The following is a 55,485-nucleotide window of genomic DNA, read 5'->3' on the forward strand; positions in this document are numbered from 1 at the left end:
GTTTGAATTCCCTGTTGCTTCTTTGGATTAGGTTTTCGTATTTCATTTGGAAATTGTAAATCTTCAGGATACTTTCGTAAGAGGTCTAATGAAGAACGCCTAGACGGCTATAACGGCTTTATGTTTGCACCGCATATTGATTGGCTGTTTGACAGAGGTTTCATCAGCTTCGATGAAGAAGGAAAAATCTTAATCAGCCCACAGCTGGATGATAAAAATTGGCAGGCATTAAACATTTCTCCTGATATACAGCTTAAAAAGCTACCCGAAAAAACAAAAGAGTATCTACAACACCATCGTGAAAATGTTTATATGCATGATTAAGACAGCAGATAATTTTATCTTAAAAGCTACCTGAAAAACCACCTGTACATTTTCAGGTAGCCCCACACCAAGGAAACCCACCATGCCCACCTCCAAACTCCTCCCGATTGCTCTAGCTCTCCTCCTCACCGCCTGCACCACTACCCAAATCGACCGCCAATCCAACATCACGCTACCTGAAAACTTCCAACACACCGGCCAGGCCGATTCCTCCCCCAAGTTAGCCCGCTGGTGGCAGCAATGGCCAGATCCCCAGCTCGGCCGCCTCATCGAACAAGGCCTGCAACACAACCACAGCATCGCCATTGCCCGCAGCCGCCTAGAAGAAGCCCGCGCCACCTCCCGCCTGGCCGAAGCCAACCTCCTGCCCAGCACCGGTCTCGCCGCCGATGCCAAAGGCTACCGCAACCACCGCCGCGACCCCTACCTCGGCAACGGCGGCAAGCTCACCTCCGCCAGCTTCCGCGCCGCCTGGGAGCCCGACATCTTCGGCCAGAAACGCAGCGATGCCGATGCCGCCCGCGCCGCCGCCCTCGGCAGCCAAGAGCAGCTCCACGGCAGCCGCCTGCTCGTCTCCGCCCAAATCGCCGAACACTACCTGCGCGCCGCCCACATCCAGCAGCAGCAAACCCTCGTTTCCCAACAGCTTGCCACCCTGCACGAACTGGCACGCTACGCCACCGGCCGCTTCAACGCCGGCCACGCCACCGCCCACGACACCACCGCCATTACCGCCCAAATCCAAGCCCTGCAAGCCCAATTCAACGCCCAGCAGCGCAGCATCGCCGTACTCATCGGCCAAACCCCGCAAACCTTCCGCCTCGATAGCAACGCCATGCGCCAAGCCGCCCTGCTGCAACACCTCCCCAGCCCGCCACAAGGCATCCGGCCCGGCAGCCTCCTCAACCAACGCCCCGACCTGCGCGCCCGCGCCGCCGAAATCCAAGCCCGCAGCGCCCAACTCGCCAGCGCCAAACAGCAAGTGCGCAACGACCGCCAACTCTTCTGCTACGGCCGCAAAACCCTCGACACCGCCCTGCAATCCCAGCTCGGCGCCCACAGCTTCAGCCAAAACCTGCTCGACAACCAACTCGCCTCCGGCCTCAACCTGCTCAACCTCTACAAAGCCATCGGCAGCGGCTGGCAGGAAATTCCCAACACACCATAAATAAAGAGTAGAATAAGTCAATTAGAATTTTTCGGGCAACCACATCTAGAGTAATAACTGTATAGTTAAAATTTAGAAACCAATAGCATTGTTTACAGTATTTCTAGGAGAATATTGAAACATGAACATGCATAAAAACACCCGCCTCACCCTGCACCACCGCCAAGCCATTTGGCTGGCCTACACACAAGAGAAGGAAAGCGTCACCTCCCCGGCCTACCGCTATACCGCAGTTTGAACAGCGATATGCCGTTTGAAGTCTTGCAGGCTTCATTCTCAACCTGTGGTATAAACAACACGATGATTTCCTACAGATAAACTTACAACAAAAACACACTTTCCCTCACGCTACGCCTTACCCTCTTCCCAATATCATCTAAAAGCAAATTATTACGATGTTGGCCATCTGGCTGCATTACTGATTTTTCTCCAACCTACCCATATCGAAAGTTAATATATCTGCCATAAATGCAAAATTCTTCGTGATTGCACCAAGTTTTCCTTTCAGACGGCCTATCATCAAAGCGTGTACAATCCCACCCCATTATGAGTGAAAAAAACTGTTTCCACTGCGGCCTGCCCGTTCCCGATGGTACCCATTTGCCGATTGTCTATGAACAGCGGGAAGAGCCTGCCTGCTGTGCCGGCTGTCAGGCTGTGGCGCAGGGTATTATTGATGCCGGACTGGGTAATTATTACAAGCAGCGAACTGCCGAAGCGGAACAGGCCGGGTTGCCTCCGCCCGAGATTCTGGCCCAACTGAAACTGTACGATCTGCCCGACGTGCAGCGCGAATTTGTCGAAACGCTGTCGGTAAACGAGCGTGAAGCATCGTTGATGCTGGGCGGCGTTACCTGTGCCGCCTGCGTCTGGCTGATTGAACAGCAGCTATTGCGGCAAAGCGGTATTCTGTCGGCCGAATTGAATTACAGCACGCTGAAGGCCCGCATTAAATGGGACGACAGCCGGGTAAAGCTCTCCGACATTTTGCTGAAAATCCGACAAACGGGTTATTCGGCCTCGCCTTACGACGCGCACAAGGCAGACGAATCGGCGCGGAAAGAACGTAAAAAAGCCATCGTCCGACTGGCCGTGGCCGGGATGTGCATGATGCAAACCATGATGTTTGCCCTGCCGACCTATCTGTATGACGATATCGAGCCGCAATTTCTCACTATTTTGCATTGGGGCGCATTTTTAATGGTGTTGCCCGTTATCTTTTTCGCTGCCGTCCCCTTTTATCGCGGCTGCCTGCGCGATCTGAAAAACCGCCGCCCCGGCATGGACACACCGATTGCGTTATCCATCTGGCTGGCTTTCGGTGCCGGCCTGTACGCCCTGTTGCGGAATGCAGGACAAGGAATGTATTTCGAGGGTTTGGCCATGCTGGTATTCCTGCTTTCGCTGGGGCGTTTTATGGAGCAGTCCGCACGGCGCAAAGCAGGGGATGCGGCGGAAAGGCTGGTCAAACTCGTACCTGCCTTCTGTCGCAAACTGCCAAACTATCCTGACGACGAAACGGCTGAAGAAGCCGCCGTGGTGCAGCTTCAACACGGCGACGTTCTGCTGGTGAGAGCGGGCGAAGTGATACCTGCCGACGGCTGCATCCTGTTAGGCGAAAGCGAGGCCGACGAAGCCATGCTGACCGGTGAAAACCTGCCTGTACCCAAACAGCCGGGCGACAAAGTTACCGCCGGCACGCTCAACACCGCCGGCCCGCTCATCATCCGTGCAGACGGCGTGGGCGGCGATACGCGTTTGGCGCACATCGTCAAACTGCTCGACAAAGCCTTATCGCAAAAACCGCGTTTGGCCGTTTTGGCCGACCAATACGCCTCGCGCTTCGTGTTCGGTATGATTGCCTTCTCACTGCCCGTCTTCATCGGCTGGTGGTGGTATAGCGACATCCATCAGGCATTATGGATTACCGTTTCACTACTGGTCATTACCTGCCCGTGCGCCCTATCTCTCGCCACGCCCACCGCCCTGGCCGCATCTACGGGCAAACTGGCCGCGCAAGGCGTATTGGTGGCCGGCCCGCAGGCTTTGGAAACTTTGGCCGTTGCCACCGATGCCGTATTCGACAAAACCGGCACGCTGACGGAAGGCCGTCTGAAAGTCAAACAAACCATCTGCCTAGGCAGCCTGACAGAACAACAGGCGGCACAAATCGCACAAACGCTCGAAGCCCAATCCGAACACCCGATTGCCCGCGCCATCGCCGCCCTGCCCTTTTCAGACGGCATCCATATCGAGACCGGACAAAGGCTGAACCGCGTCGGCCACGGTGTCAGCGCGATGCTGACCATCAACGGTCAAACCGACCTCTGGCTGCTGGGCAAACCCGAATACGTCGCCGAAACCGCCGGCAACCTGCCCGATACCGTTACCGAGGCAAAACATGCGGGCACACTCATCACCCTCGGCAACCGACACGGTTTTGAAGCCGTTTTCCTGCTTGAAGACCAAACCAAATCCGGCATCCTGCAAATGGTTGCCGAATTGAAACAACAAGGTTTAACCGTCCACCTCCTCAGCGGAGACCGCCAAGCCGCCGTGCAATCGCTGGCGCAGAACCTGCGTCTAAACGCATTCCGCGCCGAAGCCGTGCCGGAAGACAAACTGGCCTATGTCGAAACCCTGCAACGGCAGGGCAAGAAAGTGCTGATGGTGGGCGACGGCATCAACGACGCACCCGTTTTAGCCGCTGCCGACGTATCCGTTGCCGTGTCGGGCGGGGCCGACGTTGCCCGAGCGGGTGCAGACATCGTATTGCTGAACGACGACATGGCCGTGATTCCGCAAGCGGTAAACCAAGCCAAACGCACCGCCACGATTATCCGTCAGAATCTGATTTGGGCAGCCGCATACAATCTGATCGCCGTCCCGCTGGCCGCAGCAGGATTCGTTACCCCCTGGCTGGCCGCATTAGGCATGAGCGGCAGCTCCCTGCTGGTATTAGCCAATGCGCTGCGCTTAAGGAAACATGGCAAACCGGTTTAATTTCCGATTTGATTTCCGACTGTGCCGCATCAAAAGCTGAAGGCCGTCTGAAAACACGCATGGCGGATTCGCAGCAAGCAGGTGCGTCATTGTCCTCCTTGCCCGAATGCAAGCTAATCCGCCACCAATCCAAATCAAAAAACAGTGAAACCAAAAATATGGGGCTGACAATCGTCAGCCCCATTATGAATCCGGTTTGAAACCCGATTATTTATTTACAATATTTCGCTACTTCTTGATTGAAACGCTGAATCAATGCTTCACGCTTGTCGGTACGCGCATTTTGCGCAAAAGACAAATTCATCTGTGCGGTTTTACAGTTTGCTTCTGCTATCTGCTTATTCTGCTCTTCAACTTCTTTGTTGCGTTTTTCAGCTTCTTTATTTTGTTGCGCAATTTGTTCATTCACCTTGGCCTGCTGATCTGCCAAAGATGGGGTTGCATTCGGATCACCCACAGTTGTAACGGAAGCAGGCTGAACGGTCGAATTCACCGGCGGCGTTACTTTATTGGTACGGATATTGATAGTGGTACTGGCTGTCGGTTTCAGTTGATAAGGAACATCGGAATAAGTGTTTACCCCGCTTTTTTCCCTCCAACGGTAAACCTCCGAGGAAGCTGCGGAAACACTGCCCGACACCAACAAGCTGCCCAACAACAAAACTTTGGCAATTTGAGTAATGTGCATAATTCGACTCTCTCTTTTGTATCGGTATGAATAGGTAAGATTGTACTGTATTTACCCTTATGCCGCCATGTTATCGTCTGAACTGCCGCCAAATCTGTTGGGGAGGCGCGGCAAATTTGATACAATGGCGTGCATCTTGCACAAACTGAAAGTTGAAAGCATCATGCGCATCGTAGAAAAAGCCTACACCTTCGACGACGTTCTGCTCGTTCCCGCCCATTCCCAAGTGCTGCCGCGCGACGTTTCCCTTAAAACCAGACTCACCCGCCAAATCACCCTCAACCTCCCCCTGCTTTCCGCCGCTATGGATACCGTAACCGAAGCCCGTCTGGCCATTTCGATGGCTCAGGAAGGCGGCTTGGGCATCATCCATAAAAATATGTCCCCCGACATGCAGGCTAAAGCCGTAGCCAAGGTAAAACGCCATGAAAGCGGCGTGGTCAAAGACCCCGTTACCGTCGCACCCAACGTCCTTATCCGCGAACTTTTGGAACTACGCGCGCAACGCAAACGCAAAATGTCCGGCCTGCCGGTCGTGGAAAACGGCAAAGTGGTCGGCATCGTAACCAACCGCGACCTGCGTTTCGAAACCCGCCTCGACCTGCCGGTTTCCGCCATCATGACCCCGCGCGAACGCCTGGTTACCGTGGCCGAAGGCGCAAGCATCGAAGAAGCGCGCGAACTGATGCACCAGCACAAAGTCGAACGTGTTTTGGTTTTGAACGCCAACGACGAACTCAAAGGCCTGATTACGGTTAAAGACATCATCAAAACCACCGAATTCCCCAATGCCAACAAAGATGCCGAAGGCCGTTTGCGCGTCGGCGCGGCAGTCGGCACGGGGGCGGACACGGAAGAGCGCGTCAGAGCGTTGGTAGCCGCAGGCGTGGACGTAATTGTGGTCGATACCGCGCACGGCCACAGCCGGGGCGTACTCGACCGCGTGAAATGGGTGAAGGAAAACTTTCCCGAAGTACAGGTTATCGGCGGCAATATCGCCACCGCGCAGGCGGCGCGCGATTTGGTTGCCGCCGGTGCGGACGCAGTGAAAGTCGGCATCGGCCCGGGTTCGATTTGCACCACCCGCATCGTCGCAGGCGTGGGTGTGCCGCAACTGACGGCAATTCACAACGTTGCCGAAGCCTTGAAAGGCACGGGTGTACCGTTGATTGCCGACGGCGGCATCCGCTTCTCGGGCGACATCGCCAAGGCCTTGGCAGCCGGCGCGTCGTGCGTGATGCTGGGCGGCATGTTTGCCGGCACGGAAGAAGCCCCGGGCGAAATCGAACTCTACCAAGGCCGTTCGTACAAATCTTACCGCGGCATGGGTTCGCTGGGTGCAATGAGCCAAGGCTCTTCCGACCGCTATTTCCAAGACAAACAGGAAAGCGCCGACAAATATGTGCCGGAAGGCATCGAGGGCCGCGTCCCCTACAAAGGCCCGATTGTAAACATCATCCACCAGCTCACCGGCGGACTGCGTTCCAGCATGGGCTATCTGGGCTGCGCCAATATTGCCGAAATGCACGAAAAAGCGGAATTTGTAGAAATCACCTCCGCTGGCATGAGCGAATCCCACGTTCACGATGTTCAAATTACCAAAGAAGCGCCGAACTATCACCGCTAAGGTAAAGTGAAAAAAGGTCGTCTGAAAAGCTTTTCAGACGACCTTACTTACAAAAAAATTACAAATCGTTATTCCACTTCAACTGGCTTGCCTTGCTTATCAATATAAAAGAATTCATCCTCACTATAATCTTCGTCTTTAAACATATTCTTCATATTAACAAGTGCCACACCATTTTGAAAATCATTAAAAGTGCCAAATTTGAATGGTATGACCACTTTGCCGGTTTTATCTAAATAGCCGATTTTGCCGTTTAATTTTGCACCAATCAAACCCTCACTCAATGAACCCATAAATTCATATTTAAAGGGGATAACCACCTTTCCCTTTTTATCAATATAACCGTATTTATCATTTTGTGAAACCATTGCCATACCATCCTCAAAATTAGAAGCACTTGAATATCGGGCAGGAATTACCCACTTATTTTCCTTATCAATATAGCCCCATTTATCAAGAATCTGAACAGCAGCCAAACCTTCATTAAAATAAAAAGCTTCTTCATATTTTGGTGGAATAACCATCTCACCTTTTGTATTGATATAGCCATATTTATTTGTATCAGCAGTGACAACAGCAGCCAGTCCTTCACTGAATGGATCGGCTTTAACATATTGGAATGGAATGACAACTTTGCCATTTTTGTCAATAAAGCCCCATTTGCCTTTTTGTTTGACAGGAGCAATACCTTGTTCAAAATCACCAGGCAAGTCTTGAAATTTTAAAGGAATAACTTCTTTACCACTAGCATTGATATAACCGCATAAAACCTGATCCGATTTTCCTACTATTTTACAAACTGCTGCCAATCCTTCAGAAAAATCGCGAGCAGCGTAATATTTGAGTGGAACAACAACCTTCCCTTGCCGATTGACAAAACCATTCAAAAAAGGACTCTTCTTGTTACCCGGCTTCACAACCATAGACAAACCTTCTTCATTAAGGCAAGAAACCGTGCTGTAACCTTCTCTACCGGTCAATTTTGGTGCTTCGCAGGTATCCGCCAGTGCAACAGGCATATACACTGATGCAATGAAAGCGCCTAAAAATATTTTCTTCATACATTAACCTTGTTGAAAATGATGTCTAAATTTTATAAAAAACCATATGACCTGTCCATATTCAAAAACAGTTAATATACTTAAGATATTTTCAGACGACCTTTCCACCTAAAACAAAGCATTTGCAGCAAGTTACCCTGCCCTAAAATCTCAAAATTTGTTAAAATGCAGAGCCGTTTCGGCATATCTTGCTTCTTATGCAAACCGATGTTGACGTGAAATAAACTTACAGTCGGTTTCATCGCAATTTTGGTATCGCTATCGGTATAATCGCCGCCGACCGACCACACGGTCTTAGAGGCCGTCTGAAAACATCATCCATCCCTATCGACCACAAAAGGAAGAAAACATGAGCGCCATCATCGACATCTTCGCCCGCGAGATTTTGGATTCGCGCGGCAACCCCACCGTAGAATGCGACGTGCTGCTGGAAAGCGGCGTGATGGGTCGCGCGGCCGTGCCCAGCGGCGCGTCCACAGGCCAAAAAGAAGCCCTGGAACTGCGCGACGGCGACAAAGCCCGCTATCTGGGCAAAGGCGTATTGAAAGCGGTCGAACACGTAAACAACGAAATCGCCCAAGCCCTGATCGGCATCGACGCTTCCGAACAAAGCTACATCGACAAAGTGATGATCGAACTGGACGGCACCGACAACAAAGGCCGTTTGGGCGCAAATGCCACCCTGGCCGTTTCCATGGCCGTCGCCCGCGCCGCAGCCGAAGATGCTGGACTGCCGCTCTACCGCTACCTGGGCGGTGCCGGACAAATGGCCATGCCCGTACCGATGATGAACGTCATCAACGGCGGCGCGCACGCCAACAACAGCCTGGACATCCAGGAATTCATGATTATGCCCGTCGGCGCGCCGACCTTCCGCGAAGCCCTGCGTTGCGGCGCGGAAGTTTTCCACGCCCTGAAAAAACTGTGCGATGCCAAAGGCTTCCCCACCACAGTCGGCGACGAAGGCGGTTTCGCACCCAACCTGAACAGCCACGAAGAAGCCTTGAAACTGATGCAGCAGGCCGTTGCCGACGCGGGCTACAAAACCGGCGAAGACGTACTGTTCGCCTTAGACTGCGCCTCCAGCGAATTCTACAAAGACGGCAAATATCATTTGTCCGCCGAAGGCAAAGCCCTGAGCAGCGCGGAATTTGCCGACTACCTGGCCGACCTGGCCGCCCGCTACCCCATCGTCTCCATTGAAGACGGTATGGACGAAAACGACTGGGAAGGCTGGAAACTACTGACGCAAAAACTCGGCGGCACAGTCCAACTAGTGGGCGACGACCTGTTTGTCACCAACCCAAAAATCCTGGCCGAAGGCATAGAGGCGGGCATCGCCAACGCCCTGCTGGTCAAAGTGAACCAAATCGGCACGTTGAGCGAAACCCTCAAAGCGGTCGAACTGGCCAAACGTAACCGCTACACCAGCGTGATGAGCCACCGTTCCGGCGAAACCGAAGACAGCACCATCGCCGATTTGGCCGTCGCCACCAACTGCATGCAGATTAAAACCGGCTCGCTCTCCCGCTCCGACCGCATGGCCAAATACAACCAGCTTCTCCGCATCGAAGAAGAACTGGGCGAAGCGGCCTACTATCCGGGCAAGGCCGCATTTTACCAACTGAAAAAATAAGGCCGAAACATGAAGTGGGTAACTTTGGTGCTCGTGTCCGCCATCGCCCTTTTCCAATACCAACTGTGGATAGGGAAAGGCAGCTATCACGACGTGGTCGTTACAGACGGCAAAATAGCGGCACAACAGGCCACGAACGCGAATTTGCAGCTGCGTAACAACGCCCTGAGTGCCGAAGTTGCCGACCTGACCGACGGCAGCGAGGCCATCACCGAAATCGCCCGCGTCGATTTGGGCTATATCGAACAAGGCGAAACCTACTACCGCCTGATCAAACGGAACGATTAAGGCTTCCCGCCCGCCCGTTCCTTCAACAAAGGCCGTCTGAAAACCCGCAAACAAGGTTTTCAGACGGCCTCAATCCATATTTTCAGACGGCCTAACTTTGTTTATCATCTGCTTTCCATTTCCCGACCAACATCAGGAGGACACCATGCAGGACACCGCCGCCTACGTCCGCGCCCAAGCCGCCGCCGCGCGCAACGCCTATTACGCCGTATCCGCCGCCGACACCTCGGCCAAAAATGCCGCCCTGCTCCGCACGGCCGAACTACTGGACAAACACTGCACCGCAATCTTGGCCGCCAACCGCCAGGACATGGAAAACGCCGAAGCAAAAGGACTGGACGCCGCCATGCTCGACCGCCTGCAACTTTCCGACGCGGGTATAGACAACATCTGCGAAGGCCTGCGCCAGATTGCCGCCCTGCCCGACCCCGTGGGCGAAATGGACGAATTCCGCACCCGCCCGAACGGCCTTCAAATCGGCAAAATGCGCGTACCGCTCGGCGTCATCGGCATCATCTACGAATCGCGGCCGAACGTAACCGCCGATGCCGCCGCCCTGTGCCTGAAATCCGGCAACGCCTGCGTCCTGCGCGGCGGCAGTGAAGCCGTCAACAGCAACAGCGCGATTGCCAAACTGTTCCGTCAAGCCCTGCACGAAAACGGCCTGCCCGCCGATGCCGTCTGTTTTATCGAAGACACCGCCCGCGAAGGCGTGGGTGCGATGCTGCAAAACCCCGATTTAATCGACGTCATCATCCCGCGCGGCGGCAAATCGCTGGTAGCGAGGATTGCCGCCGAAGCCCGCGTGCCGGTCATCAAACATTTGGACGGCATCTGCCACGTCTATCTGGACGAATTTGCCGACCCCGAAAAAGCCGTCTCCATCGCCTTCAACGCCAAAACCTCGCGCTACGGCACCTGCAACACCATGGAAACCCTGCTGGTCCACACCGCCCGTGCCGCCGAACTCCTGCCGCCGCTGGCGGAAAAATACCGCGGAAAAGGCGTGGAACTGCGCGGCTGCCCGCAAACGCTGTCCATACTGCCCGACATTCAGACGGCCTCCGACGAAGACTGGGACACCGAATACCTCGCCCCCGTGCTTGCCGTCAAAATCGTCGGCAGCCTTGAAGAAGCCGTCGCCCACATCAACCGCCACGGCAGCGGCCACACCGACAGCATCGTAACCGAACACCTCGGCCGTGCCCGAACCTTCCTGCGTGCCGTCGATTCCGCCAGCGTGATGGTAAACGCCTCCACCCGTTTTGCCGACGGCTTCGAATACGGCCTCGGCGCGGAAATCGGCATTTCCACCGACAAAATCCACGTCCGCGGCCCCGTCGGCCTGCACGGCCTGACCTCGCAAAAATGGATCGTGCTCGGCAACGGCCAAATCCGCACCTAACCCCTGCAAGGCCGTCTGAAAAACAATTTTCAGACGGCCTCCCAACCGCAAAACCACATACGGCAAACACATGGCGAACCAACGGGAAAAGCGCGTCAAACCGTCCAACAAACACCACAGCCAGCCCTTTTGGCAGGCCGACAAACCCTACCTGCACGACTGCCAGATTACCGACGGCGGTTTCCGCGCCCTCGGCTACATCATGTCCTTCCTTGCCGGCGCAATCAACGCCGGCGGTTTCTTCGCCGTCCAAAGCTACACCTCGCACATCACCGGTTCGATGTCGGGCGCGGCAGACGCGGCCTATCTGGGCGACTGGCACGGCTTCTTCTCCGCCATGTCGTGCGTAGTCGCCTTCCTAATCGGCTCCGCACATTCCAGTTGGACGATACTGTGGGCGAAACGCCAACGCTTCCGTAGCAGCTACGGCCTGTCGATGTGGCTGGAAAGCCTCTACCTGCTCGCCTTCGGCCTTTTGGGCGTGGCCTTGTCGCACTACGGCCGCATCCTCCTGCCGCCCACCGTGCTGCTGCTGTGCTTCATCATGGGGATGCACAACACCGTCATGACCGTACTCTCAGGCGGCGTCATCCGCTCCACCCACATGACCGGCACCGTAACCGACCTGGGCATCGAATTGGGCAAAGTGCTGTATTACCGCCGCAGCAAAAACCCGAAACTGCCCGATATCGCTGTCAACCGCCCGAAAATGCGCCTGCTGCTGGCACTTTTGGCCGCCTTCATTTTAGGCGGCGTAGTCGGCGCGTGGGGCTACCACCGGCTCGGTTACCACTTCACCTTCCCCGTGGCCGCCCTACTGTTCTGGTTCGGTGCCGGATCGGTCGGCTACGACGCCAAACTGCGCTGGCGAATATACTGGCGGCAGAAAAAACGGCTTAAACGGTAGGCAGGGCGTAATATCAAGTTAAGGCCGTCTGAAACACCGCACAATCGGCTATAGTTTCCGTATTTCCACACCCGACAGAAAGGACAATCATGAAACTGTTCAACACGATTACTGTCATCACCGTTTCCTCCGCCCTGATGCTCGGCGGCTGCATCACCTACCCCGACGGCACACAGAAAACCAGCAAAACCGCCATGTACGGACTCGGCGGCGCGGCGGCCTGCGGCATCATCGGCGCACTGACCCACGGCGGCAAAGGCGCGCGCAACTCCGCCCTGGCCTGCGGCGCGGTCGGCGCGGGCATCGGCGGCTACATGGACTATCAAGAGAAAAAACTGCGCGAAAGCCTGGCCAACACCGGCGTGGATGTGGAACGCAACGGCAACCAAATCAAACTGGTGATGCCTGAAAACGTTACCTTCCCCACCAACAGCTCCACGCTGAACGCCAACGCACAAAACGCCTTGGCCGCCGCCGCGCAAACCCTGACCCAATACCCCGACACCACGCTGACCGTCAACGGCCATACCGACAACACCGGCTCCGACGCCATCAACGATCCGTTGTCGCAACGCCGCGCCCAAGCCGTCGCTTCCTACCTGCAATCACGCGGCGTGAGTGCTTCCCGCATGAACATCTTCGGCCACGGCTCGCGTCAGCCGATTGCCTCCAACGCCACCGTTGAAGGCCGCGCGCAAAACCGCCGTGTCGAAATCTTAATCAATCCGGACCAAAATGCCGTGCGTGCCGCACAACAGCAACTGCGTTGATTAAGTTCATTTGCCGCATGACAAAAGGCCGTCTGAAAACAACTTTCAGACGGCCTCATTTTATGCAGGGACATCAACCGTTGCCTGCGGGTTTTATATCCATAGATTTGCAATTTGCCGCATCGTTATCCTGCCGCTACCGAAAAAATTGATTTCATCGTTCACCCTGCTGCATAACATAGATAATTAAAAGGAAAAAACAACAGGCCGTCTGAAAAGGGTTTTAAACTTTTCAGACGGCCTTCCGCTATTTCACCTATTTCACCCACCAAGTCTGCAACGCCCAAGATGCCGCCTGATAGTATTTCGGCGGACGGGCGGGGATGCCCAGCGTACGGCGGTAAATGATGCGGTAGCGGTCGCTGTACCAGTTGGGGACGACGATATATTGGTGGCGCAATACGCGATCGAGGGTGCGGGCGGCGGTAACCAGTTCGCGGCGGTCGGAGAAGTGTTCAAACCGTTTTAGCAGTTGTTCGACGGCAGGGTCGCACACGCCCGCGTAGTTGCCGCTGCCTTTGGTTTGGGCGGCGGCACAGCCGAAATAGTCGATTTGTTCGTTGCCCGGGCTTTGGCTGTTGGAGTAAGTAGCCATAATGATGTCGTAGTCGAAATCGGCCAGCCGCTTTTGATAAAGGGAGGCATCGACGGTGCGCAGGTTGAGGGTGATGCCGATTTTGGCCAGGTCGCGCTGCCATTTGCCCGCCACGCGCTCGAAGGTTTTGCTGTTGGTCAGATATTCCAACACCAGCGGCCTGCCCTGCTTGTCGGTCAGCACGCCGTTTTGATAACGGTAGCCGGCCTCCAGCAGCAGGCTGCGGGCTTTCAGCAAATTCGGCCGGATGCCGAGCGCGGGGTCGCTCTGCGGCGGCATCGGCACGGGTTGGCGGAATACGGCGGCAGACAGGCGGCCGGACAACGGGGTCAGCAAGGCGAGTTCGGCGGCATCGGGCAGGCTGGAGGCGGCCATTTCGCTGTTGGTAAAGAAACTGGGGCTGCGGCGGTAGGCACCGTACATCATGCGGCTGTTGACGTTTTCAAAATCGAAACTCAAAACCAGGGCTTGCCGCACCCTGATGTCTTTCAATGCCGCACGGCGTTGGTTCAGGACGAAACCCTGCATACCGACGGTGTTGCTGTGCGGCAGTTCGGCCTTTTCCAGCCCGCGCTTTTGCAGGATGTCGGCCGGATAGGCGCGCGCCCACGAACGGGCGGCGGTTTCCTGCGTGAAGTCGAAATCGCCCGCCTTCACGCCTTCAATCCGCATGGTCGGGTCGCGCAGGTAGCGGAAGCGCACGGTGTCGAAGTTGTACATGCCGCGCCGCGAGGGCAACTCGCGCGCCCAATAGTTTTTGTCGCGGGCAAACTCGCTCAGGCGGCCGGAATCGGTTTTTACCAAACGGTAGGGGCCGGAACCGATGGGGGCGGTGTTGCCGCCCTTTTCCAAACCCTGCGGGTAACTTTTGCGCGAAAACACGGGAAGCTGGCCCAAAATCATGTGCAGTTCGGCATTGCGTTTTTTGAAGCGGAAGCGGACGGTTCGGTTGTCGGGCGTTTCCACCGCCGCCACGTCCGCCCAATAGAATTTCCAACGCGGTTGCGCGGCTTTGTCCTGCGTCAGCAGTTTGAACGAGGCGGCCACGTCTTCGGCCAGCACCGGATCGCCGTTGTGGAAACGCGCTTTCGGATTGAGCCGGAAGGTAACGGAGAGGCCGTCTGAAGCCAGCGAAATATCTTGCGCCAACAAGCCGTACATGGCGAAAGGATCGTCGCCGCCCTCCGTCATCAGCGTATCCACCGTCAGCATCGCAACGCCCGACTCCGCCGAACCTTTCAAGGTAAACGGGTTCAGCGTATCGAAACTCCCCTGCACAGGCAGGGTGAAACTGCCGCCCTTGGGCGCGTTCGGATTCACATAGCCGAAATGTTTGAAACCTTCGGCATACAGCGGCGGCTGCCCCAAACCGGCCGCATAACCGGCAACGGCGGGACGGACGGCGGCCGACAACAGGACGGCGGCGCAAAAGGCGGAAACGGCGGACGGCTTCATGCGGATACCTTGCATGCAGAAAAAGGAAAGCCGCATTGTAACCCGTTTTCAGACGGCCTTTTCCACCGCCGCGCAAACTCGGCTATAATCGCGGCTATTTTCATCTCCCAACCAAGGACTATCGACATGGGCTTCCTGCAAGGCAAAAAAATCCTGATTACCGGCATGATCTCCGAACGCTCCATCGCCTACGGCATCGCCAAAGCCTGCCGCGAACAAGGCGCGGAACTGGCATTCACCTATGTGGTGGACAAACTCGAAGAGCGCGTACGCAAAATGGCCGAAGAACTCGGCTCGCAACTGGTATTCCGCTGCGACGTACAAAGCGATACCGAAATCGAGCAACTGTTTACCGACCTGGGCAAAAGCTGGGACGGCCTCGACGGCCTGGTACACGCCATCGCCTTCGCCCCGCGCGAAGCACTCAACGGCGACTTCCTCGACAGCATCAGCCGCGAAGCCTTCAACACCGCGCACGACGTTTCCGCCTACAGCCTGCCCGCGCTGGTGAAAGCCGCCCGCCCGATGATGAAAGGCCGCAATTCCGCCGTCGTCGCCCTCTCCTACCTCGGTGCGGTGCGCGCCATTCCGAACTACAACGTCATGGGTTTAGCCAAAGCCAGCCTCGAAGCCGCCATCCGCTTCACCGCCTCCTCGGTCGGCCGCGACGGCATCCGCTGCAACGGCATCTCCGCCGGTCCGATTAAGACACTGGCCGCCTCAGGCATCGCCGATTTTAGCAAACTGCTCAAACACGTCGCCGACCAAAACCCGCTCGGCCGCAACGTAACCATCGAAGAAGTCGGCAACGCCGCCGCCTTCCTGCTGTCCGACCTCGCCTCCGGCATCACCGGCGAAATCACCTATGTGGACGGCGGTTACAGCATCAACGCCCTGAGCGAAGTCTGATTCCCGCACATCAGGCCGTCTGAAAAACAGCGCAGGCACGGAATTTTCCGGCCTGCGCTGCTTTTCATATGCAAAAATATCAGAAAAACACCGTATATTGCACAAAACAACCGCAAATCACGCAAAAATAACAATAACGGCATACCTCCCCTACACTGCCGCCCTTTTTCGATTTTTATCCCGATAACGATTACGAAAGGACAACACATGTCAATCAAACAAGAATTCAAAGATTTCATCATGCGCGGCAACGTCGTCGACCTCGCAGTCGGTATGGTGGTCGGCACAGCCTTCTCAGGCATCGTCAAATCACTGGTAGACGACGTCATCATGCCCCCCATCGGCCTGCTGATCGGCGGCGTGGACTTTTCCAACCTGTTCCTCACTTTGAAAAACGGCGCAAACGCCCCGGCAGACGGCTATGCCTCACTGGCTGCCGCACAAGCGGGCGGCGCGGTTACCCTGAACCTCGGCCTGTTCATCAACAGCATCATCAGCTTCCTCATCATCGCCTCCGCCATCTTCATGGTGGTCAAAGCCCTGAATACTTTGAAAAAACAGGAAGCCCCGGCAGAAGAAGCACCGGCCGAACCAAGCGAAGAAGTATTGCTGCTGCGCGAAATCCGCGATTCGTTGAAAAAATAATCCCCACGCATATAAAAGGCCGTCTGAAAACATTTCAGACGGCCCTAACATAAGCATCCTACTTCGTATTTAAAGAATCTCAACAATATCAGCCATAAACTTTAAAACAGGCAATGCGTTCGATACCGCACAACCTTCTTAATTTATTTAAAAATCTAAATACATATGTATAATCCTAACCCATGAGCGTAACTACCATTTTCAAAGCACTTTCCAACGAACACTGCCTGCAAATCCTTCTGTGGTTAAAAAATCCCAGCGATATTTTGCTCCCGAACGACTCTCTGGCCTAGGTTAAACCAGCATGGTCGGTGGTGTATGCGTCAATGCCATCGTAGAAAAAATTGGGTTGACTCAACCTGTGGTTTCTACCTATCTTACTGTATTGAAAGATGCAGGACTCATCCGAACCGAACGTGCCGGAAAATGGACTTACTGCTTCTATCAACCCGAGAGCATGGCTGAATTTTCCTCTTATTTAAATAGTAATTTTTAGCCAGTTCTTTTTCGACAAACATATTTAAGAAATTAAATATTTAGATTTAAAGTTGCCAATATGAAAAAAATACTAATCATCGTCGCCCACCCTAATCTCTCCCAATCTATGGCCAACCGCACTTGGATCGAGGCCTTTGCCACCCACTCCGACCGCTATACCGTGCATGACCTCTATGCCACCTATCCCGACGGCAACATCGACGTTGCCGCCGAGCAGGCTCTGATTGAAGCGCACGGCAGTGTAATTTTTCAGTTTCCCGTGTACTGGTTTTCCAGTCCACCGCTGCTGAAACAATGGTTCGATTCCGTATTCACGCATGGTTGGGCATTCGGCTCATCCGCTACCGCCTTCAAAGGCCGCAAAATAGGTTTGGCCGTATCGCACGGCACACCCGAAACTGATTACTCCTACACTGGAAAAGTCGGCCATACACTTACCGAAACGCTGATTCCGTTTGAAAACATCGCCCGCTATGTCGGTGCGGAATACCTGCCGCCCTTCACATTCCATGCACTGGAATTTTTTACCGAAGAGGAAAGACAGGCGAATCATGGCGAAATGGTGGGACAGGCCGAACAGGCGGCAGCCGATTTGCTGGCGCATTTGGAGAAATATGCCTGAAAAATACTCGGTCAAATATAGACAAGGCTGCCTGGAAAATCGGGCAGCCTTTTGTTTACATCAGCAGACCGTCTGAAACATGCTTTCAGACGGCCTCTCTGTCGGGAAACCTCAAGGATAGGCGATATAGGCGTAAGCCGAGTGGTTGTGGATGCTTTCGAAATTTTCGCTTTCCACCGTAAAGGATTCTATCCTGTCGTCGCCGCGCAGGGCGACGGCCACGTCGCGCACCATGTCTTCGACGAATTTCGGGTTTTCATAGGCGCGTTCGGTTACGTATTTTTCGTCGGGACGTTTCAAGAGGCCGTAAAGTTGGCAGGAGGCTTGGTTTTCGACAATGTCGATAACCTCTTCCACCGATACGTTTTCGCGGCACACCAGCGATACGGTAACGTGCGAACGCTGGTTGTGCGCGCCGTATTGCGAAATTTCCTTCGAGCACGGGCAGAGCGAGGTAACGGGTACCAGCACTTTGAGGCTGTGGCGGTATCCGCCGCCGGCCACTTCGCCGCAGAGGGTAACGTCGTAATCCAACAGCGAGCGGATGCCCGACACGGGTGCGGTTTTCTGGCGGAAAAACGGAAACGCGATACTGATTTTGCCCGCGTCGGAATCCAGCAGCTCCAACATGCGCTGGGTGAGGTCTTTCAGTTCGCCGTAATCGAGTTCGCGGCGGCGGTCTTCCATCAGGGCGACGAAGCGCGACATGTGCGTGCCTTTTTGTTCTGCGGGCAGGCGGACGGTCATGGTGAGCCGGGCGACGGTAGACTGGGTGCCGGAAGCGGTGGTGATTTGCAGGGGGAAGCGGAGGTCTTTGATGCCGACTTGGTTAATCGGCATGTTGCGTAAATCTTTACTGCTCTGCACATCGGCGATGGCGTTCATGCGTTGTTATTCCTTAAAGGGCGTGCGTGTTTGAGAAATGCGCGAGTATATATCCGCAGCCGCGTGGCGGCAATGCGGATTGGGAATGTCTATTGTTTGATAGCCGTTTGAGGTCGTCTGAAAACCGCTTTCGGACGGCTTTGGCGTGTTGCCGCCGTTTTTCAGACGGCCTACAATCCCGCTTCCCGTCAAACCATCGGAAGACAGAGATGAAATACCGTTTCGACACCCAAGCCATCCACACCGCCTACAACCCCGACGAACACAACCGCGCCATCATGCCGCCGATTTATCAGAATTCGATGTTCGCCATGAAGGAAATCGGCGAACAGATTCCCTTCCGCTACGCCCGTTTGAGCAATCCGACGCGCAAGGTGCTGGAAGACACGGTGGCCGCGCTGGAACACGGCGCGGCGGGCTTTGCCTTCGGCAGCGGCATGGCAGGCATAGACTGCGTGTTCCGCACTTTTTTGCGGCCGGGCGACACCGTCGTCGCCGTCTGCGACATCTACGGCGGCAGCTATGATTTGCTGACCGAAGTTTACGCGCCTTGGGGGGTGAACGTCGTGTTTGCCGATTTGACCGACCCCGCCAACCTCGACCGCGCGTTGGCGGAAAATCAAAACGTGAAGCTCGTTTGGCTGGAAACGCCGTCCAACCCGCTTTTGCGGCTGGTGGACATCGCCGCGCTGGCGGCCAAAGCCAAAGCGGCAGGCGCACTGGCCGGCATAGACAATACTTTTGCCACGCCCTATCTGCAACAGCCGCTGGACATGGGCTGCGACATCGTTTTCCATTCGGCCACCAAATATTTGTGCGGCCACTCGGACGTTTTGATGGGCGTGGTCGTCGTGAAGGACGAGAAGCTGGCCAAACCCATGCAAAACATGATGGTGAATACCGGCGGCGTGGCCGGCCCCATGGATTGCGCGCTGGTGTTGCGCGGAATTAAAACCCTTGCCCTGCGGATGCGGCGGCACTGCGAAAACGCGCTGGAAATCGCCCGCCGCCTGGAAAACCACCCCGCCGTGGAAAAAGTGTTCTACCCCGGCCTGCCGTCGCACGAACATCACGCGCTGGCGCAACGGCAGATGGCCAAAGGCTGCGGCGGCGTGGTCACACTGTATCTGAAAAACGACAGCCGCGAAGCCGCAAACAGCGTAATTAAAAACATGAAGCTGGTTACGATGGCTTCCAGCCTGGGCGGCGTGGAAAGTTTGGTGAACCACTGTTACAGCCAGTCGCACAGCGGCGTACCGCATGACGTGAAGATGCAGCTCGGCATCAAGGTCGGCCTGCTGCGTTTCTCCATCGGTATTGAAGACGTGGAAGATATTTGGGCGGATATTTCATCCGCATTGGATACCACGCTGTAAAGGCTTGCAGGCCGTCTGAAAAAACTTTGGGGCTGACGTAGATTAGCCCTAAATTCCACACCAAACCCGCAAGATTTTAAGCTGTTGAGACGGTGTGCCGAAGTTAAACCGAAATTCGCATTCTTTCAAGAACAGCGGGAAAGATTTGCGATCGATTCCGTTGTATTTTCGCAAGACGCGTTTTGCCTGATTCCAAAAATTCTCAATGCCGTTAATGTGGTTCTGACGGTCGGCAAATTCCTTGGAATGGTTGATACGGTAATGGATGAAACCGCTCACGTCCAACTTGTCGTAGCTGCTCAGGCTATCCGTGTAAACAATGCTGTCCGGCATGATTTTCTGTTTGATAACAGTCATCAAAGTATCAGACTTGGCATTATCTACGACCACGGTATAGACCCGTCCGTTGCGTTTCAGAATGCCGAAGACAACCACTTTTCCTGCCGCACCGCGACCACGTCTGCCTTTACGCCGTCCGCCGAAATAGCTTTCGTTCAGCTCGACAGGGCCCTCAAAAACCTCATCGGCAGCCAAGGCCAAATGATGGCTGATAACCATACGGATTTTGCGGTAGAACAGAATGGCGGAGTTGGGCTGAATGCCCAAAATATCGGCAGCGGAACGGGCGGTAACTTGGAGTACAAAAAATTCAAGTAGTTTCTTTTGAACTCTCTTGCTTAATTTACAATTGGTTATCTGCATTTTTGTAGCCCAGCATAACTGCTAATCTACGTCAGCCCCAAAACTTTTCCGTTTTTCAGACGGCCTGCCGTTTTATAGGAAGCCGCCCGATGTGCGCGAATGGCTGCGAAGGAAGCCGCTGCCCGCTGCTGCCGATGACGCACCGGCAGCACGTTTTCTTTACCGTCAGCATGTTGGTGATGTACGGCTGCCTGCTGTGGATACTGCCGATATACCTGAGCGACAAATACAAACGCTTCAAATAACCAAAGGCCGTCTGAAAACCCGAAATACGGTTTCAGACGGCCTTTCCGTTTCCTTCAACTGCGGATTACCAAATATCCGATTTAATTTTCCGCTTCAGGCTCGGATGTTCGGACAGCTTGAATTCCGGGTCTTTGCCCATTCTGAGTTTGGCCGAATAATCTTTCAGCAACAGGAACACCAGCGGCGACAGCAGCAGGATGGCAACCAAGTTGATTAACGCCATCGTGGTCATGGTCAAGTCCGCCATATCCCACACCAGCGGCACTTCGGCCACCGCGCCGAAATACACCATGCCCAACACGGCCATACGGAAGATGGCAATCGTCAGCCAATGGTTGTTGATGAACTGCATGTTCGATTCCGCATAGGCGTAGTTGCCGATGATGGTGGAGAAGGCGAACATGAACAGGATGGCGGTCAGGAAATCCGCACCCCAGTTGCCAACCTGGCTGACAATCGCGGTCTGCGTCAGTTCCACGCCGCTCAAGGTTTCATAAGGCGCACCTGAAGCAAGCACGATAAACGCGGTGCAGGAACAAACGATGATGGTATCGACGAACACGCCCAGCATCTGAATCATGCCCTGCGACACCGGGTGCTTCACATCGGCTGCGGCGGCGGCGTTCGGAGCGGAACCCTGTCCGGCCTCGTTGGAATACAGACCGCGCTTGATGCCGTTGAGCATGGTTTGCGAAATCAGGCCGCCGAGCAGGCCGCCTCCGGCCGCGTCAAAACGGAAGGCATTGCCGAAAATCTGGCCGAACACGGCCGGCACGGCACTGATATTCATCGCCATGACATACAACGCCATCAGCAGGTACAAAACCGCCATAATCGGTACCAGCCCTTCGGCAATGCGCGACACGCGGCGGATGCCGCCGAAAATAATCGGCGCGGAAAGGATGACCAAGGCAACGCCGACCGCATCTCTATCCCAGCTCCACGACCCTTTGGCCGCCACCGCGATGGTATTGGACTGCACGGCGTTATAAACCAAACCGAAGCAGAAAATCAGGCTGACGGAAAACAGCACCGCCATCCAGTTCTGCCCTAAGCCCTGACGGATGTAATAAGCAGGGCCGCCGCGGAAGTGGCCGCTTTTGTGGTCGCGGACTTTGAAAAGCTGCGCCAGAGATGACTCGGCAAAGGCCGAGCTCATACCGATGACGGCAGTTACCCACATCCAAAACACCGCACCCGGCCCGCCCAAATGAATGGCGATGGCCACACCGGCGATATTGCCCACGCCCACGCGGCTGGCCAATCCGGTAACAAAAGCCTGAAACGGCGTGATGCCGTGCGGATCATCGACCGCCTTGCGTCCGCCCAGCATCTCGCGGATGCTGCGGCCGAACAGGCGGATTTGGACAAAGCCGGTAGCCAAAGTAAAAAACAGCCCCGTACCCAACAGCAGGAAAATCAGATAAACGCCCAATTCGCCGTTAATCTTATTGACCCATTCATGTATCGTCTCAATCATAAATTCCGAACTCCTAAGTAGAACCGGCCGTCGCCCATGCGGCGGACATACGGCGGAAAAGGCGCGATTGTAATATACCGCAAAGAAATTGAGAAAACTTTACATTGCAACCGCAGGCCGTCTGAAACATCCCCGCCCTTCAGACGGCCTGCGGCTGCCAAACCGAGGATACGCCTGTGTTTACCGTCCAACGCATCTATGCCTTCCATCCCGAATCCGGCCTTTGCGCCGTCTTCATCGACCGCCTCTACCCGCGCGGCATCACCAAAGAAACATTCGCCGCCGTCGAATGGCTGAAAGACATCGCCCCCGGCACCGCCCTGCGCCGTTTCTATCATGAAAATCCGGAGGAAAACTTCGCCGCCTTCGCCTCCCGCTACTATGAAGAACTGAACGGTGCAGAAACGAAGCAGGCCGTTTCACGGCTGCTCGAACTGGAAAAAGCGCACGGCGAAGTCCGCCTACTGACCGCCGTCCGCCATCCGGAACAGTCACACGTTTCCGTATTGGCGGACTTCCTCGGCGAAACCTTCGTTTACCTCGATAAAACAGACGGTGCCTAGCGTCTTCGGCAACTGCCGTTTTCCGCCCACTTTCACTCAAAGCGACATTTTCCGTGCTAAAAATTCTCACAAAATATCCGGCCCGACTGCGGTTTCCGCCTCGAATTTGCCTCTCTTAGGTCAAAAACCCGCATGGAAAAGTAATTATCGACAGACCCTAATCCTTTCAGACGGCCTGCTATAATCCGCCGCCTATCCCGTTCAAACTCGCATTCAGGCAGACACCATGACCGACATCCTGCAAAAAATCCTTGCCACCAAAGCCGAAGAAGTCACCGCCGCCAAGGCCGCCGTCCCATTGGAAACACTCCGCCGCCAAGCCGAACAGGCCGAAGCACCGCGCGGCTTTATCGCCGTCATCCGCGCCAAACACGCCGCAGGGCTTCCCGCCGTGATTGCCGAAATCAAAAAGGCCAGCCCGTCCAAAGGACTGATACGCCCCGATTTCGACCCCGCCGCCCATGCCGCCGACTACCAACGCGGCGGCGCGGCCTGCCTGTCGGTATTGACCGACGAACCATACTTCCAAGGCGCGCCCGAATACCTGAAACAGGCCAAAGCCGCCTGTTCGCTGCCCGTATTGCGTAAAGACTTCATCATCGACGAATATCAGATTTACCAGGCGCGCGCCTGGGGTGCGGATGCCGTGCTGCTGATTGCCGCCGCACTGGAAGCGGGACAACTCGAACATTTCGAACAAACCGCGCACCAATTAGGCATGGACGTATTGCTGGAACTGCACGACGAAAGCGAATTGGAAAAATGCGCCCGCCTCACCACCCCTTTGCGCGGCGTCAACAACCGTAACCTGCGCACGTTTGAAGTCAGCCTCGACCAAACCCTGCGCCTGCTGCCCCGTTTGGACGGCAGCATCGTCGTGGCCGAAAGCGGCATCCGCAACAAAGCCGACGTCGAATCGATGCGGAAACACGGCGTGCACACCTTCCTCATCGGCGAAACCTTCATGCGTGCCGACGACATCGCCGCCGAAGTCGCCAAGCTGTTTTAACGCCCGCCCGTCCCGCCCCGGCACACGGATGCCCGGACTGTGATATAGTGCCCGCGTTTGCAATTCCTCCGTATTTCAGGCCGTCTGAAAGGAAGTTTCCGCTTTCAGACGGCCTCTTGGCATCATCATTCATGAATCAAAAAGTTTTACGCCTCTGCATCCTGCTGTCTGCCGCCGCACTGGCCGCCTGTACAGTCAAAAAACCCCGCCCCGCCTTGACACCCTCCGGCACCACCCTTCAACCGGCCAATACCTACCGCACCCCGCAGCCCGCAGGACAGCGCGCCGCCGCTGGTACGACCGTCCGCCCGGCGGGCAGCAGCGCGTCCTACACCGCCGTCGATTACGCCGCACTGCCGCAATGGTCCCACCAGCACTTCGCCAAAAGCCTCGAATCCTTCCTCAAAGGCTGCGAAAAACTGCAAAACCAACCCGGCTGGCAGGCCGTCTGCACGCAGGCCGCGCAAACCCAACGCAACAACCACGCCGCCCGCAGCTTCTTCGAACAATACTTCACCCCCTGGCAGGTCAGCGAAAACGGCCAACTCGGCGGCACGGTAACCGGCTATTACGAACCCGTCCTCCACGGCGACACGCAAGCCTCCGCCCGCGCCCGCTTCCCCGTTTACGGCATCCCCTACGACTTCGTCTCGGTAGACCTGCCCGCCAACCTGCGCGGCAGCAAAGCCACCGTCCGCGTGCGCCAAACCGGACAGAACACCGGCCGCATCGCCGCCGACGGCACCCACACCGCCAACCTCGCCGCCTTCCCCATCACCGAGCGCACTAAAGCCCTCAAAGGCCGCTTTGTCGGCGGCAGCTTCGTCCCCTACCACACCCGCAACGAAATCAACGGCGGCGCGCTGAACGGCAAAGCACCGATACTCGGCTATGCCGACGACCCCGTCGAACTCTTCTTCCTCCAAATACAAGGTTCCGGCCGTCTGAAAACCCCGTCCGGCAAATACATCCGCCTCGGGTTTGCAGATAAAAACGAATACCCCTATGTCTCCATCGGCCGCTACATGGCCGACCGCGGCTACCTCCCGCTGGCTCAGACCACCATGCAAGGCATCAAAGCCTATATGCAGCAAAACCCGCAAAAACTGGCCGAAGTATTGGGGCAGAACCCCAGCTATGTCTTCTTCCGCACCCTCGACGACAACAGCGACGGCCCCATCGGCGCGCTCGGCACCCCCCTGACGGGCGAATACGCGGGCGCGGTAGACCGCCACCACATCACGCTCGGCGCACCCCTCTTCGTCGCCACCACTCACCCCGAAACCCGCCACGGCCTCAACCGCCTGATTATGGCGCAGGATACCGGCAGCGCCATCAAAGGCGCGGTGCGCGTGGACTACTTCTGGGGCTACGGCGACGAAGCCGGACGCGTCGCCGGCAAAATGAAACACACAGGCTACGTCTGGCAGCTCCTGCCCAACGGCGTCTCCCCGCAATACCGCCCCTGAGCAGGATACCGACAGGCCGTCTGAAAGCCCCGTTTCTACACATGTAAATAGGAAACCCCATTTTGGTCGGAAACAGCGTTTCCGCGAAGCCGAGCAGCTTTTCAGACGGCCTCCGCACTACAACCAAGAACACAAAATGCCATAAAACCACACAAAACGGCGCATCAAATAACAAACAACGCCGAAAACGGAAAATTAAGCAATTTAATAACACAAACCCGCAAACTCCATCTTGCCAAGCCCCTGCCGGGGCGGCTATCCTTCCCGCCTGACAAAAACAACGCGACAACGGACACAGCCATGAACCGCATGAACAAAACCGACGACATCCGCATCAACGGCATAGACGAACTGCTGCCCCCCATCGCCCACCTCTACGAACTGCCGCTGGACGACAAGGCGGCCGAACTCGTCGAAAGCACCCGCAACCAAATCGCCGACCTTATCCACGGCCGCGACAACCGCCTGCTCGCCGTTATCGGCCCCTGCTCCATCCACGACCCCAAAGCCGCCCTCGAATACGCCCGCCGTCTGCTGCCCCTGCGTCAAAAATACGAAAAAGAGCTGCTCATCGTCATGCGCGTTTATTTTGAAAAACCGCGTACCACCGTCGGCTGGAAAGGCCTCATCAACGACCCCTATCTGGACGGCACCTTCGACATCAACTTCGGCCTGCGCCAAGCCCGCCGCCTGCTGTTGGACTTGAACAACCTCGGCATGCCCGCCTCCACCGAATTCCTCGACATGATTACCCCGCAGTATTACGCCGACCTCATCTCCTGGGGCGCCATCGGCGCGCGCACCACCGAAAGCCAGGTGCACCGCGAACTGGCCAGCGGCCTGTCCTGCCCCGTCGGCTTCAAAAACGGCACCGACGGCAACCTCAAAATCGCCATCGACGCCATCGGCGCGGCCTCCCACCCGCACCACTTCCTCTCCGTTACCAAAGCCGGACACTCCGCCATCGTCCACACCGCGGGCAACCCCGACTGCCACGTCATCCTGCGCGGCGGCAAAGAGCCGAACTACAGCGCGGAACACGTCCGAGACGCCGTTTCCCAACTGACCAAAGCCGGAGTCAGCCCCCGCCTGATGGTAGACTGCAGCCACGCCAACAGCCGCAAAGACTACACCCGCCAAATGGAAGTTGCTCAGGACGTGGCGGCGCAAATCCGCAACGGCGAACAAAACATCATGGGCGTGATGGTGGAAAGCCACCTCGTCGAAGGCCGTCAGGACAAACCCGAAACCTACGGCCAAAGCATCACCGACGCCTGCATCGGCTGGGACACCACCGAAGAAATGCTCGCCCTGCTGGCTGACGCCGTCCGCAACCGCCCCTGACGCACGCACACCGTCCGAGGCCGTCTGAAAAGCACCACCCGCATTTTCAGACGGCCTTTCCGCATCAGCCGCCGGACAGAATCGCAAATACCGATTGCCGTCGGACAAACGGCCTGCTATAACCGCAAACCTTTCTTTCAGACGGCCTTCAAACACACGGAACACCCATGAAAATCATACTGGCCACCTCCATGGGCGGGCTGGGCGGCACCGAAACCGCCAGCCTGCGCCTCGGCAGCCTGCTGGCACGGCACGGACACGACGTATTGCTGGCCGCATCCGACGGTCCGTTGGTCTCCGACGCACAAGCCGCGGGCATGCGTTGGCAAAACATTGACTTTTACGGCGGCGGCCGCACCGGCTACCTGCGCGCCGCCCTGTCCTTCGCCCGCCTGCTGCGCCGCGAACGCCCCGACATCGTCCACTGCCAAATGGCGCGCATCGTCCCCGCCTGCGCGATAGCGGCCAAAACCTGCTCGCCGCGCAGCAAGGTTTTCTACCACGCGCGCGGCCTGAACCCCGAAACCTATCCCAAAATCGCCCGCCTGTTTGCCAAGCTCGGCGTATACATCATCGCCAACTGCCGCCACGAACAGCAGAAACTCATCCGCCACGGCTTTCCCGCCGGACGCACCGCCTACACCTACAACGCCCTGCCGCCCGCCCCCGCCGTTTCCGCCAAAACGCCGCGCGGTTTCGTTATGCTCGGCACATTGTCGCGCTTGGACAAAGTACGCGCCGTCCACCTGACGATAGACGTTTTCCACACCCTGCTGCAACGCGGCCTGCCCGTCCGACTGCACATCGCGGGCACGGGCGAAGAACGCCCCGCCCTAGAAGCGCAGGCCGGACGGCTGGGCATTGCCGACAAAGTTTCCTTCCTCGGCGCGGTGCGGGATTTGAACGCCTATTTCGCCGACACCGATATTCTGGTGAACACCTTGGACTGCGCGGGCGACCACGGCGCGGGCGTGGGCAACAATATTTTGGAAGCCGGGCTGTACCGCACCGCCGTCGCCAGCTACGACGCGGCAGGCATTGCCGAAATGGTGGAAAACGGCAAAACCGGTTTCTGCACCCCGCTGCACGACCAAACCGCGCTGGCCGACGCACTGGAACAACTCGTCCGATCGCCCGAACTGCGTCAAACCTTCGGCAACGCCCTGCACGAACGCGTTACCCGCCTGTGTTCGGACGACGAAATCTACCGCACGACCATGGCCGCCTACGCACTGTAAGGCCGTCTGAAAAAACCGTTTCATCCAACCAAACCACGCTTTCAGACGGCCTCATCCGCAAAACCGCGCCCGACGGAAAACCAAGCCTGCGGCCGCGGCTTGCCGAAGCGCACACGCTCGGCAAACCCGACATACAAAACCCGCACCGGCGGCAGAAAACCATCCTGAAACCGCCCCGCCCGACCGCCGCCCGCCACATGGCGGCAAACTGTTTTTCAGACGGCCTCCCGCACACACTTTGCGGATAAAACCGCCGCCCTTACAATAGCCCCCTTTTTCAGACGGCCTCCCGCACCATGAACATCACCATCGCCGCCCCTTTCTGCTCGCTGCCGAACGAACCCTACTTCAACCGTTTCCGCTATCTGGCCGAACGGCTGGCCGAACGGCACGACGTTTTGCTGATTACCAGCAATTTCCGCCACCACGACAAAACCTTCCGCCGCCCCGAGGACGCGGCCGCCGCATCGGAAGGCCGTCTGAAAGTCATGCTGCTGGCTGAAGACGGCTACCGCAAAAACGTTTCCCCCACCCGCCTGAAAAGCCACCGCACCTTCGTCAAAAATCTCGAACGCTGGCTGCAAAACTGCCCGCCGTATTCGCAGGATGTCGTCTATTCCGCCTACCCGCTGATGGGCAGCAACATCCTGCTGGGGCGACACAAAGCACGGCTGGGCTTCAAACTGATTACCGACGTGCAAGACGTATGGCCCGAATCCTTCTCCGCCGTTTTGCCCTTCATCAAAAAACTCCCGCCGCGCCGCCTGCCCTTCGCCCGTCGCGCCGACCGCGCCTACGCCTGCGCTGACGGCCTGATCGCCGTCTCCGACAGCTACCTTGCCCGCGCCCGCGCCGCCAATCCCGACGTACCCGCAGAAACCGTCTACATCGGTGCCGACTTCGGCGAAATCGCCGCCATCCCGCCGCACCGCTTCGCCGAACGCAAAACCCGCCTGTTCTACCTCGGCACCCTCAGCCACAGCTACGACGTCGAAACCGTCTGCCAAGGCGTGCGCCTGCTCGAAGCGGCGGGCGAAGCGGTAGAACTGCACATCTGCGGCGGCGGCCCCGACCTCGCCCGTCTGCAACAAAAATTTTCAGACGGCGGCATCATCTTCCACGGCTACCTGCCCTACCGTGAAATGATGTCCCTGGCCAAAGGCTGCGACATCGCGGTAAACCCCATCCACAGCTACGCCATGCAGTCCGTCACCAACAAACTGTCCGACTACATGGCACTGCAAAAACCCATCCTCAACAGCCAGCAAAACCCCGAAGTACACCGGCTGCTGAACCTGCTGCCGCACGAACACTACCGCTCGGGCAACGGCGCGGACTTCGCCGCCGCCTACCGCCGCCTGACGCACAACCGCCAAGCCCCCGTGCAACGCGACGAAATCGCCCGCCGCTTCGACCGCGACACCGCCTACCGCCGCATCATTGCCATGATAGAAGGCTTCGTGTAAATTACCGCGCTTCCCGCCGTCCACACGGCATAACAAACCCCAAAAGGACTTCCCATGAAAACCCGCACCGCCGCCATCGTTTTGGCCGCCGTTTTAACCGCTCCCGCCTTCGCCGCCGAAACAACACAAGCCTCCGAAGCGGCAACCACCTTCTGCAAACTTTCCGCCACCATCGCCCATGATGCCGTATTGGCCAGACTGAACGGCGAAAAACGCGAACAAGCCGAAAAAAGACTGCTGAAACGCTTCATGCCTGCGGCCAAACACGTCAAAGCCCGCGAAATGGTTCAAGAAACCGTCACACGCCTGACCGGCTCAATCTACCAATCCAAGCTGAACCCGAACCTGGAAAAATCGGATTACAAATACATTGCCGAAGAAGTCGGCAAAGGCGAATTCCAACTATGCATGGAAGCCGCAATGTCAAACTGATAGAATCCGCCAATCAGGCCGTCTGAAACCGAAAATCCCACCCTTCAGACGGCCTGCAATGCGAGGCAACCCGCCTACCCCCGTAAACACGATACCGACCGAAAAGGAAAAACATGAATACCAAAGCCACCCTCACCGCCGTCCTGCTGCTGGCCGCCTCCGCCACCTTTGCCGCACCGTCTGAAGAAGACAAACAGAAAGGCATCGAAGCCTTCTGCAACGCAGCCGCCAACATGGCATACGACTCCATGCTGTCCGGCCTGAAAGGCGAAAAACGCCCGGCCGTACAAAAAAAACTGGAAGCCAAATACCTCAAACCCTTTGCAGAAGATAAAAACCTGTCCGGAGTCATGAGGGAACAAATCCAATATGCACTGAAAAAAACCGAAGTCATCCTGAAAGAAGCCAAACAAGCCGGCTTAAAAGTAAAACCGGCAGAATACGAGGAACTGGCCATGGAAGCCGGCAGGGCCGAAATGGAAGTCTGCATGAAAAACATGGCCGAATAAGCGATGAAGGCCGTCTGAAAAAGCTTCAGGCGGCCTTTTGTCAAACCGAGGAATACCAATGAACACATCAAAATACGCCGCCGCCATACTTTTTGCCGCCGCTTTTTCCGCCGCATCCGCAGAGCCTCGGGAAGCCTCCGTCCAAGACAGATGCATCCTCACCGGCCTGATGGCGCAAACCGCCATGGGCGAAAGGCTGGCCGGTACGGACATCGGGCAGGCAATGGAAAAAATGACCGAACGCTACATGGTGGTTGCCCAAAACGACGCCACCCGCGCCTTCGTCGAACGGCAAATCGCCCGCGTCGCCCGCGGAATATACCGTTTGCCGCAATCAGCTTTAAACGCAGTCCCGAAATCCGACTATGAAATCTTCGCACGCGATGCGGGCAAGGCCGAATATCAACTGTGCATGGAAGCACTGAACGGCAACCCTGCGAAAGCCAAATAAAGGCCGTCTGAAAACCATGACCGACCTCGTCAAACGCCTGCTCGACATCATCATCGCCGCCGCCGCACTCGTCCTGCTGTCGCCCGTCCTGCTGCTGCTCGCCTGGCAGATACGGCGCAAACTCGGCACGCCCGTCCTGTTCCGCCAAGTCCGTCCCGGACGCGGCGGCATCCCCTTCGTGATGTACAAATTCCGCACCATGCGCGACGCGGAAGACGAAAACGGCCGCCCCCTGCCCGATGCCGAACGCCTCACACCCTTCGGACACAAACTGCGCGCCGCCAGCCTGGATGAACTGCCCGAACTGTGGAACGTATTGAAGGGCGACATGAGCCTCGTCGGCCCCCGCCCTCTGCTGATGGAATACCTGCCGCTTTACAACGCCGAACAACGCCGCCGCCACCTTGTGCGCCCCGGCATCACCGGCTGGGCGCAGGTAAACGGCCGCAATGCCATCTCGTGGCCGGAAAAATTCCGCCTCGACGTATGGTATGTCGAAAACCGCTCCCTGCTTCTAGACATAAAAATCCTCTTTTTAACGGTTAAAAAAGTCTTAGACCGCAGCGGCATCAACAGCGAAGGCGAAGCTACCGCCGCCAAATTCACCGGCAACGACGACGCATAAAACCGGCCGTCCGAAACCCGTTTCCGCCCTGCCGAAACCGCACTTTCAGACGGCCTGCCGCCTCCAATCTTGGAAACACCCATGCAGAAAACACATAAAAAACTCGCCATCATCGGTGCGGGCGGCCACGGCAAAGTCGTTGCCGCCACCGCACTGGCCGCCGCCCGCTGGACGGAAATCGTCTTTCTCGATGACGAAGCGGAAGGAGAAATACTCGGCCTGCCCGTCATCGGCTGCACAGAGCTGGCGGGCATGAGCGTTTTACCCGCCGAATACGATTTGGCCGTGGCCGTCGGCGGCAACGCCGTCCGCGAACGCCTCTGCCGCCGTTTTGCCGCGCTGGGCTTTTCCCTGCCCGTTATCATTCATCCGACTGCCGTCATCGCGCCCGATGTCGAAATCGGCGCAGGCAGCGTGGTCTTCGCACAAGCCGTCATCCAGCCGTGCTGCCGCATCGGCGACGGCGCAATCGTCAACACCGCCGCCACAATAGACCACGACTGCATTCTGGGCGGCTTCGTCCACATTAGTCCCGGCGCGCACCTGGCGGGCGGCACGCAAATCGGCGGCGGTTCTTGGATAGGCATAGGCGCGTGTACCCGCCAGCAAGTCAAAATCGGTGCCAACGTCATTGTCGGCGCGGGCGCGGCGGTGGTATCCGATGTTTCAGACGGCCTGACCGTCGTCGGCAATCCGGCCAAACCCTTAATCAGGCCGTCTGAAAATACTTTGGCGGCTAAGTCCGAACAAGCGGACGGGCAAAAATAAATCCGCCGCCGTATTCAAACAGGCCGTCTGAAAAGCTACAATCCTCCGTTTCGTTTTCCGGTTAAGACCCCGTCATGCTTAACACCGCCCTCTCCCCGTGGCCGAGCTTCACCCAAGAAGAAGCCGATGCCGTTTCCAAAGTCCTGCTGTCCAACAAAGTCAACTATTGGACGGGCAGCGAATGCCGCGAATTTGAAAAAGAATTCGCCGCCTTCGCAGGCACGCAATACGCCGTCGCCCTTTCCAACGGCACGCTGGCACTCGATGTCGCGCTTAAAGCAATGGGCATCGGCGCAGGCGACGACGTCATCGTTACCTCGCGCACCTTCCTCGCCTCCGCTTCTTGCATTGTTACCGCCGGCGCGAACCCCGTGTTTGCCGACGTGGATTTGAACAGCCAAAACATCAGCGCGGAAACCATCAAAGCCGCGCTGACGCCGAATACCAAAGCCATCATCGTTGTCCACCTCGCCGGTATGCCTGCCGAAATGGACGGCATCATGGACTTGGCAAAAGAACATGATTTGTGGGTTATCGAAGACTGCGCCCAAGCGCACGGCGCGAAATACAAAGGCAAATCCGTCGGCTCCATCGGACACGTCGGCGCATGGTCGTTCTGCCAAGACAAAATCATGACCACCGGCGGCGAAGGCGGCATGGTCACCACCAACGACAAAGAGCTGTGGAGCAAAATGTGGTCGTACAAAGACCACGGCAAAAGCTATGACGCCGTGTACCACCGCGAACACGCCCCCGGCTTCCGCTGGCTGCACGAAAGTTTCGGCACCAACTGGCGCATGATGGAAATGCAGGCAGTCATCGGTCGCATCCAGCTCAAACGCATGCCCGAATGGACGGCGCGCCGCCAAGCGCACGCCGCCAAGCTGGCAGAAAGTTTGGGCAAGTTCGCCGGCATCCGCCTGATTGAAGTCGCCGACTACATCGAACACGCGCAATACAAGTTCTACGCCTTCGTCAAACCCGAACACCTCAAAGAAGGCTGGACGCGCGACCGCATCGTAGGCGAACTGAACGCGCGCAAAGTCCCCTGCTATCAAGGCAGCTGTTCCGAAGTCTATTTGGAAAAAGCCTTCGACAACACGCCGTGGCGGCCGAAAGAGCGGCTGAAAAACGCCGTCGAACTGGGCAACACCAGCCTGATGTTCTTGGTGCATCCGACGCTGACCGACGGCGAAATCGCGTTCTGCAAAGAACACATCGAAGCCGTATTGGCAGAAGCCACGGCATAAACCGTTTTTTCAGACGGCCTCCCCCGATTGAGGCCGTCTGAAAACAAAATGGAGTACAATCCGCCGTTTCCGTTTTATCCCTTACCGAGGCCGTCTGAAACGGGCCGGGCGCGCTTTTCAGACGGCCTCAACCGTTTGACGGGCCGTCTGAAAACGGCTTTCAAGAAGTAAAAAGGCATCCGCTATGCAAGCATCCGAAATCAAACAATCCGCCATCGGCAAATTCCGTGACAAAACCGCCACAATCGGCATCGTCGGCCTGGGCTACGTCGGCCTGCCGCTGATGCTGCGCTACGCCGAAACCGGCTTTAAGGTACTGGGGTTCGACATCGACGCCGAAAAGGTCGATAAGCTGAACAAGGGCGAAACCTATATCGAACACATCACGGCCGACAAAATCGCCGCCGCCCGCGCCGCCGGTTTCGAAGCCACCACCGACTTCTCCCGCATCGGCGAAGTGGAAGCCGTGATTTTGTGCGTGCCGACCCCGCTGAACAAATACCGCGAACCGGACATGAGTTTCGTCATCGACACCACCGATGCGGTAAAACCGTATCTGCGCGCGGGCCAGGTTTTGTCGCTGGAATCCACCACCTATCCGGGCACGACCGAAGAAGAGCTGCTGCCGCGCGTGGAAGAAGGCGGTTTGAAAGTCGGCGAAAACGTATTCCTCGTTTACTCTCCCGAACGCGAAGACCCGGGCAACCCCGATTTTGAAACCCGCACCATTCCGAAAGTCATCGGCGGCCACACACCGGCCTGTTTGGAAGTCGGCCTCGCGCTGTATCAGCCCGCCATCGACAAAGTCGTCCCCGTCAGCTCCACCAAGGCTGCCGAACTGACTAAACTTCTAGAAAACATCCACCGCGCGGTCAATATCGGCTTGGTGAACGAGATGAAAATCGTCGCCGACAAAATGGACATCGACATCCACGAAGTCATCGACGCCGCCGCCACCAAACCGTTCGGCTTCGTCGCCTACTATCCCGGCCCGGGCTTGGGCGGCCACTGCATCCCCATCGACCCGTTCTACCTGACTTGGAAAGCGCGCGAATACGGCGTGAACACCCGCTTTATCGAGCTTGCCGGTGAAGTGAACTCTTCCATGCCCGAATATGTGGTCAATAAAACCGCACTGGCGTTAAACGACCGCCAACGTTCGATTAAGGGCAGCAAAGTGTTGGTATTGGGCATCGCCTACAAGAAAAACGTAGACGACATGCGCGAAAGTCCGTCGGTGGAAGTGATGGAACTCTTGCGCGACCTCGGTGCGGAAATATCCTATTCCGACCCGCATGTGCCCGTGTTCCCGAAAATGCGCGAACACAAATTCGACCTGAAAAGCGTGCCGCTGACCGCCGAGAGCATCGCCTCTTACGACTGCGTGGTGCTGACCACCGACCACGACAAATTCGATTACGATCTGCTGAAACAACACGCCAAACTGATTGTCGATACGCGCGGCAAATATTCGGGCAAACACGACAACATCGTTAAAGCATAAGAGGCCGTCTGAAAATGTTCGAAACCATCTCAAACCGCAAAATCAAATTCGCCCTGGTCGGCTGCGGTCGCATTTCCAACAACCATTTCGGTTCGTTCGAATCGCTGCAAGACGAGTGCGAACTCGTTGCCGTGTGCGACACCGATCCCGCCGCACTTGAAGCGGCGGTCAAACGCACCGGTGCAAAAGGTTATGCCCGCTACGCGGAAATGCTGGCCGAAACCGATGCCGACGTAATCGTCATCACCACCCCGTCCGGCCTGCACCCCGAGCAGGCAGTACAGGCATTGGAAGCCGGTTTTCACGTCGTTACCGAAAAACCGATGGCCACCCGCCTGCACGACGGCGAACGCATGGTCCAAGCCGCCGACAAAGCCGGCAAACGCTTGTTCGTGGTGAAACAAAACCGCCTGAACGCCACGCTGCAACTGCTCAAGCGCGCGGTAACGGAAAAACGCTTCGGCAAAATCTGCATGGTGCATTTAAACGTCTTCTGGACGCGCCCGCAGTCGTATTACGACCAAGGCAACGGTTGGCGCGGCACTTGGGAGTTTGACGGCGGCGCGTTCATGAACCAGGCCAGCCACTACGTCGATTTGATGGAATGGCTCATCGGCCCGGTCGAAGACGTGCAGGCGATGATTTCCACCCACCGCGACATCGAAGCCGAAGATACCGGCGTGATGAACATCCGCTGGCGCAACGGCGCGCTCGGTTCGATGGCCGTTACCATGTGCACCTACCCGAAAAACCTCGAAGGCTCGATTACCATTCTGGGCGAAACCGGCACGGTACGCATCGGCGGCATGGCGGTGAACGAAATTCAGGAATGGAACTTCGCCGACGAACGCGATTACGACGAACAAATTAAAACCGCCAACTACGAAACCACTTCGGTATACGGTTTCGGCCACCCGCTGTATTACAAAAACGTCATCGACGTATTGCGCGGCCAAGCCGAGCCTGTTACCGACGGGCGCGAAGGCCTGAAATCGCTGGAACTGATTATCGCCGCCTACCTCTCCGCCCGCGACCATAAAACGGTTTCGCTGCCGCTGGTGTACTGATAAACGGCAGCAATCATAAAAAAGGCCGTCTGAAAACCCGAAACAGGGTTTCAGACGGCCTTGCGTTATTTTCCGCCCTCTCCCGCCAAGCCGTGCAGCAGCAATCCCAATACGTCCTGCGGCAGCTTTTGCGGCGCAGCGGCATAAAGCGCGGCCAGTTGCGAATGGCGCATCAATATATCCGCCTGACGGATGAACAGGTCGATGAGTTCCACCGGCAAATCGGGCTGAATCAGGCGGCGTTGTTGCAGGGTATGGAAGAAACCGCGCATAAAGGCGTATTTTTCTTCGTTCAACTCATGGAAAAACCGTTCCAGCTCCAAATCGGTGTTCTCTTCAATGTCGCGCAGGAAGGCGGCGGAATAAAGCTCGTCGAACGACTGCCGTTGCAGGGCGAACACGGCTTCGGCGGCTTCGCGCAGGCTGCACTGCCGTGCAAGTAGCGCCTCAAATTCGGCACGGACGCGGTTTTTCTGCTCGGTAACGATTTCCTGCAAAAGCGCGTTTTTGCCGCTGTAATGTTTGTAAAAGGTAACGCGGCTGACGGCGGCCTCGGCGCAGATTCCGCCTACGGATACGGCGGAAAAGCCGTGTTCGCGGAACAGGCGGCGGGCGGTGTCGGCGATGGTTTGTTGTTTGCTGGCGGTCATGACGGTAGGAAGGTTTTGATTTTGTTCATAAAGGGTGTTCATTAAAGTTATCCGCAAGTCGGATACTCATCATATTTCCCCACGACGGCAATGGCAATACGGCGGCGTTTCAGACGACCTCTTTCCTTGTCCCTCCGCTACACCCTACGAATGAGGGGGCTGTCGGATGCTTAGCAAACCAAATTCATAAAGGCCGCGGAATTGCCCTCCCAAACCTTCTCCCGCCGAACTGGGAGAGGGAATTGTTTTTAAGATAGTTGGCTATAAAAAGGGGGAAGTAAAGTGAATGATAAACACTTGCATTCCTGTTTTTTGTTTCTTATACTTTACATTAATAGTTTGTTTTATGTAAATGTGTAAACAACAAATATTTGCATACTGACGGAGCGGTTGGATTGTCTGATGTTCAATCCGCCCCGACGTATGCCGTCTGAAAGGATAAGGAAATGCAGAAACCTACCCTCCGCCGCCTGCCGCTGCTGCTTGCCGCCACCTTTGCCTCCGAATGGATTTATGCCGCCGATGCGGCGCAAAACGCGGAACAGGTGCAGTTGGAAGAAGTCGTCGTAACCGGCGAACGCACCAACCGCAGCGGCTTTGAAACCGCCACGTCCAACCGCGTTTTCACCACGCCGAACATCGACCGCAGCGGCCACAATCTTTCCGCGACCGACCTGCTCAAACAGACCGTGAACACGGTGGACTTGGGCAGCGGCAACGATTTGCCGACCGTGCGCGGCGTGGACGGCTCCGGCCCCGCTGTCGGCGCAGTGGCGTTTTTCGCGGGCACGCGGCCGCGCCTGAACCTGTCCATAGACGGCCGCTCCGCCACTTACAATGAATTCGCCTTCGGCACGCAGTCGCTGTGGGACATGCAGCAGGTGGAAGTCTTGCGCGGGCCGCAAAGCCATGTGCGCGGGCAGAACGCGGTGGCGGGCGCGGTGGTGATGCGCTCCAAAGACCCGACCGACGAATGGGAAGGCGCGCTGCGCTTGGGTTTGGGCAACCAGAAAACGCGCAACATCGCCGGCGTAGTGTCCGGTCCGATTGTGAAAAATAACCTTGCCTTCAGATTGAGCGCGGAGCGGCAGCAACGCGAAAGTTACGAGCCGTTCGTGTCCTACGAACCGACCGGCAACCCGCGCCGCGTGGAAAACACCAACGTGCGCTTCAAACTCCTGCTCACGCCCGAAAACCATCCCGATTTTTACAGCCGCCTGACGCTGAACCACATCCGTTCGCGCGCGCCGCAAAACGAAATCATGGGCAACACCGCCAGCCGCCGTTTTTTAAAAGAAAAGCCCGTGTTCGTAACCGGCTCGACATCGGGCATCTGGGACGTATCGTGGCAGCTTAACGACTATCTGAAACTGGAAAACAAACTGGTTTACGGCCGCTACCACAACGAGCGGCTGCACCTGCCGATGACCGTCAGCCCGCAAGGCGTGCCCGCCGAACTCAAAGGCCGCGAACTGCAATGGGAGCCAGTATTGCATTTTTCCAACAAAGGCCGTCTGAAAGGCCTTGCCGGACTGCACTACTTCCGCAGCAAACAAGACGAATGGGTGGACATCCGCAGCGTCGGCGGCCGCAACACCTTTGACGACCGCAACAGCGTGCGCGCCCTGTTTGCCGAAACCACATACAGCCCCAGCGAAAAATGGGACATCACGGCCGCCGCCCGCATTGAAAAAGAAACGCACAAACGAAGCGGCGGCAGCGGCGCACTGCACCTCGATTTAGACAAAGGCCAGACCGTGTTCCTGCCCAAAATCGACATTGCCTTCAAACCCACCGACCAATGGGTCAGCGGCATCAAAGCCGCGCGCGGTTACAATCCCGGCGGCGCGGGCATCACCTTCGGCCGCCCCGTCGTAACCTACACTTATGAACCCGAATATGTGAACAACTACGAGTGGTACACCCGCTGGCGCAGCGCAGACCGCCGCCTGCAACTCTCCGGCAACCTGTTCCTGAACCACTACCGCGACATGCAGCTCCCCTTCTATCTCGGCACCAACTCCGTCGTCATCCGCAACGCCAAAAAAGTCCACACCTACGGCGCGGAACTCGCCGCCGACTGGCAGGCGACCGACAGCCTGAAACTCACCACCGGACTGGGGCTGCTCAACACCAGAATCAAAAGCTATCCCGACAGCGGCATCGAAGGCAACAAACTCGGCCGCGCACCCAAATACACCGCCAACATCGGCGTGAAATACCTGAACGACAAAGGCTGGGAAGCCGGCGGCGACGTGCACTTCTACAGCGGCTACTACTCCGCCGCCGACAATGCCGAATCAGGCAAAATCGGCGCATACAACCAAGTCAACCTCTACACCGCCTACAACTTCAAACAAGGCCGCATCTCGCTCTACGCCGACAACGTGTTCAACCGCCGCCGCCCTATCTTCATTTCCAGCACCGACCGCCAAGACGCGCTCTACCAACGCCCCAGAAGCGTGGGCGTGAGCGCGGAATGGAAGTTTTAGGCGTGGCTGAAATGATGGAGGCCGTCTGAAAAAAACGTAGATCGGGCATCAATGCCCTACCTACGGTTACTGGAATAACGAAGGTCGTCTGAAACGGCCGTAACAACCGACTGCCGTCATTCCCGCGCAAGCGGGAATCCAGACCCATCCGTACAGAAACTTATCGGATAAAGAAGTGCCTTTGAGTCTCCATTCTGGATTCCCGCCTGCGCGGGAATGACGGCACAAGAAATCTAATAAAAAGCCAAACATAAATGCCCAACTATTGACCTACCCTGCTTCCCCAACACCCAAAGGAATCCCATGCACTACTTCACCCCCGCCAAAACCCTGCCCGAAGGCACCATCTACCTGACCGACCTGACCCACGTCGCCGACTTTGCCGACTGGCTGGCCGAATTCGAAACCCTGTTAAACCAAAACCGCCGCTTCGCCACCGTCTGCACCCCCATGCGGCGACAGGTGAGCGACGAACAGCGCATTGCCGACCGCAAAACCTACATCGAATGGATAAAGGCACACCGGCCGCAACTCGCCGAACGCTGTGCCGCCATGCTCCTCATCGAACCCGATGCGGCGCAACTGCAATTCTTCCGCGAACAATCGTCCAAACTCGCCCCCGCGCTGGGCGTGAACTACATCGTCGAAGCCGACGAGCAGACCGCCCTGCTGCGGGCGGAAGAAGCGTTGAAGGTCGTCTGAAAACAGCGCTTTATCTTTCCAACCGCCGCAGCAGCGTTACCAATCCTTCCGCACAGGTTTCCGCCCGATTTTTGATTTCATCCGTACTGTAAAGCGCAGGCGACGTGCCGTGGAAATAAAACGGGTCGATATAGTTCATTTGCGTGTAATAGGCCGTTTGTTCGAGATTCTTGCAAAACTCGTACACACGGAAATGCGCCTCGCCGTCGGCTCGGTAATCCTGTTCGGGCGCGCCGATGGTGATGCTGGGCACGAAGTTTTTACCCTTCAATTTATCTCCGCCCGTACCGTAGGCAAAACCGTAAGTCAGCACGCAGTCGAAATACTGCTTTAAAATCGCGGGCATGTTGTACCAATAGAGCGGATATTGAAACACAATGGTCCGATGGCGCAGCAATGCCTGCTGCTCGGCGGCGGAATCGATTCGGTAGTCGGGATACAGTGCGGCGAGGTCGCGGATTTCGATGTCCAAACCGCTGTTCTGCAGATGTCCGACAACGGCTTTGTTGGCTACGGACCGGCTGAAATCGGGATGCGCCAAAATGACGAGGGTCATGATTATTCCTTCTTGGATATTGAAAACGGTGCGATTGTAGGCAGCCGGAAACAGCCGATCAATAACTATCCTTTTGAATAGGTGGAACAATGAAAACAGAATGTCAAAGCGAATATTTCGGCTTCGGTGGCAAAACCTACCCATGCCCGCTGAGTGTGGCGATGGATTTGGTCGGCGGCAAATGGAAGGCGGTCATCCTCTACCACCTGCAAGGCGGTGCAAAACGCTTCGGCGAACTGCACGAATGTCTTCCGGGCATCACCGAAACAATATTAAGCCGCCTGCTCAAACAGTTGGAACACGACGGACTGGTGTCGCGGCAAGTATTTGGCATCAAACCGCCATTGAAAACGAAATATGCCTTGACGGCATTCGGCAGCAGTTTTCTGCCCGCACTGGCCGCCCTGACCGACTGGGGCAACCAAGTGGTAACGGAACGCGGCAGCTTATCGGTTCAAACCCGACGTACCCTGTAACAAAATCCTTTACCGCTTTATCAACAAGCCGAACCTGCTTTCAGACGGCCTTTGCCTTCATTCTGCCCGCTTCCAAGGAAAACGCCACATGATGCCGCAAACCTCCGCTTCCCCCGCCCCGCGCGACTGGTTGCTGCTTATCGGCGGCAGCACCTACAAATTCGCGCTGACCGGTTTTTATCTGGTCGCGCTGGTCGCTATTTTGAAAAACTACGGTTACAGCCTGAACCAACTGAGCTGGATACATTTAATCGGCGGTATCGAAGCGGCGAAGGTGTTGTTTGCCGCGCTGATGGAGCGGCGGCCGGCGGGGCGGTTCGGGCGGTTTCGCGGCTGGCTGCTGGCAGCGACGCTGGGGCTTTCGGCGGTGTTCGGGCTGATGGCCTGCACCGACATAACGCAGAATTTCCCGCTGCTTTTGACCTGCTGCGTTTTGCTCTCGGCAATGTCGGCGGTATACGGCTGCGCGATGCTGGGCTTGTCGTGTATCGTCCTGCCGCACCGCGAACGCGGTTTCGGCGGCGTGATTCAGACGATGGCGGCGCGCGGCGGCAAGATGATCGGCGGCGCGCTGGTGTTGTGGCTGTATCAGGAATACGGGCAGACGGCGGCGGCGGGCTTTATGCTGGCATTCACCCTGCTGATGCTGCTGCAACTCTTGTGCTACCGCGAGCCGGACAGCCCAACGGCGCAAGGCGGTTTGACGGCGTTGGCGGCACGGCTGGTCTCCTTTTGGCGGCGACCTGAAACGGGCTGGCGGTGGCTGGTTTTGCTGTTTGCCGTTGCCGCACCGTATGCGTTTGCGGCGGCGACTTTTGTGCCCAAGCTGGCGGATTTGGGCTTCACCCCGAAACAGACGGGCGGAATTCTGGCGGTGGGTATTCCTGTTGCCTGCCTGATTGTTACGCCGCTATCGGGCTGGTTTTCGCGCAATTATCCGCGCCGCAAACTCGTGTTCCTGCTCTACGCGCTGCAACTGCCGCTTTTGACATCCATGACCGCCATCGACGCGCTTGCCCGCATCCACCCTTGGCTGCCGCCCGCACAAATCATCGCCCTGAGCCTGAGCTACACGCTGCTGCTGCCGGTGATACTGGCGTTGGTAATGGACAAATCCGACCGTGCCACCGCCGCACTCGACAGCAGCCTGCAATTTTCCGTAGTCCTGCTCGGCAGTTACGCGGCCGGTTTCGCCGCCCTGCGGCTGGCAAAGGCGGTCGGCTATGCCGATTCGTATTGGGCGGCGGTGGGTCTGGCCGTATTGGCGGGAGGGCTGCTGTATGCGTGCCGAGGCCTGTTTGATTCAGACGAGCCGTAAGACTCAAAGAAAGGCCGTCTGAAAACCTGAAACGGGGTTTTCAGACGGCCTTCCGTTATTTGCCGCTACTCCTGCGCTATGATTTCCACGCCCGCTTCTTGCAAGGCATGTATCAATTCCGGCGGCGGATTGCAGTTTTCCAGCCCTATGATGCGTCGCAGGTTCGGCAAGTATGCCAAATCGGCAACGGCCTGTTTGCCGATGGGCAAAAGTTCGTCGCCGCAACCGGGGTCGAAAAAGGGAAACATTTCTTCGTAAAGCGCCGAACCGCCGTCCAAGCCGCCGTCGATATAGAGTTCGCCTACTTCGTTTAACAGATGCTGCGGGATGTCCAACCGCTCGAAATATTCAAGGATTTCAGGGATAACGGCATAACCGTCGGCTTCCCTGTCTATCCTCCGACCTTCGTATTCTTTAACAAAAGTGTCCAGCAGCAGGCGCGGCTTGAGCAGGTTCCGCCGGTACATCAACTCGTCAATCACGGCAATTTTCAGGCCGATATCGGCAAACGGTACACTGGGAATCTGGTTCAAATTGTACGTACCGACGGCTTTAGGCGAACTTTCCGCTTCCGACAGAAGTGTACGGATAGTTTCGGCAGTGGGATTATCCGGCAGGCTGTCGGCCAACAATTTCAGGCAGTGTCGCGTAACAGGGTCTCGGCGGATGCAGATATGCGCTTCTTTACGGCTGTCGTTTTTTTCTGGCGCAAGATTCAAGGTATCCAAGGCGGCACAAAGCAGGGCTTCCCGTTTATCCGACGATATTTTGCCGTCGGTAGTGAGCGCAGTTAAAAGCTGTTCCGCCTGTCGGTAAACATTACTGCGTTTGTCTGCATAGATACCCATCATATCGTTCCATAATCCGCTTGCAGGACGCGACTGTTGACGGGCATTTTGGGCTTCAATCATCAGGTATTCCGACAATGCAGACGCATCGCCCCAATCGTCAAGCGCGCTCAAAATCAATCTGTCCCCCAGCTCAGGCCAACGCCGCAGAAACGGCACGACCCACGGTGCGGCAGCAATCCTGGTGGCATGATTATTGGCGTCAGCATGATAAAAAAACAGGCAGAACACTTCGGCAAGCCACGCGCCGGTTTGCATTTCAGCAGGCCATTCGCGTTCTAGTACGGCATCGATGCGCGCGCAGATTGCCGGAGCATATGAGGCAATGGTTTGATCAGCTTCTTGTTCAGATTTTTCTCGACAACGGTCTACGGTATGAAAAATTTTATCGCTGGCAAGTGCTTCGGTGAATTTGTGCAGCCCTGTTCCGTCTTTCAGACGGCCTGCCAGTGCGGCATCAATGTTTTCCAGCAAGAAATCGTAAAAATAAGGCAGGCATGCCGCTACGGAATAAGTCTCAAAATGCTTTTTCCATGCAGCGCGGATTTTGCTTGTTTTTTTACCCGCTTCCATGGCCGCCGTATCGGCGGCAAGCATGGCGTACAGGGGATTGGGCGGTGTTTCAGGCGGAGACGGCGGTTGGTTGTCGAAGAAATTTTTGAGTTTGGAAAACATCGGGAGTCCTTAAAACAGGCCGTCTGAAAAGACAGATTTTCAGACGGTCTTTTTGCATATTGTACGGATTTACACGTCGTAAGTACCCATCACGCCGACACTGGCGAGGATGTGCCCCTGCATGGCGAAGTGCAGGTCGTTGAAGCGGAACCCGCGCGGCAGGTTCAGTTTGGTGTCGAGGGCATAGACAATCAGTTCGTAACGGTGGCGGCAGTTGGGCGGTGCCATGCCGCCGTAGCAGGAGGCTTCTTCGATGTCGAGTTTGCCCAGCACGCTCGCCCAGCTGTTCGCTCCTTGAACGTAGTCGGTAGCGCGCAGGCTTTCGTTTTCGGCAACGGAAGTGCGTTGCAGGTCGGCAATCAGCCAGTGCGTCCAAACGAAGCCGCTGGCGGTAATCGCATCTTTGTCTTCCAATACGACGGCGAAGGATTGCGTGCCTGCGGGCGCGTCGCTGATGTCGAACGGGATGGAGTAGGTCGGCATGCCGTTCGGGCTGAACTGGCTGCCGCGTTTGCCGAAACGGTCGGCAAATTCGCCGTTGATGATTGCGCTGCTGTCAATTTGCATGTTGATCTCCTGAAAGGTCGGTGGGGGACAACTGTGATATGGAGATAATATGCCGTCTGAAAAGGTGGGAGCTTTGTAAAAATGCGTATGGAATTTTATATTTAAAATTATTTGGTTATTTTGAAATTTTATACTTTCAGACGGCCTGGGGCGGTAATGCAGGACGAATGCCGGATTCGGACAAGACTCCAGCATTGCCATAAACGGGTTTCTTTTCCGCATGCATAGAGGGAAGAACGGGATGTTTTTTCAACCCTACATGGCTGGAACGAGAAGGAATGGATATACGGGAAGGACGGGTTTCGGCCCGCATATTCATATCTAGTAGATTAAATTTAAATCAGAACAAGACGACGAAGCCACAGACAGTACAGATAGTACGGCAAAGCGGGGCAACAATGTACTGATTTTTATTAATCTGCTATAGCGGTAAGGGCTGCAAGCATGCCTGTATATGGGCAGCGTCAATAACGGAACTTCAAACAGTTCGCCGGTATGCAGATAAGGGCGGCGACGGGCGTAAGCACCGCATCGGCCGCCAAGGCCAGCGGCGCGAGTACCACAACCTTGGCTATCTGGCCGCCGTTGGTGGTTTTGGGGGCGGTTTGCAGAGAATACAAAATTACGGGGACATGCTGTTCAAATTTTTTGGCATCCTTGGGCAGGGTGATGTTTTGCGGCCGGTAGATTTTGCCCCATATATTGTTAAATCTTTGGGAATAATAAATCCGGTCGGCATTGACCCTTTTAAAACCCAGCCTTTCCAATTCCGCCATTTCGCGCTTCCTGACCGCTTCCGGCAGGGTTTCCACTATGGTGTACTGCAAAACCAACCTTGTGGCAAAGGTGTTTGGATTACTGGAAAAATACAGGGGGATGGAATTATCAGTGTGATCGGTTGAAAAACGTTGGCTCAAATCGGCCTGCAATATGGCCAGCAGTTTGGCCGATTGTTCGGAATCGACAACATAGGCATATTTCTCCCCCATCATCACCAAATGTTCCGCCTTGGACGGGCTGCCATTTTTTTCATCGGACAGCCTGATTTTGCCGAATAGGAAAACTTTGTCTTGGCCTATTTCTTTGGTAACTTGGCGTTCCGGCGTGGTGAAGTCGGCATTAGTAATCAAAGAGGCGGTCAGGCAGCCCGACAGGGTTAAAGTGGCGATTACGGCAGCCAAAGGCATAAAAAAGTGTTTCATCATTATTCCTTAAGGTTTGAGACAGAAACAGGGCGGGGAGGGGAAAGTTGCGGGGCAGCCCCGCCCGTGGCAGCACATATTTTACATAGTTTCTTCGCCAAATACCTGATGCCACAATTCGCGCACGGTTTGGTAGTGCGCCGCTAGTTCTTCGTCGTTTTCCGCAACGGCGGTATCGCGCAGTTTGGTGTCGTGCTGGCAGGCGCGGTAACGGCGGTAGGCGCGGCGGGCGCGTTCGGCCAGCGCGGGGTCGATTAGGCCGTGTTCGGCGGCGGTTTCGAGCAGGGCGATGTTGCCGGTGTTGTCCATGAGTGCGGGGCAGTCGGCGGCGTGGGCGAGTATCAGGTATTGGACGATGAATTCGACATCGACGATGCCGCCGCGCGCGTATTTGATGTCGGTGGGCAGCGGGGGATGGGCGGCGGTGATTTTTTCGCGCATGGCGAGTATTTCTCGCCTCAGGACGGCAGGATCGCGCCTTAGGCGGAGTATGCGGCGGCGGGTGTCTTCGAATTGGCGGCCGATGCCGGGGTCGCCGCAGACGAAGCGGGCGCGGGTCAGGGATTGGTGTTCCCATGTCCATGCGTTTTCGTGCTGGTATTTGTCGAAGGCGGCGGTACTGTGGACGGGGAAGCCGTCGTCGCCGTTGGGGCGCAGGCGCAGGTCGATGTCGTAGAGTGTGCCGGCGGCGGTGCTGCCGGACAGCCATGTGGTCAGGCGGTTGGACAGTCGGGCGTAGGTCTGCCCTGCCTCTTGGTCGGGGTCGTCAAACAGGTAGACCAAATCCAAGTCGGATGTGTAGCCGAGTTCTTTGCCGCCGAGTTTGCCGTAGCCGATGATGGCGAAGGCGGGTTCGTCGCGGTGTTTTTTCGGCATCTGCCGCCATGTGTATCGCAGGGTTTGGTTGAGTATGATGTCGGCCAGATGGGAGAGTTGGTCGCTGACGGCTTCAACCGTCCATCTGCCGGACAGGTCTTGTACGGCCAGACGGAAGGTGTGGGCGTGGTGGAAGTGGCGCAGGGTGTCCATTTTGGCTTCGGCATCGTCGCAGGCGGCCAGTGCGGCGGCCAGTTCGGTTTGCTGTTGCGGCCAGTCGGGTCGGTTGTCGGTCAGCTGCGCGCTCAGGAGTTCGTCCAGCAGGATGGGGTGTTGTTGCAGGTAGGCGGCCATCCACGCGCTTTGGCTCATGAGTTCGGCCACGCGGTTGAGTTCGTTGGGGTATTCGAGCAGGAAGGCCAGATAGGACGGGCGGCGGCTGACGGTTTCGAGAAAGCCGGTCAGGCGCGACAGGGTTTCGGTCGGACGGCGTGTGTCGGCGGCGGCCTGGATGATTTGGGGCATAAGTGCGTCGAAACGGGGCTGGCTGCGCGGCGACAGGCTGCGGTAGCGCGTGCTCAGCCTTAGGGCGTGCAGGCGGCGTATGGTGTCTTCGGCTTCGAATCCCGCCTGTTGCAACAGGGGGATGTGCTCTTCGGTAGGTTCGGGCCACAGGGCGGCAAAGCGGGCGGCAGGCTGCTCTTCGGGCTCGGAAAGGATGTTGTCGAATTCGGCAGTAACGGCGGCGCGGTGCGCGTTCAGGCCGTCTGAAAAGGCTTCGTAGTCGGTGTAACCCATGCTTTCGGCCAAGAGTTGCCGCTGTACGCCATCCTGCGGCAGGGTTTGGGTTTGCAGGTCGTCCCAGTATTGCAGGCGGTGTTCGAGTTGGCGCAGGAAGCGGTAGGCTTCGAGCAGGGTGTCGGTGGTATGGGTGGGAATGATGTTTTGAACGGCGAGTTGGCGCAGGGTTTCCTGCGTGCCTTTCAGTTGCAGGGTTTTCAGACGGCCTGCACGTATCATTTGGAAGATTTGGGCGATGAATTCGATTTCGCGTATGCCGCCCGCACCGAGTTTGATGTTGTCTTCCATGCCTTTTTTACCGACTTCTGCGCGGATTTGGCGGTGCAGGCCGCGCATGGCTTCGTAGGCGTTGTAGTCGAGATATTTGCGGAAGACGAAGGGGCGGACGATGGCGGCGATGTCGTTTGCGCCGGGTGTGATGACGCGGCCTTTGCACCACGCATAGCGTTCCCATTCGCGGCCGTGGGTGATGAGGTATTGTTCGAGTGCGGCTTCACTCCACACCAGCGCGCCCGCGTCGCCGTCGGGGCGCAGGCGCATATCGACGCGGAATACTTGGCCGTCGGGAGTGATGTCGTTTAGCAGGGCAATCAGTTTTTGCCCGACTTTGGTGAAAAATTCCTGATTGTCGCGCTCGCGCCGCCCGTTTGTCGCGCCACCTTCGGGATAGGTGAAAATCAGGTCGATGTCGGACGAGACGTTCAACTCGCCGCCGCCCGCCTTGCCCATCGCGACGACGGTGAGGAACTGGGCTTCGCCGCTGTGGTGGCCTGTAGGCGTGCCGTAGAGTCCGACGTAGTAGCCGTAGGCATAGTCCAGCGCGGTATTGACAGAGAAATCGGCAAAACGGGTGATGGTTTGGGTTACTTCGTCCAAACCGCTCAATCCGTTCAGGTCGCGCACGGCGATTTGGGCGACGACGTGCCGCCGCAATATCCTGAGCTGCCGCGCCAGGCCGGCTTCGTCTTCGTTTTCCCGCAACGCCTGCCAGTCGGCGAAGTGGCGGAAGTCGTCTTCGGACAACTGCCGCGCCGTCCAGTCGGCCAGCAGGTTCAAGTCCAGCGTATTGCTGTCGAGGCAGCGGACGAGAAAGCGGGAATGGCGGCGGGCATGGGCAAACAGTTCGGCGGTGTTCACGGCGCGGTCTTTCGGCTAATAGAAATAAACGGGATTATAAGGCCGTCTGAAAACGCCGTCTGCGGTAAAACCGCCCAAACCGCACCTTTTAACCGCCCAAGCGTCCTTCCACCGCCTGCCAAACGGCCTCGGTCGGAATCGCCGTCAGCAGCGAACGTTCGTCGCGCGTGTCTATCCGGTCGGGATGCGGCAGTTCGCCGTAGTCGCCGGCCCAAACCACGGTGGCGCGGTCGGAATACGGCCGCCAGTTTTCCAGGCGCGTGGGGCCGAACAGCGCGACTTGCGGCTTGTCGAGTGCGGCGGCGATGTGCATGGGCACGGAATCCACCCCGACAAACAATTTCGCACCTTCGATGGCGGCAGCCAACTCACGCAGATTGAGCGTACCGTCCAATACAAACAGCGGCGCGTCTTCAGACGGCACGACCTGCCGCCGAACCGCTTCCAACATCGCATGTTCGCGCGCGTCGGGTGCGGCGGTCAAAACCACCGCACGGCCGCCGTCAATCAGCCTTTGCACGATTTGCGCCGTGTTTTCAGACGGCCAGCATTTGAAAAACCAGCGCGACCCCGGATGCAGCAAAACATAATCCTGACCTGTCCAGCCCTGTTGCGCCAACTTCTGCCGCAACGACGCGCGGACGGCATCCGAAACCGCCATCCGCACGCGCCCCGATTCGGCAGCGGGCAGATTCAACGGCGAAAGCAGGTGCAGATTGCGCTCGACGACATGCACGCCCTCCCGCTGCCGCAAGACCGAAGTGTGCATCCGCCGCCAAAGCCCGTTGCCGCCGCGCGCGCGAGGATACGCCAACCGTACGGGCGCGCCGCTGAAAACCGCCGCCAAGCCTGCCCGCCAACGGTCGGAATAGTTCAAAACCACATCGTAGCCTTGGGCGCGTATCTCGCGCAGCAACGCATACTCCTGCCGCAACTGATACCCGACGCCCTGCTTCTTCCAATTCCTATCCACCGTCAAAACACGGCGGATAAGCGGATTATCGGCAACAATGTCTTCCATACCCTTGTACACCAGCATATCGACCGCGCAATCGGGATTGGCCTGTTTCAAAGCATCGGCGGCGGTAGTTGCCAGCAAAACATCACCGTGGTGCATAAGTTGGATAATCAGGATGTTTTCAGACGGCATAATCGGACAGGTATCGGATAAAAGGGCGTGCAGATTACCGCCGACCTGCCGCCCGTATACCTGCCTGCCCGTACCCATGAAACAGTGCTACAATCCGCCCCTTTACTCCACAATCCGACCGCCCGACCAACCGCCATGAAACGACCTGCCGCCCTAATGTTGTTGCTTGCCCTCAGCCTGCCCGCCACCGCTGCCGATACGCCGAATAGCGATTCAGACGGCCAAAACGAAGCGGACAAGCCAACACTTATCGAACGGGTAAAGTCTAAATTCGGCCCCAAAAACGACGAAACCGCCCCCGCCCTCAAGCAGAAATATCCGGTACGCATCGAGGCGCAGCCGGCCGACGTGAAAGAAATGCTGCAGGAGCACCTGCCGCTGATTACGCAGCAATTGGAAGAAGAGCTGGATGCCGAACAAATGGAATTTCTGGCGGAAGAAGCCCCCGAACAAGTGCTGACCATGCTGAAAACCAAAGGCTACTTCAACGGCAAAGTAACCGTCAGCCGCAAAGGCATAGGCTATCTGGTAAGCGTAGACAGCGGGCCGCAAACCAAAATCGACAACGTCAGCGTCGCCATTTTGGGCGATGTGCTGCAAGACGAAAATTTGGGCGCGTACTACCGTTCGGCGATGGAAAACTGGAGCCTGCCGGTGGGCGCGACATTCAGCCAAGAAGAATGGAGCGGCAGCAAAAGTTCGGTTTTGTCGGCAGTACGGCGGAAAAAATACCCGCTGGCCGAGTTTTCCTCCACCCAAGCCACGGTAGACCCGACCAAACATCAGGCCGACTTGTCGGTATCGGTGGACAGCGGGCGGCCGATTTACTTCGGCGAATTTGAAATCAGCGGCAACAAACGCTATCCCGCCGGCGTCGTGCGCGGACTGGCGCAGTTCGACACAGGCTCTCCGTACGATTTGGACAAGCTGCTCGACTACCAACAGGCTTTGGAGCAGGACAGCCACTATTCCGGCGCGTCCGTGCAGGCCGATTTCGACCGTCTGGAAGGCGACCGCGTGCCGGTAAAAGTAACCGTGTCGGAAATGAAAAAGCACAAGCTCGAACTCGGCCTCAGCTACGATTCCGAGTACGGTTTGGGCGGCAAGTTCGGTTACGACTACTACAACCTGTTCAATAAAGGCTACACCGGCTCCTTCGTCGCCTCCGGCGACAAATACGAACAAACCGTGGCGCTGGGCGTCAGCCAGCCGCGCCAAAAAAACGGCCACTACTGGACAAGCTCGCTTGCCTACAACCGCAAAACCACGCAAAAGCTGGAAACCGAAACCTGGTCGGCGGGCATGTGGTATGTGCGCGACCGCAACAACATCGAATCGCGGCTCGGCATCGAATACGTCGGCGACCAAGCCCGCATTCCCGATGCGCATGTGGACTTGGGACACTCCTACGCCACCATGCTGACGGCCTCGTGGAAAAAACAGAGCATCGAAACCCAAATGCGGCCGGAAAACGGCTACTACCTCGATGTCAAAGGCGGCACCACACTGGGCAAACTGCTGTCTTCATCCTCCATGCAGCGCGTACTCGGCAGCGCGGGCTATTACTTCACGCCGGAAAACAAAAAAATCGGCACCTTCGTCGCGCGCGGGCAAATCGGCTTCGTCAATGCGGGCGAAAGTAACGACGTGCCCTCCGCCCTGCGTTTCCGCACCGGCGGCGCAACCTCCGTGCGCGGCTACGAACTCGACAGCATCGGCATCAAAGGCCCGTCCGGCGCGGTGCTGCCCGACCGCGCCCTCGCCGTGGCCAGCGTGGAATACCAATATCCGATCAACAGAAGTTTTTCCGCCGCCATTTTCCACGACATGGGCGATGCGGCGCACAGTTTCAAAAACATGACACTCAAACACGGCACGGGCATCGGCGTACGCTGGTTCAGCCCCGTCGCGCCGTTTTCATTCGACATCGCCTACGGACATCAGGACAAACGCATCCGTTGGCACATCAGCTTAGGGACACGTTTCTAAAATGACCGCACAGGAAGATATGCAGAGGCCGTCTGAAAACGGCGCGCCCGACAATAAAAGGCCGTCTGAAAAAACACGCACGGGCAAATCCCCCGCCCGCCGGCTGTTGAAAACCGTTCTGTGGTCGTCCGTCCTGCTGTCGGCATCGTCGGCCGGCTTTTTATATTGGCTCGCGGCCACCGAATCCGGCCTGCGCTTCGGCCTGTACACCCTGCCCGAACTGGGCGGCGTGAAAATCAGCAGCAAAACCCTCAAAGGCACACTGTGGCACGGCTTCAGCGGCGAAGACTGGCGCATCGAAACCCCTTCCGCGGATTTGACCGTTTCCGGCCTCGGCCTGCAATGGCAGCCGCAGGAACTCTTTTCAGACGGCCTCCTCCACATCCGGCACCTGTCCGTCGGCGACCTCCACATCACCGCCAAACCGACCCCGCCCAAAGAAGAACATCCGGCCAAACTGCCCGAAAGCATCAGCCTGCCGCTGGCTGTGAAACTGGACAAACTGAGCGTCGGCAAAATCAGCAGCGGCAAAGCGGGCAACACCTTCCTGCTCCGTGCGGAAGCCGCCTACGACTACGACCACAAACGGCACAAACTGATTCTGAACAGCCTGCAAACCCCGTGGAGCAGCACGGGCGGCGAACTGGAAATTCAGACGGCCTCACCCTTTGCCCTGCAAGGCAGCATACGCGGCGGTGCGGAACTCGAAGGCATCGCGGGCGGCGGAGAAATCCTCTTGTCGGGCGACTTGCGCCGAACCGCCTTCAAAGCCGATTTGGTCGGCGGCAAAGTCAGCCTCAAAGCCGAAGGCCTGGTCGGCCCGTTTGAAAACAGCCTCGACGAACAAATCGACCATATCCTGATTAAAGGCCACGCGCTGAACCTGGCCGAGTTCGTCACCTCCGCCCCGCAGACCGACCTCGACTTCGACGCCACCATCGTCCCCTCGCCGCAAAAAGGGCTGGCACTGGAAGGCTCCATCGACCTGACCAACAGCCTGGCCGCGCCTGCCGACCAAAACGGCATCCCCGTCCGTAGCATACTGGGCGAGTTCACCGTCGGCGACAGCGGAATACTCAAAGTACACGACGTAACCGCCACCCTGCTGGAAGAAGGCGCGCTGATACTCGGCGGCGAAACCGACACCGACAAAAACACCTTCGCACTGGAAGCCATACTGAAAAACGCATCCCTGTCCGACTTCGTCAGCCGGAAACACGACGACGTATTCGAAGGCAGCCTGCTCCTGAACGGCACCTACCGCGAACCGCAGGCCAAATGGGATATCCGCGGCAACCGCGCCGGCTCCACCGGCGAACTGGCAATTGCCAACGACACCGCCAACGGCCAACGCAGCCTCAACATCGTCAAAGCCTCCCTGCTGCCTAAAGACGGCGGCGAATTAGACATCAAAGGCAGGCTGGAGCTGTTCAATGACCGCCTGCTCGAAGCCGAGGCAACCGGCAAAAACTTCAATCCCGGCAAACTGCACCCCGATTTTCCCGTCGGCAGCATCAACGGCGACATCAAATTGAACGGCGTGCTGGCCGAAGAAAAATTCAGCGGCAAAATGCAGTTCGGCAACAGCGTGCTGTCCGGCGCAGTATTGAGCGGCAATGCCGACGTGCTTTATGAAAAACAACATCTTGCACGCGCGTCAGCCGACATCCGCCTGGGCAGGAACCGCGTCAAAACCGACGGCAGCTTCGGCAAGGCGGGAGACCGCCTCAACCTCGACATCAACGCACCCGAATTGGACAAATTCGGCTTCGAACTCGGCGGCGCGCTGACGGCGAAAGGCTTCCTCGCGGGCGAACCGAAAAGCATCTCCGCCGACCTTTCCGGCAGCGTGCGCAACCTGCGCGTCAAACAGGCGGTCAATATCCGCGAACTCGACTTCAAAGCCGCCGCCTCGCCCGACTACAGCCGTCCGCTCAACCTGCAAATCAACGGCCGCGAACTGGTCATCCCGGGCAGCTCGGGCGAATCCACGCGCATCGATACCGTCAACGCCGCCGTATCGGGCACCGGCATGCGCCACAGCATCCGCAGCAGCGGCAGCATGGCGATGGGCGGCAAAAACTACAAACTCGATTTGGAAGCCGACGGCGGGCTGGACAAAGAAAACCGCTGGAAGGGTACAGTCGGCAGGCTGGACTTGAGCGGCGGCTTCAACCTGAAACTGCAAAACCGCATGAGCTTGGAAGCAGGTGCGGAACGCGTGGCCTTGGGCACGGCGCAGTGGTCGGCGATGGGCGGCCGTCTGAATCTGAACAGCTTCGTGTGGGACAAGAAAAACGGCCTGACCAGCAAAGGGACGGCGGCCAATCTGAACGTGGCCGAACTGCACAGCTTCTTCAAAATGCCCGTAGAACACAATCTGGTGCTGTCCGCCGACTGGGATTTGGCGTACAGCCAAAATGCACGCGGCTTCCTCAACGTGCGCCAACAAAGCGGCGACATCGTCCTGCCCTACCGCAAACAAGCCTTGGGGCTGAACAGTCTGACCCTGCAGACCCGTTTCCAAAACGGCCGCATCGACAACCAAATCAACGGCAAAACGCGCTACGGCAACATCGGCGGCAACGTCGGCATCAGCCAGCAATTCGGCCATTCCATCATGCAGGCCCCCATCAGCGGCAACCTGAAAATCGACATTCCCGACCTGACCGCGCTGAAAAACCTGATGCCGGTCGGCCAAAACATCAGCGGCACACTAAATGCCGAAGCGACCATCGGCGGACGGGTGGGCGAACCGCAACTCGGTGGCAGCCTCAACGGCAACAACCTGTATTACGTCAACCGCGACCTGGGCGTGATTCTGGACAACGGCAGCCTGCGTTCCCGCCTCAGCGGCCAACAATGGCAGATACAGTCGCTGCTCTTCAAGCGCGGCAACGGTAATATCAACCTGTCGGGCACCGTCGGTTGGGGCGGCGGCGTGCCGGCAGTGGACGTGAATGCCGTGTTCGACAAATACGGCATTCTCGACAAACCCCGCCGCCGCCTGACCGCCAGCGGCAACACCCGCCTGCATTATGACGATAAAAACGGCATCATCCTCGGCGGCAGCCTGAAAGTGGACGAAGGCCATTTCGGCTTCCAAAAATCCGGCATGCCCGAATTGGACGACGACGTTGTGGTGTTGGGCGAGCCGAAAAAAGAAACCCGTACTCCCGTTCCGTTCAGCATGAACATCGACCTGGATTTAAACGACAAAGTCTTCTTCCGCGGCGAAGGCGTGGACGTTACCCTCGGAGGCCGTCTGAAACTGACCGCCCAACCCAAACAAGACATTCAGGCTGTCGGCACGGTTGCCGTCGTGAAAGGCAAATACAAAGCCTACGGTCAGGATTTGAACATCACCAAAGGCACCGTGTCCTTCGTTGGCCCGCTGTCGCGGCCGAACCTCAACATCCGCGCCGTACGCAACCTGTCGCCCGTGGGCGCGGGGGTGGAAGTGTTGGGCAACTTGGAAAACCCGCGCGTTACCCTCGTTACCAACGAACCGATGAGCGAAAAAGACAAACTCTCCTGGCTGATTCTGAACCGTGCCAGCAGCGGCAGCGACGGCGACGAAGCCGCTTTAAGCACCGCCGCCAGTGCCTTCCTGGCCGGCAAGCTCAACGACCGCATCGGCTTGGTAGACGACTTCGGCCTCACCAGCAAGCGCAGCCGCAACGCGCAAACGGGCGAACTCAACCCGGCCGAGCAGGTTTTAACCGTCGGCAAACAGCTTTCAAGCGAGCTTTATCTCGGCTACGAATTCGGTCTGACCAGTGCCAGCCAGACCGTGAAGCTGGTGTACCAACTGACTCGGACCATCCAGGCCATCGTCCGTGTCGGTTCGCAATCTTCGGGCGGCGAAATCAAATACGTCATCCGTTTCGATTAAAGGCCGTTGGGCATAGAGGCCGTCTGAAAACTTTTCAGACGGCCTCCCAACATATCCGTTGCCGCTGCCGATAATGTCGCCATTCAAACCGAACCCAAACAAAGCGGCGGCATAGGAAGTCATGCCGCCATATCGTGCAATACGCAAATAGGCCGAGACCTTTGCAAAATCCCCCAAAATCCCCTAAATTCCCACCAAGACATTTAGGGGATTTCTCATGAGCACC

49 protein-coding genes and 1 pseudogene are annotated in these 55,485 nt (G+C 57.0%); 37 read left to right on the top strand and 13 right to left on the bottom strand.

What is annotated here, in order from left to right:
• Positions 1-39 precede the first annotated feature (39 nt).
• The 4 genes and pseudogenes from ACTHSL_RS04780 (at position 40) to ACTHSL_RS04795 (ending at position 4,495) form a co-directional block, all read left to right on the top strand.
• Complete coding sequence (locus tag ACTHSL_RS04780; protein WP_440380571.1) at positions 40-324, top strand: hypothetical protein; 285 nt, start codon at positions 40-42, stop codon at positions 322-324.
• Positions 325-406: 82 nt separating this feature from the next.
• Complete coding sequence (locus ACTHSL_RS04785) at positions 407-1,492, top strand: TolC family protein (protein WP_440380536.1); 1,086 nt, start codon at positions 407-409, stop codon at positions 1,490-1,492.
• A 121-nt stretch (positions 1,493-1,613) separates the two neighbouring features.
• Positions 1,614-1,718 (top strand): annotated as a pseudogene (locus ACTHSL_RS04790) (IS481 family transposase); the annotation flags it as partial.
• Positions 1,719-2,038: 320 nt separating this feature from the next.
• On the top strand, positions 2,039-4,495 hold the full coding sequence (locus tag ACTHSL_RS04795) for a heavy metal translocating P-type ATPase (RefSeq protein WP_440380537.1): 2,457 nt from the start codon (positions 2,039-2,041) through the stop codon (positions 4,493-4,495).
• A gap of 211 nt (positions 4,496-4,706) precedes the next feature.
• On the opposite strand, the gene ACTHSL_RS04800 is transcribed toward ACTHSL_RS04795, so the two are convergent.
• Complete coding sequence (locus ACTHSL_RS04800) at positions 4,707-5,183, bottom strand: DUF4124 domain-containing protein (protein WP_440380538.1); 477 nt, start codon at positions 5,181-5,183, stop codon at positions 4,707-4,709.
• Positions 5,184-5,346: 163 nt separating this feature from the next.
• On the opposite strand from ACTHSL_RS04800, the gene guaB reads away from it, so the two are divergent.
• A complete protein-coding gene (gene guaB, locus ACTHSL_RS04805) occupies positions 5,347-6,810 on the top strand; it encodes an IMP dehydrogenase (protein WP_440380572.1) in 1,464 nt (487 codons plus the stop codon).
• A 68-nt stretch (positions 6,811-6,878) separates the two neighbouring features.
• Here guaB and ACTHSL_RS04810 read toward each other — a convergent pair whose 3' ends face one another.
• Positions 6,879-7,871, bottom strand: coding sequence for a WG repeat-containing protein (locus ACTHSL_RS04810; protein ID WP_440380539.1), 993 nt, complete (start codon positions 7,869-7,871; stop codon positions 6,879-6,881).
• A 349-nt stretch (positions 7,872-8,220) separates the two neighbouring features.
• On the opposite strand from ACTHSL_RS04810, the gene eno reads away from it, so the two are divergent.
• The 5 genes from eno (at position 8,221) to ACTHSL_RS04835 (ending at position 12,877) form a co-directional block, all read left to right on the top strand.
• Entirely contained in the window at positions 8,221-9,507 is a 1,287-nt protein-coding gene (gene eno, locus ACTHSL_RS04815; protein WP_440380540.1) for a phosphopyruvate hydratase, read from the top strand.
• A gap of 9 nt (positions 9,508-9,516) precedes the next feature.
• A complete protein-coding gene (ftsB, locus tag ACTHSL_RS04820; RefSeq protein WP_214037878.1) occupies positions 9,517-9,795 on the top strand; it encodes a cell division protein FtsB in 279 nt (92 codons plus the stop codon).
• A 106-nt stretch (positions 9,796-9,901) separates the two neighbouring features.
• Complete coding sequence (locus ACTHSL_RS04825) at positions 9,902-11,200, top strand: glutamate-5-semialdehyde dehydrogenase (RefSeq protein WP_440380573.1); 1,299 nt, start codon at positions 9,902-9,904, stop codon at positions 11,198-11,200.
• Between the two features lie 70 nt (positions 11,201-11,270).
• Positions 11,271-12,107 carry a YoaK family protein gene (locus ACTHSL_RS04830; protein ID WP_440380541.1) on the top strand — a complete coding sequence of 279 codons (837 nt, stop codon included), beginning with the start codon at positions 11,271-11,273 and terminating at the stop codon, positions 12,105-12,107.
• Positions 12,108-12,196: 89 nt separating this feature from the next.
• On the top strand, positions 12,197-12,877 hold the full coding sequence (locus ACTHSL_RS04835) for an OmpA family protein (RefSeq protein ID WP_049248890.1): 681 nt from the start codon (positions 12,197-12,199) through the stop codon (positions 12,875-12,877).
• A 256-nt stretch (positions 12,878-13,133) separates the two neighbouring features.
• Here ACTHSL_RS04835 and ACTHSL_RS04840 read toward each other — a convergent pair whose 3' ends face one another.
• A complete protein-coding gene (locus tag ACTHSL_RS04840; RefSeq protein ID WP_440380542.1) occupies positions 13,134-14,927 on the bottom strand; it encodes an extracellular solute-binding protein in 1,794 nt (597 codons plus the stop codon).
• A 126-nt stretch (positions 14,928-15,053) separates the two neighbouring features.
• On the opposite strand from ACTHSL_RS04840, the gene fabI reads away from it, so the two are divergent.
• The 4 genes from fabI to ACTHSL_RS04860 all read left to right on the top strand — a co-directional run bounded on the left by fabI (position 15,054) and on the right by ACTHSL_RS04860 (position 17,601).
• Complete coding sequence (gene fabI, locus ACTHSL_RS04845) at positions 15,054-15,836, top strand: enoyl-ACP reductase FabI (RefSeq protein WP_440380543.1); 783 nt, start codon at positions 15,054-15,056, stop codon at positions 15,834-15,836.
• A gap of 207 nt (positions 15,837-16,043) precedes the next feature.
• The gene (gene mscL / locus ACTHSL_RS04850) at positions 16,044-16,481 is read left to right on the top strand and encodes a large conductance mechanosensitive channel protein MscL (RefSeq protein ID WP_003772950.1); all 438 of its coding nucleotides are present in this window, start codon (positions 16,044-16,046) and stop codon (positions 16,479-16,481) included.
• A gap of 304 nt (positions 16,482-16,785) precedes the next feature.
• Positions 16,786-16,977, top strand: a complete 192-nt coding sequence (locus ACTHSL_RS04855) for an ArsR/SmtB family transcription factor (RefSeq protein WP_440380544.1) — start codon at positions 16,786-16,788, stop codon at positions 16,975-16,977.
• A 60-nt stretch (positions 16,978-17,037) separates the two neighbouring features.
• Positions 17,038-17,601 carry an NAD(P)H-dependent oxidoreductase gene (locus tag ACTHSL_RS04860; RefSeq protein ID WP_440380545.1) on the top strand — a complete coding sequence of 188 codons (564 nt, stop codon included), beginning with the start codon at positions 17,038-17,040 and terminating at the stop codon, positions 17,599-17,601.
• Positions 17,602-17,712: 111 nt separating this feature from the next.
• Here ACTHSL_RS04860 and folE2 read toward each other — a convergent pair whose 3' ends face one another.
• On the bottom strand, positions 17,713-18,486 hold the full coding sequence (gene folE2, locus ACTHSL_RS04865; protein ID WP_049250380.1) for a GTP cyclohydrolase FolE2: 774 nt from the start codon (positions 18,484-18,486) through the stop codon (positions 17,713-17,715).
• A gap of 209 nt (positions 18,487-18,695) precedes the next feature.
• On the opposite strand from folE2, the gene ACTHSL_RS04870 reads away from it, so the two are divergent.
• On the top strand, positions 18,696-19,862 hold the full coding sequence (locus tag ACTHSL_RS04870) for a trans-sulfuration enzyme family protein (RefSeq protein ID WP_107885726.1): 1,167 nt from the start codon (positions 18,696-18,698) through the stop codon (positions 19,860-19,862).
• A gap of 48 nt (positions 19,863-19,910) precedes the next feature.
• On the opposite strand, the gene ACTHSL_RS04875 is transcribed toward ACTHSL_RS04870, so the two are convergent.
• On the bottom strand, positions 19,911-20,564 hold the full coding sequence (locus ACTHSL_RS04875; protein ID WP_440380546.1) for an IS1595 family transposase: 654 nt from the start codon (positions 20,562-20,564) through the stop codon (positions 19,911-19,913).
• Positions 20,565-20,653: 89 nt separating this feature from the next.
• Here ACTHSL_RS04875 and ACTHSL_RS04880 point away from each other — a divergent pair, with 89 nt between their 5' ends.
• Positions 20,654-20,809, top strand: coding sequence for a hypothetical protein (locus ACTHSL_RS04880; RefSeq protein ID WP_214037884.1), 156 nt, complete (start codon positions 20,654-20,656; stop codon positions 20,807-20,809).
• Positions 20,810-20,874: 65 nt separating this feature from the next.
• Here ACTHSL_RS04880 and ACTHSL_RS04885 read toward each other — a convergent pair whose 3' ends face one another.
• Positions 20,875-22,290, bottom strand: a complete 1,416-nt coding sequence (locus ACTHSL_RS04885; RefSeq protein ID WP_440380547.1) for an alanine/glycine:cation symporter family protein — start codon at positions 22,288-22,290, stop codon at positions 20,875-20,877.
• A gap of 176 nt (positions 22,291-22,466) precedes the next feature.
• On the opposite strand from ACTHSL_RS04885, the gene ACTHSL_RS04890 reads away from it, so the two are divergent.
• From ACTHSL_RS04890 to ACTHSL_RS04960, 15 genes are all read left to right on the top strand, one after another.
• A complete protein-coding gene (locus ACTHSL_RS04890) occupies positions 22,467-22,853 on the top strand; it encodes a DUF488 domain-containing protein (protein ID WP_440380548.1) in 387 nt (128 codons plus the stop codon).
• A gap of 226 nt (positions 22,854-23,079) precedes the next feature.
• The gene (gene trpC, locus ACTHSL_RS04895; RefSeq protein ID WP_440380549.1) at positions 23,080-23,862 is read left to right on the top strand and encodes an indole-3-glycerol phosphate synthase TrpC; all 783 of its coding nucleotides are present in this window, start codon (positions 23,080-23,082) and stop codon (positions 23,860-23,862) included.
• A gap of 131 nt (positions 23,863-23,993) precedes the next feature.
• Positions 23,994-25,331, top strand: coding sequence for a murein transglycosylase A (mltA, locus tag ACTHSL_RS04900; RefSeq protein WP_440380550.1), 1,338 nt, complete (start codon positions 23,994-23,996; stop codon positions 25,329-25,331).
• A 300-nt stretch (positions 25,332-25,631) separates the two neighbouring features.
• Positions 25,632-26,675, top strand: coding sequence for a 3-deoxy-7-phosphoheptulonate synthase AroG (aroG, locus tag ACTHSL_RS04905; protein WP_440380551.1), 1,044 nt, complete (start codon positions 25,632-25,634; stop codon positions 26,673-26,675).
• 167 nt (positions 26,676-26,842) lie between these two features.
• Entirely contained in the window at positions 26,843-27,913 is a 1,071-nt protein-coding gene (locus ACTHSL_RS04910; protein ID WP_440380552.1) for a glycosyltransferase, read from the top strand.
• Positions 27,862-28,161, top strand: coding sequence for a hypothetical protein (locus ACTHSL_RS04915; protein ID WP_440380553.1), 300 nt, complete (start codon positions 27,862-27,864; stop codon positions 28,159-28,161). Before ACTHSL_RS04910 ends, ACTHSL_RS04915 begins: the two co-directional genes overlap by 52 nt.
• A 48-nt stretch (positions 28,162-28,209) precedes the next feature.
• A complete protein-coding gene (locus tag ACTHSL_RS04920) occupies positions 28,210-29,379 on the top strand; it encodes a glycosyltransferase (RefSeq protein ID WP_440380554.1) in 1,170 nt (389 codons plus the stop codon).
• A gap of 54 nt (positions 29,380-29,433) precedes the next feature.
• Positions 29,434-29,811, top strand: coding sequence for a hypothetical protein (locus ACTHSL_RS04925; RefSeq protein WP_107885733.1), 378 nt, complete (start codon positions 29,434-29,436; stop codon positions 29,809-29,811).
• Positions 29,812-29,924: 113 nt separating this feature from the next.
• Positions 29,925-30,320, top strand: a complete 396-nt coding sequence (locus ACTHSL_RS04930; protein ID WP_049251681.1) for a hypothetical protein — start codon at positions 29,925-29,927, stop codon at positions 30,318-30,320.
• Between the two features lie 58 nt (positions 30,321-30,378).
• The gene (locus ACTHSL_RS04935) at positions 30,379-30,771 is read left to right on the top strand and encodes a hypothetical protein (protein WP_440380555.1); all 393 of its coding nucleotides are present in this window, start codon (positions 30,379-30,381) and stop codon (positions 30,769-30,771) included.
• 16 nt (positions 30,772-30,787) lie between these two features.
• Entirely contained in the window at positions 30,788-31,396 is a 609-nt protein-coding gene (locus ACTHSL_RS04940) for a sugar transferase (protein ID WP_440380556.1), read from the top strand.
• Positions 31,397-31,477: 81 nt separating this feature from the next.
• Positions 31,478-32,164 (top strand): acetyltransferase, encoded by a 687-nt coding sequence (locus ACTHSL_RS04945; RefSeq protein ID WP_440380557.1) that lies wholly within the window; start codon positions 31,478-31,480, stop codon positions 32,162-32,164.
• A gap of 74 nt (positions 32,165-32,238) precedes the next feature.
• Positions 32,239-33,414, top strand: coding sequence for a DegT/DnrJ/EryC1/StrS family aminotransferase (locus ACTHSL_RS04950; protein WP_440380558.1), 1,176 nt, complete (start codon positions 32,239-32,241; stop codon positions 33,412-33,414).
• A 184-nt stretch (positions 33,415-33,598) separates the two neighbouring features.
• On the top strand, positions 33,599-34,918 hold the full coding sequence (locus ACTHSL_RS04955) for a nucleotide sugar dehydrogenase (protein ID WP_440380559.1): 1,320 nt from the start codon (positions 33,599-33,601) through the stop codon (positions 34,916-34,918).
• Between the two features lie 14 nt (positions 34,919-34,932).
• Positions 34,933-35,985 (top strand): Gfo/Idh/MocA family protein, encoded by a 1,053-nt coding sequence (locus ACTHSL_RS04960; protein WP_440380560.1) that lies wholly within the window; start codon positions 34,933-34,935, stop codon positions 35,983-35,985.
• 65 nt (positions 35,986-36,050) lie between these two features.
• Here the strand turns inward: ACTHSL_RS04960 and ACTHSL_RS04965 are convergent, their stop codons facing one another.
• Positions 36,051-36,677 carry a TetR/AcrR family transcriptional regulator gene (locus tag ACTHSL_RS04965; protein WP_440380561.1) on the bottom strand — a complete coding sequence of 209 codons (627 nt, stop codon included), beginning with the start codon at positions 36,675-36,677 and terminating at the stop codon, positions 36,051-36,053.
• 404 nt (positions 36,678-37,081) lie between these two features.
• On the opposite strand from ACTHSL_RS04965, the gene ACTHSL_RS04970 reads away from it, so the two are divergent.
• The gene (locus ACTHSL_RS04970) at positions 37,082-39,127 is read left to right on the top strand and encodes a TonB-dependent receptor (protein WP_440380562.1); all 2,046 of its coding nucleotides are present in this window, start codon (positions 37,082-37,084) and stop codon (positions 39,125-39,127) included.
• A 303-nt stretch (positions 39,128-39,430) separates the two neighbouring features.
• The gene (locus tag ACTHSL_RS04975; RefSeq protein ID WP_009311147.1) at positions 39,431-39,829 is read left to right on the top strand and encodes a hypothetical protein; all 399 of its coding nucleotides are present in this window, start codon (positions 39,431-39,433) and stop codon (positions 39,827-39,829) included.
• Positions 39,830-39,839: 10 nt separating this feature from the next.
• Here the strand turns inward: ACTHSL_RS04975 and ACTHSL_RS04980 are convergent, their stop codons facing one another.
• The gene (locus ACTHSL_RS04980; RefSeq protein ID WP_040665801.1) at positions 39,840-40,385 is read right to left on the bottom strand and encodes an NAD(P)H-dependent oxidoreductase; all 546 of its coding nucleotides are present in this window, start codon (positions 40,383-40,385) and stop codon (positions 39,840-39,842) included.
• Positions 40,386-40,474: 89 nt separating this feature from the next.
• Between ACTHSL_RS04980 and ACTHSL_RS04985 the strand changes: the two genes are divergently transcribed.
• Both ACTHSL_RS04985 and ACTHSL_RS04990 read left to right on the top strand, forming a co-directional pair.
• Positions 40,475-40,861, top strand: a complete 387-nt coding sequence (locus tag ACTHSL_RS04985; RefSeq protein ID WP_440380563.1) for a winged helix-turn-helix transcriptional regulator — start codon at positions 40,475-40,477, stop codon at positions 40,859-40,861.
• 88 nt (positions 40,862-40,949) lie between these two features.
• Positions 40,950-42,179 (top strand): MFS transporter, encoded by a 1,230-nt coding sequence (locus ACTHSL_RS04990; protein WP_440380564.1) that lies wholly within the window; start codon positions 40,950-40,952, stop codon positions 42,177-42,179.
• Positions 42,180-42,244: 65 nt separating this feature from the next.
• Here the strand turns inward: ACTHSL_RS04990 and ACTHSL_RS04995 are convergent, their stop codons facing one another.
• The 5 genes from ACTHSL_RS04995 to rfaQ form a co-directional block, all read right to left on the bottom strand.
• Positions 42,245-43,702, bottom strand: a complete 1,458-nt coding sequence (locus ACTHSL_RS04995) for a DUF6892 domain-containing protein (RefSeq protein WP_440380565.1) — start codon at positions 43,700-43,702, stop codon at positions 42,245-42,247.
• A gap of 69 nt (positions 43,703-43,771) precedes the next feature.
• Positions 43,772-44,269, bottom strand: a complete 498-nt coding sequence (locus tag ACTHSL_RS05000; protein ID WP_440380566.1) for a YbhB/YbcL family Raf kinase inhibitor-like protein — start codon at positions 44,267-44,269, stop codon at positions 43,772-43,774.
• Between the two features lie 464 nt (positions 44,270-44,733).
• Positions 44,734-45,474, bottom strand: coding sequence for a hypothetical protein (locus tag ACTHSL_RS05005; RefSeq protein ID WP_440380567.1), 741 nt, complete (start codon positions 45,472-45,474; stop codon positions 44,734-44,736).
• 78 nt (positions 45,475-45,552) lie between these two features.
• The gene (gene glnE, locus ACTHSL_RS05010; protein ID WP_440380568.1) at positions 45,553-48,225 is read right to left on the bottom strand and encodes a bifunctional [glutamate--ammonia ligase]-adenylyl-L-tyrosine phosphorylase/[glutamate--ammonia-ligase] adenylyltransferase; all 2,673 of its coding nucleotides are present in this window, start codon (positions 48,223-48,225) and stop codon (positions 45,553-45,555) included.
• An 88-nt stretch (positions 48,226-48,313) separates the two neighbouring features.
• Complete coding sequence (gene rfaQ, locus ACTHSL_RS05015; protein WP_440380569.1) at positions 48,314-49,453, bottom strand: putative lipopolysaccharide heptosyltransferase III; 1,140 nt, start codon at positions 49,451-49,453, stop codon at positions 48,314-48,316.
• Positions 49,454-49,510: 57 nt separating this feature from the next.
• Between rfaQ and ACTHSL_RS05020 the strand changes: the two genes are divergently transcribed.
• Together ACTHSL_RS05020 and ACTHSL_RS05025 are read left to right on the top strand one after the other, a co-directional pair.
• The gene (locus ACTHSL_RS05020; protein WP_440380574.1) at positions 49,511-51,364 is read left to right on the top strand and encodes an autotransporter assembly complex protein TamA; all 1,854 of its coding nucleotides are present in this window, start codon (positions 49,511-49,513) and stop codon (positions 51,362-51,364) included.
• A gap of 1 nt (position 51,365) precedes the next feature.
• Positions 51,366-55,259 (top strand): translocation/assembly module TamB domain-containing protein, encoded by a 3,894-nt coding sequence (locus tag ACTHSL_RS05025; RefSeq protein WP_440380570.1) that lies wholly within the window; start codon positions 51,366-51,368, stop codon positions 55,257-55,259.
• Positions 55,260-55,485 lie beyond the last annotated feature (226 nt).

This window comes from Neisseria sp. P0008.S010 (genome assembly GCF_051962715.1).
Lineage (GTDB): Bacteria > Pseudomonadota > Gammaproteobacteria > Burkholderiales > Neisseriaceae > Neisseria > Neisseria elongata.

Bases quoted from the DNA above. Each gene is read 5' to 3' on its own strand.
- ACTHSL_RS04785 (WP_440380536.1), top strand. From the start codon at position 407: ATGCCCACCTCCAAACTCCTCCCGATTGCTCTAGCTCTCCTCCTCACC.
- ACTHSL_RS04795 (WP_440380537.1), top strand. From the start codon at position 2,039: ATGAGTGAAAAAAACTGTTTCCACTGCGGCCTGCCCGTTCCCGATGGT.
- ACTHSL_RS04800 (WP_440380538.1), bottom strand. From the start codon at position 5,183: ATGCACATTACTCAAATTGCCAAAGTTTTGTTGTTGGGCAGCTTGTTG.
- guaB (WP_440380572.1), top strand. From the start codon at position 5,347: ATGCGCATCGTAGAAAAAGCCTACACCTTCGACGACGTTCTGCTCGTT.
- ACTHSL_RS04810 (WP_440380539.1), bottom strand. From the start codon at position 7,871: ATGAAGAAAATATTTTTAGGCGCTTTCATTGCATCAGTGTATATGCCT.
- eno (WP_440380540.1), top strand. From the start codon at position 8,221: ATGAGCGCCATCATCGACATCTTCGCCCGCGAGATTTTGGATTCGCGC.
- ftsB (WP_214037878.1), top strand. From the start codon at position 9,517: ATGAAGTGGGTAACTTTGGTGCTCGTGTCCGCCATCGCCCTTTTCCAA.
- ACTHSL_RS04830 (WP_440380541.1), top strand. From the start codon at position 11,271: ATGGCGAACCAACGGGAAAAGCGCGTCAAACCGTCCAACAAACACCAC.
- ACTHSL_RS04835 (WP_049248890.1), top strand. From the start codon at position 12,197: ATGAAACTGTTCAACACGATTACTGTCATCACCGTTTCCTCCGCCCTG.
- ACTHSL_RS04840 (WP_440380542.1), bottom strand. From the start codon at position 14,927: ATGAAGCCGTCCGCCGTTTCCGCCTTTTGCGCCGCCGTCCTGTTGTCG.
- fabI (WP_440380543.1), top strand. From the start codon at position 15,054: ATGGGCTTCCTGCAAGGCAAAAAAATCCTGATTACCGGCATGATCTCC.
- mscL (WP_003772950.1), top strand. From the start codon at position 16,044: ATGTCAATCAAACAAGAATTCAAAGATTTCATCATGCGCGGCAACGTC.
- ACTHSL_RS04855 (WP_440380544.1), top strand. From the start codon at position 16,786: ATGGTCGGTGGTGTATGCGTCAATGCCATCGTAGAAAAAATTGGGTTG.
- ACTHSL_RS04860 (WP_440380545.1), top strand. From the start codon at position 17,038: ATGAAAAAAATACTAATCATCGTCGCCCACCCTAATCTCTCCCAATCT.
- folE2 (WP_049250380.1), bottom strand. From the start codon at position 18,486: ATGAACGCCATCGCCGATGTGCAGAGCAGTAAAGATTTACGCAACATG.
- ACTHSL_RS04870 (WP_107885726.1), top strand. From the start codon at position 18,696: ATGAAATACCGTTTCGACACCCAAGCCATCCACACCGCCTACAACCCC.
- ACTHSL_RS04875 (WP_440380546.1), bottom strand. From the start codon at position 20,564: ATGCAGATAACCAATTGTAAATTAAGCAAGAGAGTTCAAAAGAAACTA.
- ACTHSL_RS04880 (WP_214037884.1), top strand. From the start codon at position 20,654: ATGTGCGCGAATGGCTGCGAAGGAAGCCGCTGCCCGCTGCTGCCGATG.
- ACTHSL_RS04885 (WP_440380547.1), bottom strand. From the start codon at position 22,290: ATGATTGAGACGATACATGAATGGGTCAATAAGATTAACGGCGAATTG.
- trpC (WP_440380549.1), top strand. From the start codon at position 23,080: ATGACCGACATCCTGCAAAAAATCCTTGCCACCAAAGCCGAAGAAGTC.
- mltA (WP_440380550.1), top strand. From the start codon at position 23,994: ATGAATCAAAAAGTTTTACGCCTCTGCATCCTGCTGTCTGCCGCCGCA.
- aroG (WP_440380551.1), top strand. From the start codon at position 25,632: ATGAACCGCATGAACAAAACCGACGACATCCGCATCAACGGCATAGAC.
- ACTHSL_RS04910 (WP_440380552.1), top strand. From the start codon at position 26,843: ATGAAAATCATACTGGCCACCTCCATGGGCGGGCTGGGCGGCACCGAA.
- ACTHSL_RS04920 (WP_440380554.1), top strand. From the start codon at position 28,210: ATGAACATCACCATCGCCGCCCCTTTCTGCTCGCTGCCGAACGAACCC.
- ACTHSL_RS04925 (WP_107885733.1), top strand. From the start codon at position 29,434: ATGAAAACCCGCACCGCCGCCATCGTTTTGGCCGCCGTTTTAACCGCT.
- ACTHSL_RS04930 (WP_049251681.1), top strand. From the start codon at position 29,925: ATGAATACCAAAGCCACCCTCACCGCCGTCCTGCTGCTGGCCGCCTCC.
- ACTHSL_RS04935 (WP_440380555.1), top strand. From the start codon at position 30,379: ATGAACACATCAAAATACGCCGCCGCCATACTTTTTGCCGCCGCTTTT.
- ACTHSL_RS04940 (WP_440380556.1), top strand. From the start codon at position 30,788: ATGACCGACCTCGTCAAACGCCTGCTCGACATCATCATCGCCGCCGCC.
- ACTHSL_RS04945 (WP_440380557.1), top strand. From the start codon at position 31,478: ATGCAGAAAACACATAAAAAACTCGCCATCATCGGTGCGGGCGGCCAC.
- ACTHSL_RS04950 (WP_440380558.1), top strand. From the start codon at position 32,239: ATGCTTAACACCGCCCTCTCCCCGTGGCCGAGCTTCACCCAAGAAGAA.
- ACTHSL_RS04955 (WP_440380559.1), top strand. From the start codon at position 33,599: ATGCAAGCATCCGAAATCAAACAATCCGCCATCGGCAAATTCCGTGAC.
- ACTHSL_RS04960 (WP_440380560.1), top strand. From the start codon at position 34,933: ATGTTCGAAACCATCTCAAACCGCAAAATCAAATTCGCCCTGGTCGGC.
- ACTHSL_RS04965 (WP_440380561.1), bottom strand. From the start codon at position 36,677: ATGAACACCCTTTATGAACAAAATCAAAACCTTCCTACCGTCATGACC.
- ACTHSL_RS04970 (WP_440380562.1), top strand. From the start codon at position 37,082: ATGCAGAAACCTACCCTCCGCCGCCTGCCGCTGCTGCTTGCCGCCACC.
- ACTHSL_RS04975 (WP_009311147.1), top strand. From the start codon at position 39,431: ATGCACTACTTCACCCCCGCCAAAACCCTGCCCGAAGGCACCATCTAC.
- ACTHSL_RS04980 (WP_040665801.1), bottom strand. From the start codon at position 40,385: ATGACCCTCGTCATTTTGGCGCATCCCGATTTCAGCCGGTCCGTAGCC.
- ACTHSL_RS04985 (WP_440380563.1), top strand. From the start codon at position 40,475: ATGAAAACAGAATGTCAAAGCGAATATTTCGGCTTCGGTGGCAAAACC.
- ACTHSL_RS04990 (WP_440380564.1), top strand. From the start codon at position 40,950: ATGATGCCGCAAACCTCCGCTTCCCCCGCCCCGCGCGACTGGTTGCTG.
- ACTHSL_RS04995 (WP_440380565.1), bottom strand. From the start codon at position 43,702: ATGTTTTCCAAACTCAAAAATTTCTTCGACAACCAACCGCCGTCTCCG.
- ACTHSL_RS05000 (WP_440380566.1), bottom strand. From the start codon at position 44,269: ATGCAAATTGACAGCAGCGCAATCATCAACGGCGAATTTGCCGACCGT.
- ACTHSL_RS05005 (WP_440380567.1), bottom strand. From the start codon at position 45,474: ATGATGAAACACTTTTTTATGCCTTTGGCTGCCGTAATCGCCACTTTA.
- rfaQ (WP_440380569.1), bottom strand. From the start codon at position 49,453: ATGGGTACGGGCAGGCAGGTATACGGGCGGCAGGTCGGCGGTAATCTG.
- ACTHSL_RS05020 (WP_440380574.1), top strand. From the start codon at position 49,511: ATGAAACGACCTGCCGCCCTAATGTTGTTGCTTGCCCTCAGCCTGCCC.
- ACTHSL_RS05025 (WP_440380570.1), top strand. From the start codon at position 51,366: ATGACCGCACAGGAAGATATGCAGAGGCCGTCTGAAAACGGCGCGCCC.